The organism is Streptomyces sp. NPDC005963 (genome assembly GCF_040638655.1).
Lineage (GTDB): Bacteria > Actinomycetota > Actinomycetes > Streptomycetales > Streptomycetaceae > Streptomyces.
In genome coordinates this window covers 230,687-287,507 of sequence record NZ_JBEXVD010000005.1, presented here as the reverse complement: position 1 = coordinate 287,507, position 56,821 = coordinate 230,687, and the positions used below count along the sequence as shown (strand labels likewise).

Genomic DNA, 56,821 nt, shown 5'->3' with positions numbered 1-56,821 from the left:
TCGATCACAGCGAGGTGTTCGCCCTTCGGGGACTGCCCACCGCGGCGACGACGGTGCGCGAGCTCGTCGACGGCGGGGCCGTGGCGGGCACCCTGACCGCGGTGGCCGGGCCCGATCTCCATCTGCGGACGGCCGGCGGCAGTGCGGTGGTCCTCGATACCCGGCTGCTGCCCGGCTGGTCCCTGATCGGGGCCAATGCGCTGGCGGGGGTCTCCGTGCCCACGACGAACGCCGCCACGGGCGGAGCGGACGACCCGCTCCAGGACGGGCTTTTCTGATCACCGCCCGTTCGGCCCGGAAAACAGCGGCCCGGAAGACAGCGGCGCGTACCGCCGTCTCCGCCCCGGCCTCCGCGGTGATCCGATGGGTTTCTCAGAGAAATCACAGACTCGCGCAAGGGCGTTCTCAGAGCGGGCTCACACACTGACCGGCATGACCACGACTTCGCCCCGGAGACGTACCGAGATGCTCAGGCCGGACGGCACCCCCGTCCGCGTGCTCATCGTGGACGACGAGGCAGCACTGAGCGAGCTCCTGTCGATGGCCCTGCGGTACGAGGGGTGGGAGGTGCACAGTGCGGACGACGGCGACGACGCGATCCGTTCGGTACGGGAGTTCCAGCCGGACGCCGTCGTCCTCGACGCACAGCTCCCCGATTTGAACGGGCTCTCGACCGTGCGGCGACTGCGCCGCGAACTCCCCGATGTGCCCGTGCTCTTCCTCACCACGGAGAACGCCGGCGCCGAACGCATCGCGGGTCTGACGGCGGGCGGTGACGACGTCGTCTCCAAGCCCTTCTCATTGGAGGACCTGGTGGCCAGGCTCCGCGGACTGATCAGACGGTCGGGCACCACGACTGCGCGCCCCGAGTCCCTGCTCTGCGTGGGTGATCTCCTCCTGGACGAGGACAGCCATGAAGTCAGCCGTGGCGGCCGGTCGATCCATCTGACGGCCACGGAGTTCGAGCTGTTGCGGTATCTGATGCGCAATCCGCGGCGGGTGCTGAGCAAGGCGCAGATCCTCGACCGCGTGTGGTCGTACGACTTCGGCGGTCAGGCGAACGTGGTCGAGCTCTACATCTCCTACCTCCGCAAGAAGATCGATGCAGGGCACTCCCCCATGATCCACACCCGTCGGGGTGCGGGCTATCTGATCAAGCCGGGGGAGTAGGCGCCACCGGCCGACCTATACAGCGTATGACGCTCCTTGTACGGTGTACGAGACACTCGTGTACCGCACAGGGAGCTGGCATGACGGCCACCGCCGAATCCGAACCGGCCATCAGCGGCCGTCACCCCCAACGCTGGCTGATCCTCGGCGTGATCTGCCTCGCCCAACTCGTCGTCCTCCTCGACAACACCGTGCTGAGCGTGGCCATCCCCTCCCTCACCCGGGAACTCGACGCATCCGCCACCGACATCCAGTGGATGATCAACGCCTACTCGCTGGTCCAATCCGGACTGCTGCTCACCGCTGGCAATGCGGCCGACCGCTACGGCCGCAAGAAGATGCTGATCAGCGGGCTCGCACTGTTCGGGATCGGCTCGCTCGCCGCCGGCCTCGCCCAGAGCTCGGGCCAACTGATCGCCGCACGGGCCGGCATGGGCATCGGCGGCGCACTGCTGATGACCACCACCCTCGCGGTCGTCGTCACCATCTTCGACGAGACCGAGCGGGTGAAGGCCATCGGCCTGTGGGCGACCGTCAACTCCCTCGGCTTCGCCACCGGCCCGCTCATCGGCGGCGTCATGCTCGACCACTTCTGGTGGGGCGCGATCTTCCTGATCAACCTTCCGGTGGTGGCACTCGGCCTCTTCGCCGCCATCGTCCTCGTCCCCGAGTCGAAGAACCCCCGCGGCGAACACCCCGACCTCCTCGGCGCCCTGCTCTCCACCATCGGTATGACGACCCTCGTGTACGCGATCATCTCCGGACCCGAACACGGCTGGACCTCCACCGAAGTCGTGCTCTCGGCCAGCACGGGCGCACTGGTGCTCGGCCTCTTCGTCACCTGGGAACTACGGATCCCGCACCCCATGCTCGACATGCACTTCTTCCGCAACCAGCGCTTCATCGGCGCCATCGCCGGCTCGATCCTCGTCGCGTTCGGCATGGGCGGCTCCCTCTTCCTCCTCACCCAGCACCTCCAGTTCGTCCTGGGGTACGGCCCCTTGGACGCGGGCCTGCGCACGGCGCCCTTCGCGCTCTCCGTCGTCGCGCTCAACCTCACCGGCGTGGGGGCACGGCTGGTGGCCCGCATCGGCACCCCCGCGACGATCGCCATCGGCATGACCCTGGTGTCGTCGGGTCTCGCCGCGGTCGCACTGCTCGGCAACAACGGCTACGGCGGCATGATGCTCGGCCTGATCGTCATGGGCTCGGGCGTGGCACTCTCGATGCCCGCGATGGCCAACGCGATCATGAGTGCGATTCCCCCTGAGAAGGCCGGTGTCGGGGCGGGGATCAACGGCACCCTCGCGGAGTTCGGCAACGGTCTGGGCGTCGCCGTCCTCGGGGCGGTCCTCAACTCCCGGTTCGCCGCGCTCGTCCCCGCTCTCGTCGGGGCCACCTCCCTGCCGGCGGCACTCGCCGCGGCGGACAGCGCAGACGAACGGGAACAGATATCGGCCGCCTTCGCCTCGGGCCTGGAGACGAGCCAGTTGGTCGGAGCAGCCGCCGTACTGGCGGGTGGACTGCTGGCCGCCCTGCTGCTCCGCCGAGCGGAACGGGCAGACTCACTACAGAAAGCCACATAGTCCACCGCCGGGAAGCGTGCCCGGCCGGACGCCGCGGCCTCACGGTCGGACCACCGGTCCACCGTGGGGCACGCCGATACGACCGAGGAGGATGGCGCGATGGTGAGTGCTGCCGACCGTGCGAAGGGGCCCGCACGGTCCAGTGTGTGGCTGGACGACAAACGTGACCGCAGCCGTAGGCAGGCCCAACCCGCCGGGCTCGACCGCGCCAAGATCGTCGAAGCGACGGTCCGACTCCTCGACTCCGAAGGCGCCGCCCGCTTCTCGATGCGCCGGCTGGCAGCGGAGTTGGACGTCACGGCGATGTCGGTCTACTGGTACGTGGACACCAAGGACGACCTGCTGGAACTGGCCCTCGACTCGGTGTTCGCCACCGTACGGGTGCCCGACGCCTCACCACCGCAAGAGTGGCGGGAGCAGTTGCGGGCACTCGCCGCCACCTATCGGGCGGCTCTGGTGCGCCACCCCTGGGCGTCCTCGTTGATCGGTACATTCCTGAACATCGGGCCACACTCGATGGCGTTCGCCCGGTCCGTCCAACAGGTCGTGCACAACACCGGGCTACCCCCTCAGGGGCAGCGGGGCGCCCTCGCGGCCGTACTCCAGTTCGTGTACGGGTTCGGCACCGTGGAGGGGCACTTCATCCAGCGGTGCAGGACGGCGGGCATGACCCAGGACGAGTTCGTCCGGCAGGCGATGGCCACCGTCGAGGCGGAGCCGAGTCTGAGGGGCAACTTCGAGAACATGGCCGATGTGATGGAGGCGCACGGCGCCGAGACGGTTCCGCAGATGAGGGACCAGGACTTCGACTGTGCGCTGGAGTTGCTGATGGCGGGGATCGAGGCGATGGTGGCGCGGGAGGGCGCCCGACCGGAAGCCACCGGGCCCGGGGGTAGGGCCGGCGACTGATCGGAGTCGGAAAGCACCGGGGCGGAACGTCCGAGGACGGGCCGCCCCGGCCTCGACGTCAGAAACGCGCGGCCCGCATGATCCGATCTCAGGACTCCCGCGGTGCGACCTTCGGCATCGAGTGGTTCCGCAGCGCGACCTCCTTGATGAAGACCGTCAGCACCAGCGCCACCAGTGCGAAGGGCGCCGAGTACAGGAACACGTCCGCCACGCCGTGCCCGTACGCCGCTTCCAACACGGTCCGCATCGGCTCGGGCACCGCCGCGAGGTCGGGGATGCCACCGCCGGCCGTGCCGCTGTCGCCCAGCGCCGCGCCACGCGGCCCCAACTCCGCAACCCCGGTCTCCACATGGTGGGTGACCCGGCTGCCGAGGATCGCGCCGAGCGCCGAGACCCCGAGCGCCCCGCCCAGCGAACGGAAGAAGGTCACCGCTGAGGACACCGACCCCAGATCGGACATGCTCACCTGGTTCTGGGCGCACAGCACCAGGTTCTGCATCACCATGCCGAGGCCGAGGCCGAGCACGGCCATGGAGAGCGCGACGATCCAGTAGTCGGTGTCGTAACGCATCGTGCCGAGCAGCGTCAGTCCAGCGGTGATCAGCGCGCCCCCCGCCACCAGCCATGACTTCCACCGGCCCGTCCTGGTGATCAGCCGGCCGGAGACGGTGGAGGAGATGAACAGCCCGCCGATCATCGGGAAGGTCATCACGCCCGACATCGTGGGGGACGCGCCCCGGGCCAGTTGGAAGTACTGACTGAAGAACACCGTCGCGCTGAACATCGAGACGCCCACGAAGAGGGAGGCGAGCGAGGCGAGAGCGATCGTCCGGTCCTTGAAGAGCCGCAGGGGCATGATCGGCTCACTCGCCCGGGACTCGACGAAGACGAAGGCCGCCCCCAGGGCCACCGCACCTCCGACCATGGCCGCGGTCTGCCAGGACGCCCACGCGTACCGGTCCCCGGCGAAGGTCACCCAGACCAGGAGGAGCGACACCGCCGAGCTGACCAGGAACGCCCCCGTCCAGTCGATCTTCACCTTCCGCTTCACCACCGGCAGACTCAGCGTCTTCTGTAGGACGAACATCGCGAGCAGCGCGAACGGCACACCCACAAAGAAGCACCAGCGCCAGCCGAGCCACTCCGTATCCGTGATCACTCCGCCGAGCAGCGGACCGCCGACCGTCGCCAGTGCGAACGTCGCCCCCAGATAGCCGCTGTATCGACCCCTCTCGCGGGGGGAGATCATCGCCGCCATCACGATCTGCGCCAGGGCGGACAGGCCCCCGACCCCCACGCCCTGGACCACCCGTGCGGCGATCAGCGACTCGGGGTTCTGTGCGAGGCCGGCCAGGATCGAACCCGCCGAGTAGATCAGCAGGGATATCTGGACCAGCAGCTTCTTGCTGAAGAGATCGGCGAGCTTGCCCCAGAGCGGAGTCGTCGCCGTCATGGAGAGCAGCGTCGCCGTCACGACCCAGGTGTACGCACTCTGGCCGCCGCCGAGGTCGCCGATGATCTGCGGCAGCGCATTAGTGACGACCGTCGACGACAGGATGGCGACGAACATGCCGAGCAGCAGCCCGGAGAGCGCCTCCACGATCTGGCGGTGGGTCATCGGTGGTGTGTCGTACGAGCTGTGACCTCCTCGTACACCGGGCGGTGCGGTCGTGGCCATGGGTGTCCTCTGCTTCTGCTCTGTCACTGGGGTGCGGGGGGAGGCGGCCGATCGGCCGGAACTGCCGGCGGTCACCGGGTCGATGCGCGGGGCACGGCGGTGTCGCGCGGGTACGGGAGCGAACGGCCGTCGCCGAAGGAGTTCTGCAACCGGGCGAGGAGGGCGTTGAGTTGGCCGAGGTCGTCGTCGGACCAGTCGTGGAGCGTCCGGGCGAACATGTCGGTCGTCCGTCGCGCGAGCTCGCCGATCATCGCCTGGCCGTCGGGCGTGAGGCGCAGGATGCGCGACCTTCGATCACCGGGGTCCGGCAGGCGTTCGACCCAACCGCAGTCCGCCGCATGAGCGACATGTCTGCTGGTGACGGAGATGTCCACGGCGAGCAGATCGGCCAGGGCGCTGATGCGCATCGAGCCGTGGCGGTGCAGCAGGGAGAGCACGGCGGCCGAGCCCGAAGGGCACTCGACCGGCAGCGTCCGGGCGAGCCCTCGCCGGAGTGCGCCGATGGCGCTGATCTGACGCGCCAGCTCGGCGTACTGAATGTCTGAGGCCACGGCGCCCAGCCCTCCCAAAGATTTATTGCTTAGGGCAACCATATAAGTGGTTGGTTGCCGCAGGCAAACGAAAATCCGTGTGCGGGAGTAAAGGAAGTCAAAAACCGTTGCCCCGTCCGCCCGGACCGGCGGCGCACCCGGGGTTGGGCGCGAAAGACGACATTCGCTAGGGTCGTGGCCCATGGCACACAACCCGCACGCTCCCCAAGGCCAGGGCCCCGAGGGCAACCACGACCCCGCGGGCAGCACTCAGATGTTCCGCGCGTTCGTCGACGAGGCCGCGCCGCAGGGCAGCCGCCGGCGGGCGGCGGCCCCCCGCTCAGGACCCAAGCTCGGCTTGATCCTCGGAGTGGCGGGCGGAGTCGTCCTGCTGGCCGCGGTGGCTTGGCTGGCGCTCAAGTAGCAGAAGTGGCTTGGCTGGCGCTCAAGTAACGGGCGATGGCTTGGCCGGCGCGCACACAGCAGCCGACGGACCGGCAGCCGCTCCCGCAACAACGGAGCCTGGTCAGCGATCCCCGCCGGTCGAGCCGCCGGTCGAGCCGCCAAACACCAAGTCTTCGCTCTCATGGGTGTGTTGAGCGGTACGGCGGTCAACACGCGGTCCGCGCTGCTGCCCTCCCATACACAGCGCGTGGGGGTGCAAAGCCGAGGGGAGCCGAGGGGCGTCACACCGGATTGACCGGCCGGCACCCGGATTGCCCGATCGGGTGCCCCGACGACACGCTTCGTGAGGTCTGCCGACCAGCGGGCGCCCATCGACCGCCGGAGTGCAGACCTCCACACCGTCGTCAGTCGGAGATCAGACCTTCCCTCAGCTGTGCGAGCGTGCGCGTCAGCAGCCGGGAGACGTGCATCTGGGAGATGCCGACCTCCTCGCCGATCTGCGACTGCGTCATGTTCGCGAAGAAGCGCAGCATGATGATCTGCCGCTCCCTCGGGGGGAGTTTGGCGAGCAGCGGCTTGAGGGACTCGCGGTACTCCACGCCTTCCAGCGCGGTGTCCTCGTACCCGAGGCGGTCCGCGAGGGAGCCTTCGTTGCCGTCGTCCTCGGGGGAGGGTGAGTCCAGCGAGGATGCGGTGTAGGCGTTGCCCACGGCGAGGCCGTCGACGACGTCCTCCTCCGACACGCCCAGTACGGCGGCGAGTTCGGGCACGGTCGGAGAGCGGTCGAGGCGCTGCGCCAGTTCGTCGCTGGCTTTGGTGAGCGCGAGCCGCAGCTCCTGGAGTCGGCGCGGCACCCGCACCGACCATGACGTGTCTCGGAAGAAGCGCTTGATCTCGCCCACGACCGTCGGCATCGCGAACGTGGGGAATTCCACGCCCCGTTCGCAGTCGAAGCGGTCGATCGCCTTGATCAGGCCGATCGTGCCGACCTGGACGATGTCCTCCATCGGTTCGTTGCGGCTGCGGAACCGGGCCGCCGCGTACCGAACGAGTGGGAGGTTCAGCTCGATGAGCGTGTCACGCACATAGGTGCGCTCGGGGCTCTCGCTCGTCCCTTCGTTGTCCAGCGCCCGCAGGCGGAGGAACAAGGAGCGGGAGAGAGTACGAGTGTCGATGACTTCCGAGCTGTCAGGCGTGACAGGTGCGGGAGCGCTCTTGGTGAGCGTAAGCACCTTCGAGCTGCCCTGTTCTGCGGACATGCCACCCCCTTGAGGTCGCGGACGGTCGCGGTGGCCGCGACCAACGGAGGAACGCAGCCTGCACCTGAGATACCGGCGGCGAGGCTGCGGCAAACGCGTCTCCCGCAGAATGTCACATGTCGGCAACGCGTCGAAGCGATTTGTCGATACGAGTTTGATGAATCCCCGCAGGAAGCAAGGGGTATGCGCATTCCGGTTTGGCTGAAAGTTGCCTGAATGGGTTCTACCCGTTACAGCTAAGCCTCGATCCTATTTGCGGATCGCAACCGGGCGAAGCTGCGGGCCAGCAGCCTTGACACATGCATCTGGGAGACACCCAGTTCCTGGCTGATCTGGGACTGCGTCAGATTGCTGTAGTAACGGAGCATCAGGATCCGCTGCTCCCTCTCAGGCAGTTGCACCAGCAGATGGCGCACGAGGTCACGGTGTTCGACGCCGGCCAACGCCGGGTCCTCATAGCCGAGACGATCCAGCAGCCCCGGCAGCCCGTCGCCCTCCTGAGCAGCCTCCAAGGAGGTCGCGTGGTACGAACGCCCGGCCTCGATACAGGCGAGCACCTCGTCCTCACCGATCTTCAACCGCTCCGCGATCTCAGCGGTCGTCGGGATACGTCCGTGCAGGGTGGTGAGGTCTTCGGTCGCGCCGTTCACCTGGACCCATAGCTCATGGAGCCGACGCGGCACATGGACCGTACGCACGTTGTCTCGGAAGTACCGCTTGATCTCGCCCACGACCGTGGGCATCGCAAACGTAGGAAATTGGACTCCTCGATCGGGGTCGAAGCGGTCGATCGCATTGATCAGACCGATCGTGCCGACCTGGATCACGTCCTCCATGGGCTCGTTGCGGCTGCGGAACCGGGCCGCCGCGTACCGAACGAGGGGAAGATTGGCCTCGATCAGGGCTCCGCGCACCCGTGAGTGCTCGGGAGTTCCGATCTCAAGGCCCTTCAGTTCGCCGAAGAGGACCTGGGTGAGCGCCCGGGTGTCCGCTCCTCTGCTCTGCCCCCGCGTACGAGGGGCGTCGTCCTCGGTCTCGATCAACAGGAGCCCATCAGCGGGGGCGATCGCCTCCGCAGCCGCTCCGGGTTCGGCCGTTGCCGCTCCCCGTGCGGCGATGGCACTCGGGCGGGGGTCCGGGGTCGGTCCGGGCAGCGGGCCGCTCGCCCCCGACTCCGGGGTACGGACCCACGCCGGGGAATCGTCGGGACGCTCGTTCTGGGGCAGCGCCTGAGGTGCGGTACTGGCCGGCACGTTACGCCACCCCTTTGCGGTCAACCACGGTCAACTCATCCGTCAAAAGCGGTCATAGCATCACAAGACATGTCCACTGTGTGCAAGCACCAGATATCGACGTGTTGAAGGCAAGTTGGGATTTAAACCTCAAAAACCCCTCACCCGGAGAGGCGAGGGGCCAAATGAGGGCCTCGATGGGTCATCCGCCAGCCCCACGACAGACGGACGGACGACAGACAGCCGGACGACCGGCAGACAGGCGCCCGACAGACAGAGGACGGGCGGACGGATCATGGGGGCGGTCGCCGCGGACGGACAGCGGCAGCCCCGGACTCAGAACTCGTAGTCCGCGATCACCCACGTGGCGAACTCGCGCCACTGCGCGGCAGCGGCCTGGTGATCGGGGTGTTCGATGTAGCGCTTCAGCGCATCGGCGTCGACCACGGCGGAGTTGATCGCGAAGTCATAGGCGATCGGCCGGTCGGTGATGTTCCAGGCGCACTCCCAGGACTCCAGCTCGGGAATGATCCCGCCCAGCTTCCGGAAGGCTTCCGCGCCGGCGACCACGCGCGGCTCATCGCGCTGGACGCCCTCATTGAGCTTGAAGAGGACCAGGTGGCGGATCAAGGGGGCACTCCTCGTGTGTCCGAAAGGACAGCAGCGGGCCTAGTTGACCAGTTGGGTCATGAACTCGCCGACGCCCTTCGCTGCGTCCGATATGCCTTCGAACCATATCCGTACCAGCTCGGCGGCCTTGTCCGGGGACGTGATGATCGTGTAGAGCACGAAGACGACCACGATATAGAGAGCAACCTTCTTCGCCTGCACCATCAGCCCCTGTCTCCCCGACGGACCTCTGTGGCCCCTGCGGCCCTCTGTGGCTCTCCGATCACCTGATGATCGTGGAGAGTCGCGGAAGTCTAACCGAGGCTTTATGGACCAAGGGCCCTGCGATCGAGGCCCTTTGCCGACACCTTGGCGCCGGGCGACGGAGCACCATGGAGATGAGCCCGCTTGGATCTGGCAGGAATCCGGCGGGCCAGGGACCGGCCCCACGCTGCGGGGCCCACCGCCGCGTGTTTCCCCCGTTCCGCGGCACCGGGCTAGTGGAGCCGGCATCCCACGCCGGGGGGAGCGGTATCCCCCGATGCTGCTCCCCCCGACCCATCCGTGCAGGAGCCCCGGCCCGACCTCACCCGCGCCGGGGCTCCTGCATGTTCGCCTCCCCCGCCGAACAGTCCGCGACGGCATCGGCCCAGCCGCACGCAAAACACCCCTCCGATCTACGTTTCCGCAGTTCGGAGGGGTGTGAGAAGCGGTAGCGGAGGGATTTGAACCCTCGGTGACGGGTTACGCCACACTCGCTTTCGAGGCGAGCTCCTTCGGCCGCTCGGACACGCTACCGGGAGAGAGCTTAGCCCAAAGTGGCCCGTGCTCTGAAATCCATATCCGAAGCGGGCCGGGAAGCACTCCGGCCCCTCTCCGACGCACCCTCCGACGCACCCCTCCGGCAGCCCATCACCCGACCCACCTTCCCGATCGGGACCGCGCCGCGACCGCAACCGGCCGCCGGCGCTCCACTTCGGGGTCGACGGCGATCGAGCCTCGCAGCGCAGCACCACAGCAGTGGCCCGGAGGCCCGGCTCAGCGTTCGCGGAAGAAGGACGTCAACTGCCGGGCACACTCATCGGCCAACACTCCGCTGATCACCTCGGGCCGGTGGTTGAGCCGACGGTCCCGTAGGACGTCCCAGAGCGAACCGGCCGCTCCCGCCTTCTCGTCCACCGCCCCGTAGACCACCCGGTGCACCCGGGACTGCACGATCGCACCCGCGCACATCGTGCACGGCTCCAGGGTGACGACCAGGGTGCAGTCCGTCAGGCGCCAACCACCCAGTTGCCCGGCCGCGCGGCGGATCGCCACCACCTCGGCATGGGCGGTCGGATCACCCGTCAGCTCACGTTCGTTGTGCCCTACTGCGAGGAGCGCGCCGCCCGGGTCGAGCACGACGGCGCCGACCGGCACGTCGCCGGCCAGCGCCGCCCGCTCGGCCTCTGCCAGGGCGAGGCGCATCGACGCCTCCCACGGACCCCGCATGGGGTCCCCTCCAGATGCCGTTCCCGTCACTACCGGACGGTCTCCAGCACATCGGCGACGCCCAGGGCGTCCGCAATCTCCGGCAGTACGTCCGTCTCCAGCGCCAGCAGCTCCTTATCCGAGAGGCCGAGGTCCGACAGGATGTCCCGATCGCCCACGGGCCCGGGCGGCACCGCGTCCCCCGTCACCGAAGGCTCCGCGGCAGTGCGGGCGCCATCGTGGTCGTCGGGCTCCCCGTCCTCGGTACCGTCGAGGTCGAGTGCGTCGAGGTCGTCGGCAGGGTCGTCCTCGTCCCTGCCGAGAAGTTCGTTGGTGAGGATCTCTCCGTAGGAGGAGCGAGCCGCAGCCGCCGCGTCCGAGATGAAGATACGAGGATCGTCCTCGCCCTCCACCCGGACGACGCCGAACCAGGCGTCCTCCTGCTCGATGAAGAGGAGAACCGTCTCCTCGTCCACCGATGCCTCGCGGGCCAGATCGGCCAAATCGGACAGGGTCTCCACATCGTCGAGCTCTGTGTCGCTCGCTTCCCACCCGTCTTGAGTGCGCGCGAGCAGTGCGGCGAAGTACACCGTGACTCTCCCACTGATCAGAGGTGTGACGATTGGGCAGGGCGTCGGTTCGTGCCCCACCCACTCGGAATCGTGGCAGAAACCTGAGCTCTGCGAGAGGTCTTCGGTCGTTGCGTCGGCCACCAGTTCTCAACTGGGCCTTTTCGCGGAAGTGCCGGGGACATCGTTGAGAGCGTGTTCACCGGTGTGTCGCAAGGGGTTTCCGGGACTGCCCAGAGCGCTTGCCGCAGCACGGACCGAGGCGAGAATCGGCCGTTGAAGTGCACCCCGACCGGGGCGATCACCACCGGGAAGCGTTCGTGGGCGCACGGGGAACCCTCCCCGCCGAGGGACGGCCATCCGACGACCGGGCACGACCGCGGGCCCCTGTCGGGGAAGGACGTCCGGGGCATACGTCACCCCATGAGCGGATGCGCCCGATGGGGCAAAGGGAGGAACGGTCACATGGCCCGCGCGTCGACAGACACCGCTCCACCGTTGCGCGCTCCTGCCGAAGCACAGCGGCCTGTCCGTGGACGGCGAAGACCGCGGGGCCGGTGGTGACGGATCGCAGCGGACGCAGATCCGCCCGTCACGGGCAGGGGGCGGTTTCGGGGCAGGACCGAGGGCGATCTACCACCGAAACGTTCGCATACGCATCTGCTGGCGCATCCGCGCGGCCCGGGCCCGTCGGGGCTGCACACGGTCACGCAGCGCCTTCGCCTCGTTGAGTTCGCGCAGAAACTGGGACCGCCGCCTTCGACGCTCCGCGTCGCTCTCGCTCTCACCCTCGTGTTTCCTGGGCTCTTCGCCTTCCCTGCCCTCCGTTCCTTCCTTCAGGCGCCACTCGCGCTCCCGCTCCGGATTCTCCGGTTCCGGCATCGGCCACACCACCCCTGGGCTGGACGTCTGCCTCCACCTTCCCTCTCGAACCTTCCTTGATGCGAACCGGGCTACTGTGGGGAACATGCGGATTCACGTCGTCGACCACCCGCTGGTGGCGCACAAACTCACCACGCTGCGCGATCGGCGCACCGATTCCCCGACCTTCCGGCGGCTCGCCGACGAGCTGGTCACCCTGCTCGCCTACGAGGCCACGCGGGACGTGCGCACCGAACAGGTGGACATCGAGACCCCGGTGACGAGTACGACGGGCGTGAAGCTCTCGCACCCCCGCCCGCTGGTGGTGCCGATCCTGCGGGCCGGCCTCGGGATGCTCGACGGCATGGTGCGGCTCCTGCCGACCGCCGAGGTGGGTTTCCTCGGCATGATCCGCAACGAAGAGACGCTGGAGGCGTCGACGTACGCCACCCGGATGCCCGAGGACCTCTCCGGCCGCCAGGTCTACGTCCTCGATCCCATGCTGGCGACCGGCGGCACGCTCGTCGCGGCGATCAAGGAGCTGATCAAGCGCGGCGCCGACGATGTGACGGCCGTCGTGCTGCTGGCGGCGCCCGAAGGCGTCGAGGTGATGGAGCGCGAGCTCGCGGGCGCTCCGGTGACCGTGGTGACGGCCTCGGTGGACGAGCGGCTCAACGAGCAGGGCTACATCGTGCCCGGCCTCGGCGACGCGGGGGACCGCATGTACGGAACGGCCGACTAGCCCCAGCTCAGCGAAGGCACAGCGAAGGCACCACGACACAACACAACGGCTCGAACACGAAGCGTGCCCCGGCCCCGGCTCCCACCGGTTCCGGGGCACGGTCGTCTCCGACGAGGCCCGGGGTCGGAACGCCCGGCCCCCCAGGTCCCGTCAACACTTCCCGGACGGTACGGGGGCGGGCTTGGCCAGCGCGGCCAGTGCGGCATCCGCCGCCGGCTTCGGTGCGAGCGCGGTGAACGCCGTACCGAGGATCAGATCCACGTCGGCCGTCCTGCGGGTGTCCGTCTTGCTCGTGGTGCCCTTCACCTGGGTGCCGAGGATCTGGAACGAACCCTTGACCGCGGTGGGGGAGCCCAACAGCAGACCCGCGCTCGGCACCTTCTTGTCGTACGCCGCCGTCGCGTTGCCGACCTTGCCGATCGTGAAGCCCCGCGCCTTCAACTCGTCGGCCGCCGACTTGGCCAGACCGCCCCGCGGTGTCGCGTTGTAGACGTTGACCGTGATCTGCGCCGGCTTGAGCGTCACCACGGGCTGCGCCGAAGCTCCGGGAACGGGCTTGCAGTCCGTCTTGCGTCCGGCGGTGGTCGTCGTGTCGCCGTCACCGGTGAACACATCGATGAGCTGGACCGTTCCCCAGCCGCCCAGCCCGAGGGCGACCACGGCGGCCACGGCCGCCACCACGATCCGGCGGCGATTGCGGGGGCGTCGCATCCGGGGATACCTATCGCCCGTAATGCGGTACTTTCCACCCATGCCGGGAGGAGTCAGCATGCTCATGGGCGCAGCGTAGTGCGACCCGGCGCCCAAGCCTACAAAACGATCAACCGTTTGCGTCCGTACGGCCTCCGAAAAACCCCGAAAGGGTCATCTGCGGGCTGTTGGGCGCGTCCCTGACGACAGTCAGGACGGGACCGGTTCAGCTCAGCTCAAGCACCCTGGCGTGCAGGACCTGCCGCTGCTGGAGGGCCGCCCGCACGGCGCGGTGCAGGCCGTCCTCCAGATAGAGGTCGCCCTGCCACTTCACGACGTGCGCGAAGAGGTCGCCGTAGAACGTGGAGTCCTCGGCGAGCAGCGTTTCGAGATCCAGCTGTCCCTTGGTGGTGACGAGCTGATCGAGGCGGACCGGGCGCGGCGCGACATCCGCCCATGCCCGGGTGCTTTCCCGGCCATGGTCGGGGTAAGGCCGGCCGTTTCCGATGCGCTTGAAGATCACACGGAAAGCCTACCGGGCAAGCGGCTCCGGGCGCAGCCAACGCGGGCGAGTGCGATCCTGGGCAAAACGCCCAAGGTCGGAGAATCAGGGGTCCCTTATGGCCGAGAGTACGGCGCAACCCGAGCAGAACATCGCCTCGGGATACGCCTTCGCCGGTGCGGCGCTCGATCTGGGAGCCCTGCTGTGGGACGGAAAGTGCTTGCCCGAAGCACCCATTCGTATTCCGCTCGCCATGCTCAACCGCCACGGTCTGGTCGCCGGGGCCACCGGAACGGGCAAGACGAAGACGCTCCAACTCCTCGCCGAGCAGTTGTCGACGAACGGGGTGCCCGTCTTCCTCGCCGACATCAAAGGTGATGTCTCGGGGATCTCGGCGCCCGGCGCGGCGGACGAGCGGGTGCGGGAGCGCGCCGAACAGGTCGGGCAGACCTGGACCGCTGAGGGTTTCCCCGCGGAGTTCTATGCACTCGGCGGAATCGGACCCGGTATTCCGCTGCGGGCGACGGTCACCAGCTTCGGACCCGTACTGCTGTCGAAGGTGCTCCAGCTCAACCAGACGCAGGAACAGTCCCTGGGACTGATCTTCCACTACGCCGACACCAAGGGCCTTGAGTTGGTGGACCTCAAGGACCTCCGGGCGGTGGCCGCGTTCCTGGTGTCGGACGCGGGCAAGGCGGAACTGAAGACGATCGGCGGGCTCTCGACGGCCACCGCCGGGGTGATCCTGCGATCGCTCACGGCGTTCGAGCAGCAGGGTGCGGCCGAGTTCTTCGGGGAGCCGGAGTTCGACACGGCCGAGTTGCTGCGCACGGCACCGGACGGCCGGGGGCTCGTCTCCGTACTGGAACTCGCCGCCGTACGCGAGAAGCCGCAGTTGTTCTCGACCTTTTTGATGTGGCTCCTCGCGGACCTCTTCCATGACCTGCCCGAGGTGGGGGATTCGGACAAGCCCAAGTTGGTGTTCTTCCTGGACGAGGCACATCTGCTGTTCACGGGGGCGAGCAAGGCGTTCCTTGAGTCCATCACCCAGACCGTGCGGCTGATCCGCTCCAAGGGCGTGGGGGTCTTCCTGGTGACCCAGACCCCCAAGGACGTGCCGTCCGATGTGCTCGCGCAACTCGGCAACCGGGTGCAGCACGCGCTGAGGGCCTTCACCCCCGAGGACGCGAAGGCCCTCAAGGCGACCGTACGGACCTTCCCCAAGTCCCCTTACGACCTGGAGGAGGTGCTCACCGGGCTCGGTACGGGCGAGGCGGTGATCACGGTACTGAGCGACCGGGGCGCCCCCACCCCGGTGGCGGCGACCCGACTGGGGGCACCCCGGTCCCTGATGGGACCGATCGACGCGGCAGCACTGGAGTCGGCCGTGAAGTCGTCACCGCTGTACGGGCGGTACGCGGAGGCGATCGACCGGGAGTCCGCGTACGAAAAGCTGAGCGCCGACGCGACCGGGGCGGCACCAACCCCCGCAACAGACGGGAAGGCCCCACCGGAGGACACCGGGAAGGAAGCCCCGCAAGGGTCTCCACGGGGCGAGGACTCATTGGTGGAACAGGTGGTGGGCAGCGGGGTGTTCCGCTCACTGGCCCGCTCGGTGGGAACCCAACTGGGACGCGAGATCACCCGCTCCCTGTTCGGAACATCACGCCGCCGGCGCTGAGGGGGCGCCCAGGAATAGGGCGCACCCGTCCTTATCGGATCAGTCGTCCAGGTCGATGACGAAGTCGACGACCGTGGTGTCGCCACGGCGCACGATGGGGTGAGCGACCTCAACGATTCGTCCCGTGTCGGCAATGTGCCGTCGCGTGTATCGGATCACCGGAACCCCTGACCCGACGCGCAGAGTGCTCGCTTCGGCCTCGGTCGGCATAGCTGCGATAAACGACTCCGTGATGCGCGTGACGTTGATGCCGAGGCTGGCCATCTGAGCGCGCGTGCCACCCGGCCACGGCTCGTTGATCGGGTCTGCGACCGGAGTGCCGGCCACATCCGACCACCGGACGTAGCTCGTACTCATCTGAGTTGGCTGGTCGTTGTCGTAGAACACGAAGTGCCTGGCCAGCAATCGTTCACCCGGCTCGCACTCGAAGAGTGCCGCAAGCTCTGCGTCCGCCTGCACCTTCTCGAAGCGCTTGTCCATTCTGTACTCGGACCAGCCGATGCCTTGGTCTCTGGTGTACGGGGTGGACTTGGCGCCCGCGACGGTCCGATACCGATCCGCGGCCATGCGATGCACAGGTGGTCTCGGCCTCACCAGAGTCCCCGCCCGCGCCCTGGTTTCGATCAATCCCTCGTTCCGGAGTAGGCCGAGGGCGTTGCGGATCGTGGTCTCGGAGACTCGGTACTCCTGGCAGAGAGCAGGCAGCGTGGGAAGCCGGTCACCTGGTCCGAACTCACCGGAGGAGATGCGGCGTCGCAGGTCAGCGGCGATCCGCAAGTACTCAGGCTGTGCCACCAGAACACCACCGCTCTCACCGTACTCGTCAATCTGTGTACACATACTCTCTCGCTCCACTTGACCTGCGCCAACTCTGGCGACAATCTGTGTACAGATAACAGCTATCCGTACTCAGATAGTCAGCGAATCCGGGGTGTAGTCATGCCCGTGTCCGGTCACACCTGGCGTCAGGCGTTCAAGGGCCTGCCGGTAGAGGCACGCAGCGTCCGAGACTGGACCCGCAGTCGTCTCACCCATGAGGACGCGCCGCTCATCGCCACGGAACTCTTCGTCGCGGTCCTCGGCAGCGGCATCGACCTACGCCCGCACGTCATCGAAATGACCATCTCGACGGCGGATCTGCGTATCCGCATCAGCGCCACGGGATTCCATCCCCTGCCGATACGGCAGGCACACGGCCCCGGCGCACTCATCGTCAGCAGACTGTCTGAGGCTTCCGGTGTCTCCACCGACCTCTCCAGCCTATGGGCCCAGGTCAGAACAGAGGAGAGACAGTGAACCATCACTGCGCATGGTGTGACGAGTACACCGGCAACCCCATCGCCGTAGCGGTCGAGCACGCCAACTCCGGCCCCGGCAGGACCCTGTACGCCTGCCCGCGGTGGCTCCCGGTCGTACGGGAACGTCTGCGGACGGCCGCCCTGGTCGGCCTGGGGTTCGATCTCACTCACCCGCAGTGGCGCCCCGGTGGATGAGGGCCCGGACGCACTCCGGCTCCGCACGGCGCACATCATGCGTCGGGCGGAGCCGGAACGTATCAGCAGGTGTGGCTACTCGGTGACTTCCTCGTGGCCCTCGTGGAGTCCGCCGCCGCTGCCCGTGCCGGGCTCGGTCGGGACCGAGACGACCGGCTTCTTCAGGGAGCTCAGGTCGTGGGCGTAGGTGCCCACCGCGTTGGCGATGATGCCGATGTTGACCTTGAACGCCTTCAGGCTGATGTTGTTGATGTCATCGCCCTTGGCGTGGTAGTTCGGGTCGTATGCGACACCCGCCGTACCACCGAACTTCGCTGCCTGAGCAGCGGACTTGATGCCCTCCGCGCCGGTGAAGGTGCCACCGGAGGGGATGCCGACCTCGATGAACGGACCGTAGTCGGAACGGCCGCTGAAGTCCGTGCCCTCGTGCGGGGTGTTCCGCTTGTCGAGGAACTCGTTGATGTCACGCTCCAGCTGCGCCGAACCCTCGGGTCCGGGACCGGCGCCGACACCGTCGGAGTTGTCGCCGTCGTACACGAACAGCCCGTAGTTCGGCGAGGCGATCATGTCGAAGTTCAGATAGAGCTTGATCTCCTTCTTGCCGAGGGAGCTCAAGCCTGCGACGTACGCCTTCGAGCCGAGCAGTCCGCTCTCCTCGGCGCCCCACCAGGCGAAACGGACCTTGTTGGTCGGTCGCTTCTCCGCCTTGGCCAGCTGTTCGGCGACCTCCAGCAGACCGGCGGAGCCGGAGCCGTTGTCGTTGATGCCGGGGCCTTCGATCACCGAGTCGAGGTGCGAGCCGAGCATCACGGTGTTGGCCGCGTTGCCGGAACGGGTCTCTGCGATGACGTTGTTGGTGGTGCGCTTCTGCTGGAGCTGGCGGATCTCGAAGGAGACGTTCACCGGCCCGGCAGCGAGGTCGGTGACCAGCTTTTCGCCCTCGGCCTGGGTGATCCCACCCGTGGGGATCTTGGCGGAGGTCAGATCGCTGAGGGTGCCGCCGAGCGCCCCTGCGGTGTTGTTGTAGATGATCGCCCCGGTGGCACCGGCCGCCGCTGCCGCCGCCTGCTTCTCGGCGAAGGTGCAGCCGCCGCGCTTGATCAGCGCGATCTTGCCGGTGAAGGTCCCGGACGCGTAGTCGGTGGCCTCGCAACCGGTGGTCGCGTCGGCCGGAACGGCCGCCAGATCGGCCTTGACGCCGCCCACCGCGGTGGACTTGGTGTACGTCATGGCCTTGATGGCTATGTCACGCGGAGTGGGCGTGACCACCGAGAGCTTCTCGGCGAGCGTTTCGGTGTACATGAAGTCGAACGACTCGTACCGGACGTCGTACCCACCGAACTTCTTCAGCTGTTGGTAGACGTACGCCGCGGAAGCGTCGTAACCGAGCGTGCCCGCGGCCCGGTGGCCGCCGGTCGTGTCGGCTATCTTCTGGAATTTCTCCAGGTGGTCATGGGCGTCATCGACGTCCGATTTGGCCACCAGCTTCTTTGCCAGCTTCGCGGCCTTCTGCGCCGCCTGCCCGCCCGGGTCCTGGCGCTGGGCGGCAGAGGGGGAGGCAGATGCCAGCAGGAGCGGGGTCGCGAGTGTGGCGGCGGCCAGGGTGGCCACGGCTCTGCGACGGGATGCCTTCACAGAGTTCCTTCCCGGAATGGACTGGGTCGAAGGGAAGCTAGCGACAACCTGGGGGATCTGGGAATGCTTGTGCCCCAACTCACGCCCAATTTCATCTCATTGCCATCAGATGATCTGCGGCGGCAGCCGTAAAAACACCCAATGTCAGCCACCCTTGGCGGATTTCGCCTCTTTCGCGGCCTGCTTCATTTCCTGTTTGTGGGCGCGCACCTTGGCCAGCGATTCCGGTCCCGTAATATCCGCAGCCGAGCGAAAGGAGTTCTTTTCGCCATATGTGCCGGCAGCTTTGCGCCAGCCGGGCGGTTGAACTCCGTACTGCTTGCCCAGGAGGGCCAGGAAGATCTTGGCCTTCTGCTCTCCGAAACCGGGCAACGCCTTCAGCCGGGAGAGGAGTTCGTCGCCGCTCTCCACGCCCTGCCACACCGCGCTCGCCTCACCGCCGTACTCGTCCACGAGGTGTTGACAGAGCACCTGTACCCGCTTGGCCATGCTGCCCGGGTAGCGGTGGACGGCGGGCTTCTGCTTCAGCAGTTCGGCGAACGCCTCGGGGTCGTACGCGGCGATCTCGGCCGCATCGAGGTCATCGCCGCCCAGCCGGGTGGCGATCGTGTACGGGCCGGAAAACGCCCATTCCATGGGGACCTGCTGGTCGAGCAGCATCCCCACGAGCGCGGCCAGCGGGCTGCGCGCCAGCAGCTCATCGGCCTCGGGCTGCTGGGCGAGGTGAATGGTGGGGCTGTCGGGACTCATAGCTCGATGATCACCCGACCACGGCGAGCCCGCCAGTGAACCGGGGGCGCCCCCGGGCGCCCTCAGAGCGCCGATCCACCCCTCGGCGCCCCCTTGGGCCCCCTGTGGCCGTGGTACGGCGAAGGACCCCTCACCAGCCGGGACCGCCACCCGGGTGCACCTTCGGGACCGGCTCCGGGACCGACTGCGGCCCGGGTGGACGCACCCGCGCCGGCGGAGCAACCCTGCTCGCCGGCGCGGATACGGAGTGTGACAGTCGAGCGCTGCGCCTCAGCCGAGGACGTGCGCGGTGTCGAGGACGTGTGTGGTGTCGAGGACATCGTTCGTACCGAAGATCGTGGCGTGTTCCAGCACGTCTTCCATCGGGTCATCGATCTGTCCGATCTGGATGACCGAGATCCGGGGGCCGTTGTGGGAGTTGATGTTGGTCTCGTCAGCCATTGCTGCGGTTGCCGGAAGTGCCGATGCCAGGACAGCCGCACCCAGCACCGTAAAAGATAGTTTGACCCTCATGTCTATTTCGTCCACCTGTTCGTTGTCTACGCGACGAACGGTGTATCCACCAAACCGACCGGATGGTCACGGCCCCGGCGTCATTCAGCAGATCATTCCCCCATGTGAGTTACTCCGGCACGCGTGTGTAGTAGATGACGATGGTCTCGCACGGCCCGTCCGCGAACAGTTTCAGCACTTCGAGCTCAGCCTTGTCGGTCGTCAGCCCCCAGCGGAGCTTGGTGGCCACCCAGTCCCCGATGTATCGACACTGCTGGGAGGGAGCGGCCGGGAGCCAGCCGGTGAGGTCCTGATCCGCCTTCTCGCGCTTGCTACGGACGGTGACCGCGGCCAATGATCCAGGAGCGCCCTGGTCATTGGCGAACGCCTCCCGGCGGGCCGCGGTCCAGCCGGAGGCACCCGAACCCCAAGCCTCCGCGAGCGGAACCACATGGTCCACCTCCAGGCTGGCCAGCTTGGTCACCGACTGCTCGTCGTAGTACGAGACCCAGCGACCTCCCGTCAGCTTGCAGCCGGCACCGACCTCCGGGGCCTCGACTGCCTCGGCGATCAGCACCTCCTCCCGAGCGGCACAACCGTCCGCGATATCCCTGCCCTTGTTCCAGTGCTTGAAGGAACTGGGGCGATATCCGGTTCGGTTCTCGTCCTCCGTCGGAATGATCGAGATGGCGTCTTCGAGCTGTGCCACCTCTGCGGCTGCGGCAAAGGCGGGTTGGGGTGCCACTGCCGGGATTGCGGGAAGGCCCGGAATACCGGAGAGGACGGGAATTCCGGGAACGACGGGGATGACGGCCAGGGTCAGGATGGCCAGGACACGTCCAATGCGATGGGTCATGAACTGAGAGATAGCGGGCCTGCACCCGTCTGCCGTGCTTGTCCCCATCTACTCCACCCATATGAGCGGACTTCTCCCCCTGCGTCTTTTGGTCCTCGATTCAACCGGACCCGTCGGGGGACTTCCCCATCCTCCCGTTCCGCGGAACGGGAGGATGGGGGTGATCATTCAAGGCGAGGCGGAGGCAATGCGTGACCCATCAATGGGTGCGGCGAATCGAACTCGACGTGCGCACTCTCGACGTGCGCACTTTCGACGAGGAACGCTTCACCGAGTACGTGAAGAAGTGCCGGAACACCGGAGGGCGCTGTACGAACTGAATCGGGAATGCTCCGCCGACATACGGATCGCGCGCGTTCGCCCGCGGGGCCAGCGGTGTGAGGGCACGCCCGGACCATTGGCGTGGGGCCATGGGTGTGAGGCCATGTGCGTGGGGCCATGGGTGTGGGGACGGCCACCCGCTCGCCGCCCCCACACCGGTTCAACCGCTCACGTGCTCACCTGCTCAGGTGCTGCCCGGGCTAGGGCAGCCCCGTGTGCAGGGCATTCATCAACGTGCCGTTCGGTGTGTCACCGGACATCTCCCACACCATCGCCCCGAGCAGCCCCTTCGATCTGACCCACTCGGCCTTCTTGCCGATGGACCAGGCGTCGTCGAAGCTCCACCACTGCCCGCCGTTGCCGGTGTAGCCGTACGTGGAGACGGACTGTTCGTCGTGGTAGACGGTCATGTTCGGGAAGCTGGTGATCAGGTTGTGATAGCCCCTGGTGCCCGCTTCCTCGGGGAACTGCCCGGGCGCTGCGCCGTTCGCCGTCTGCCACTCGCCGTTGGTGCCGGCGGGACCACTGGCGACCTCCTTCCAACCTCTCCCGTAGAACGGGAAGCCGATCGTCAACTTCCTTGGGTGGACTCCGGCGTCGAGATAGGTCTGGATCGCCTTCTCCACGCTGAAGTCGAACGTGTATGGGTCCTGTGCATCCCGACGGAGGTTCGCCTGGTGCCCGGCGCGCAGGGGCTCCCAGGAGTTGTCGCTGCCCGCGCCGTGGAAGTCGTACCCCTGGACGTTGGCGAAGTCCAGATAGTCGAAGATCTTAGAGATGTCCCAGCCGGCCTCGATCTTCGCGGGATCGGCGGGGGTGAAGGCGGTCAGCAGTTTGTGCTCGCCGCCGAGCGCGTCCAACTGCGTACGGAACTCGGCGAGCAGCGCCGTCAGGTTGTTCTTGTCGGCCGGACCCCAGTGGTTGCCCGCGTGGCCTTCGGAGCCGGGCCACTCCCAGTCGATGTCGATGCCGTCGAAGACACCGGCGCCGGTCCCGGGTCCACCCGCGCCGTTGTAGACGGGCAGATTGCCCTTGATCCACACGTCGATGCAGGACTTGACGAACTTCTCCCGCGAGGCCGGGGTGGCGGCCGCGTCGGCGAAGTACTTGGAGAAGGTCCAGCCGCCGAGCGACACCACGAACTTCAGGTGCGGATGCTTGGCCTTGAGCTTCTTGATCTGGTTGAAGTTGCCGCGGAGCTTGCCCCAGCCGTCGTCGGCGACGCCGTCGACGGACTGTGCGGCGGAGATGGGACGGCCGTAGTCCGCGTCCGCGTCACCCGCGCCGGTGCCCTCGTTCGGGTCCTGGGGGTTGCCGGAGATGCCCTTGGTGACGCCCGCCTGGCAGGTGAGGTTCACCGGGTCCACGTTCTCGAACGCATAGTTGATGACGTCGAGTTTGGCCGCGGCCCCCGAGGTGTCGAGGTTCTTGATGAAGTACTGGCGGCCGTAGAGCCCCCATTGGATGAAGTAGCCGACCTTGTAGTAGTTGCCGGGGCCGGCCACGTCGTCCGTGCTGACGGAGAGGGCGTTGGAGGCGGCCGACGAGTTGTCCGCCGTGTCCCTCGCCTTGACGGTGAAGGTGTAAGCGGTCGCCGGGGACAGGCCGGTCACGGTCGTCGAGGTCGTGGCCACCGTGGCGACGAGGGTCGTTCCCCGGAACACGTCGTACGCGGCCACGGCCACATTGTCGGTCGACGCGTTCCAGGCCAGGGCCACGGTGGATGCGGTCTTGCCGGTGGAGCGGAGGTTGCCGGGCGCGGTCGGCGGAGTCGGATCGCTCGCCGGGTCCACGGTCCGTACGGTCAGGGGTGGCCCGAGTGGACTCGTGTTGCCGCGGCTGTCCTTGGCCCGGACGGAGAAGGTGTACTCGGTCGCGGGGGTCAGCCCGCGCACGGTGGCGTTGAGGCCGGCGGTCGTGGCGACCACGGTGCTGCCGTTGAGCACGTCGTACGAGGCGACCGGGTAGTCGCCCGCGGGCACCGGCGCCCAACTCAGCGAAATGGTCCGTGCGGTCACCGTCGTCGCCTGGGGTTGGCCCGGCAGACCGGGCGGTACGTCCGGGGTGCCGTCGCACTTGTCCCCGTTGACCGTGCAGTTGGTCGGGGTGAAGACGGGACCCGTGGCCAGGAACCAGTAACTCCACGGTTCGGTGGTGCCGTTGGCCGGGACGGTGGCGTTGTAGTAGGCGTTCTTGACCGTCACCCGGTTGCCGCTGACGGTCGCGTCGCCGTGGTAGTGGCCGCCGAGCGTGGTCCCCGGTGGGAGGTCGAAGGCCAGGGTCCAGCCGGTGACGGGGGTGGGCGCGCTGTTGCGGATGACGAGCGAACCGCGCCACCAGGAACCGTGGTTCTGCGTGGTGAAGCTCGCGGTGAGGCTGCCTGCCGCCTGGGCCGGGGAGGCCAGGCCGGTCAGGGTGGCCAGCGGGAGGAGGAGTACGGCAAGGAGGGCGACGACTCTGTGCCGGGCGCGTCTGGGTGTGATCTTGCGGCGGTTGAACATGGCTCTCCCTGAGGGGGTAGGGGTGCGTGGCCGTGCTCAGTCCGTGCTGGGTGTGGAGGGGGCCGGGGCGGCGGTCTTGCCCCGGCCGTCGTTCTCTGTCGGCGGTGATGGTCCGTGGCTGGTGCGGACGTGGGCTTCCAGGGGTTCGGCAAGGAGTGGGGGGACTCGTGGGGAGCGAGCCGTGTGTGGGGGGATGGACATGTGGGGGGAGTGGGGGGCGGGAAATCGAGGGCGGGATACCGATGGAGGAGGCTCTACGACGGGGCGTACATGACAAACTTCGACGGTATTTGGTCTGGACCAAACCGGAAGGGGTCGGGACGCCGGATGTCCGCCACTGTCGCCTTACCGACACCCCGGGCACGACGGGTCCGCACCCCGACCCACCCCTTCACCACCCACCTCACCAGCGCCGTCGAACGCCCACCCGATCCAGCCTCGTCCACGGGCCTGTCGGACCCACCGGAAGGCTGCTCCCGCACCCCGACCCAGCTCCGACACAGGTCTGTACCTCTCAGGGGTGGCGCCCTACCGTCAGTACCCCATCAGCCTCAGGAGGCGCAGTGACGGGCAGCGCGGACATCGTCGGCGTTCCGGATCGACTGCTGGCCGGCCTCGGGGTCCCCGCCGACGAGGAACGGCTCTACCGGGCGCTGTTGACGCGCCCCCGCGCCACCATCGCCGAACTCGCCGCCGCCACCGGCTGGGACGCGGCCCGGGTGCGCCGCCGCGTCCGCGCCCTGGAGCGGCGCGGCATGCTCACCCGGATCGCCGGCCGCCCGGTGCGGTTCAACCCCGCGCCCCCCGATGCGACCGTCGAGGTGCTGGCGCTTCAGCGTCGAGGAGAGCTCGAACGGGCCAGGCTGTCGGCCGCGGCCCTCGGGGACGCCTTCCGCTCCGCGGCCCAGCGCCACGTCAACAGCGGGGACAGTGGGCCCGCACTCCGGCTGGTCAGCGGATCGGAGCAACTGGCGCACCAGGTGGCACGGGTCCAGCGCTCAGCCCGGAGGGAGTTGCTCATCGTGGACCGACCCCCGTACGCCGTACCGTACGAGCCGGCTCCGGCGGCCGTGCGTCGTCGTACGATCCACGACCGGCGCATCGCGGACGTGCGGTCCGATCGGCGCGAGGAGAGCCGTGCGCTGGTGGAGGCGCCGTTGAACCTGGTGATCGCGGACCGTCGGATCGCAGTCGTCGCCCTGGACGGGTCCGGCGATGCTCTGGTCGTACGGCCGTCCACGCTGCTGGACGGACTCGTCGCCCTGCATGCGTTGTTGTGGGAACGTGCGGCACCGCCGCACCCGGAGGAGGGCAGTCCGCTCGATGGACTGTCCCACGAGGACGAACGCCTGCTCGCCCTGTCCGCATCAGGTCTGACGGACCAGGCCATCGCCCGCCGACTGGGAGTCGCCCAGCGCACGGTGGAGCGCCGGATGCGGCGGATCATGGACATGTTGGGGGCCCGTACGCGCTTCCAGGCCGGCCTCCAGGCAGCTCGGCGCGGGGTGCTCAGCCCCGAGCGTACTGGCCCAGGAACATGTCGACGCCGCTGATCAGCAGTCGCTCGGTGAGATCGTCGTCCATGACCGTGCCGTAGTGGCCGAACACCATGTGCGGATGGACCAGCAGGGCGTACAACTGGAGCGTGGCGACCTCCAGATCGGGGATGTCGAGCCTGCCCTGGTCGGCGAGTGCCCGGAGGGTGTTCGCGACCACGGGGTGATGACCGCTGGGTGTGTCGCGGTGCCAGGCCTTCCCCAGTTCCGGGAAGCGGTGCAGTTCAGCGGCGACGAGCGTGCGCAGGGCGGCGACCTCGCGGTCGTTGCGTACGGCTTCGATCCATGACCGCGCGGCATCGACAAACGCCGGACGAAGGTCTTCCGCATCGGCGAGCCGAGTCAGCGGCGCGGCCGAGTCCTGTTGCACGGGTTCATCGAGCGCGCCCGCCACCACGGCGGTGAACAGGGATTCCTTGCTGCCGAAGTGGTTGTAGACGGTGACCTTGGAGACACCGGCCTCGGCGGCGATGGCGTCCATGCCGACGCCGAACCCCTCCGTCAGGAAGAGGTCCCGGGCCGCCTTGACGATGGCCTTGCGCTTGCGATCGGCACGGGGACCGCTGGGCGCAGGCCGCTGCGGGCTCTTGTCCTTGTCCACGCTCATGGCTGACGAGCCTAATCCACATCTGAACTGAACTGTTGAGTTCATCTGTACTGAACTGTACGGTTCACTTATTCGGTCAGCCGCAGCCGCGGCCCGACTCCCGAACGAGGAGCAACCGTGCCCTGCGCCCCCGCCCACCCCACGCACCCCGACCGCGACCACCCGCCCCCGGACCCCAGGCGCTGGACCGCGCTCGCCCTCATCTGCGTCGCCCAGTTCATGCTGGTCCTCGATGTCACCGTGGTGAACGTGGCCCTGCCCGACATGGCCGCGGACCTCGCACTCGACCGGGCCACACTGACCTGGGTCGTCACCTCGTACACCCTCTGCTTCGGCGGACTGATGCTGCTCGGCGGCCGACTCGCCGACGCCCTCGGCGCGCGCCGCACCCTGCTCGCGGGGCTGGCGATCTTCACCGCCGCATCCCTGGTCACCGGACTCGCCCAGAACGCGCCCGCCCTCATCGGCGGACGCGTGGCCCAAGGAGTGGGCGCGGCCCTGCTCTCCCCCGCCGCCCTCGCGATCGTGACCACCGCATTCCACGGCGCGGAGCGCAACAAGGCCCTCGGGGTCTGGGCGGCGATCGGCGGCACCGGCTCGGCAGCTGGCGTACTCCTCGGCGGCGCCTTGACCGGCGGGCCGGGCTGGCCCTGGGTCTTCTACGTCAACGTCCCCGTCGGCATCGCCCTGCTCGCCACCCTGCCCACGCTGGTACCCGCCAAGGCACCGAGGCCCGTCCGACTGGACGTCCCCGGTGCACTGCTGGTCACCACCGCAACGGGAGCACTGATATACGGCCTGGTCAGGGCGGGTGACAGCGGCTGGAGTGACCCGCTGACGCTGCTGTCCCTGCTGGGAGCCGCCGCACTGTACGGGGCGTTCGCCGCCGTCGAACGGTCGACCGCGGAACCGCTGATGGATCTCAGGATGCTGACCCGCCGCCCGGTGGTGGCGGGATCGTTCCTCATGCTGATCGCGACCGCCCTGCTGATCTCCTACTTCTTCCTCAGCTCCGTCCACCTCCAGCACGCGCGGGGCTTCAGCCCGATGGAGACCGGACTGATGTTCCTCCCCGTGGCGGTGGCCGTCGGAGTGGGCGCCCATCTGGGGTCACGCCTGGTCGGCCGGATCGGCAGCCGGGCGAGCGCGGTGGGCGCCCTGACCGTCGCAACGGCCGGAAGCACCCTGCTGACGTTCGCCCCGACGGCCGCGAACGTCTACGTCACCCTGCTGCCGGGCCTCGCCGTGGCCTCGCTCGGCGTCGGAGCGGTGTTCGTGACCGCGACCACGACCGCGCTCGCGATGGTCGGCCAAGAGGAAGCGGGACTCGCGTCCGGAGTGGTCAACACCTTCCACGAGGTCGGCGGTTCGGTCGGCGTGGCCATGGTGTCGACGGCGGCGGCCACCGGCATCGCCCAGGGCACGTCCGCCGGGTTCACCGGCGCGTACACCCTCCTCGCCGTGACCGCGGCGATCAGCGCGGCCCTCTGCGTCGCCCTGGTCCCGCGCGGCAAGCCACAGCTGTCAGGAGCAGTCCATGTCCACTGAACACCTCGACACGAACCTGCTGATCAGAGAACTCTGCCGGGCGATGCTGGACGAAGTGGCCACATCCGACAGCAACATCCGCCCCCTCCAGGTCACGGGCCTGGGCCGACACTTCGCCATCCCCGCCGAGGACGCCCACCGCCTGACACGGTCGAACGGAGCCGACGTCACCTCGTACGTGGCGCGCATCGACGAGGAATGGGAGTCCCCTTGGCTGGCTGACACCGACCGGACCTGGGAGTCGCTGCACCGCTGTCTGATGACTGGCCCCACCCCCTTGCGGTACGCGATCCTCGGCGGCCGACCCCTCACCGACGGCAGCCCCTATCTGACCCGCCTGATCCCCCCGGACCAGGTCCCCCTGACGGCGGACGCCCTGGCGGACGTGGAAGAGGGCTGGCTGCGGGGGACGTTCTCCGCCCTGGGCCTGCACGGCGACTTCCCCTGGGCGCGCGAGGGCCTGACGGAGGTACGGGACCTCTTCACCCTGGCCGCAAAGACCCGCCGAGCGGTCCTGTTCACGGCAAACACCTAGCACCGCCCTGCCCTGCATCGGCGAACCCCACCCACCAAGGGCACCACCACCGGCTGACACGGCTGCTGTACTCCGTTGCGGTACGGGCGAAGGAGACTCGACCCACCGCGGGCGGGTCAATGTCCCGCAGTTCCGTCCTAGAGATGAACAGGACGCTAGAGAACTGGAGTTGCGGCAGGCAGACTCCAACCTTGATGACCTGCGCATCCGGCATTCCTGGCTGAGTCGTACCGTTCGCGGCATGCCCAGACCGAGGCTACTCCGGGAATACGCAGATCCAGACGTGATCAGTGTGGAAGCAGAAGCCGTCGGAACGCATGGTTGGTTCTGTGAAGGAGACCACGACCTTTGTGGACAACTCCACGTGGTCGCTGTCGCCCTCTCCGCTACGAAGCTTGCTGGAAGCCTCGCGGAGAATCGTGGAGAGCAGCGCGCGACCGAAGTAGTCAGGCGTGCTGATCTCATCGAGAACCTGGCTGACTGACTGCTGCTGCTGCTGCTGCTTGGCCTGACTGGTCGTGGTCATATCGGGTCAACCCTCCTGGGGGGGCGCAGAACGCTGGATATCCAGCGTGTAGTGCCCACTCTTGCCGCGCATCCGGGGAGAAGACGACGCACGGCCACACGAGTGAGGGGTCCAGCTTTCCCCAGCTCAAAGTGGAGCATGAGGGCTTGGTGCCGCCTGTGCCGATGACGTTCCTGCTCCTCCGCGCCGGGGACATACGCCCCGAGCTTGGGAATCAACGGCCGCGCGTCATCCGCCGCGCATTGACATGGGGAGGTCTACGCCGAAGCCAGCGAAGAGGAGGTGCGGGAAGCGATCGGCAAGCTGTCCGAAGCCATGGGTGGCACCACCGGCTGACACGGTTGCGGTACTTCGCTGCGGTACGGCAACGAAAGAGCCCCGCTGGAATGATCCAGCGGGGCTCTCACCTGTGTGCACTCGGCAGGATTCGAACCTGCAACCTTCTGATCCGTAGTCAGATGCTCTATCCGTTAAGCTACGAGTGCTTGGCTTTCCGGTTCTTTTCGGCCGGTCGGCGTTGCGGGAACAACATTACATGACCTGCGCCGTCAGGTGAAATCCATTAGGTGAACACCTGCTGACCTGCGGAAATGTGCTGATTGGGCGAGCTAGTGGCAGTCCGCGGGGGAGCAGGACGGGAGGCGGGCGGGTGATCTTCGTCGGCAGCAGAGAAGCCCCGTCCTGATGGACGGGGCTTCTGTGATCCAGCTGGCGGAGGCGGAGGGATTTGAACCCTCGATGGGCTTTAAGACCCAAACCGCATTAGCAGTGCGGCGCCATAGACCGGACTAGGCGACGCCTCCAGCACACTCACATCGCGCGAGTGGTGTGCAGATGATGACACAGACGAGCGCGGTGTCACCAATCGCGGACCACGGTACTAGCCAGGTCGACCACAGGGCAAAGCGCTGGCCCGGCCGGTGGACGCGCACGGTCGGCCGCGGCCGGGTTGCGCAACGCGTGGGCGCGCTGAGCGTTAGAAGCGTTGGGGACGCCGGGGCACCCGCCCCGGCCGGGGACCGTGCGCGGCTGACGCGGACGGTTCCTGCGCGGTGACCCTCGCCGAGGTCGGCGGCACGGGCGTCAGTCCGTCGTCGGATCGGCGGGGATCGTCGCGGGCGCCGCCCCTCGACCGAGATCCAGGAGCGTCCATGCTGCGTCGCATCATCCTCACCGCAACCACGTCGGCCGCCGCGCTCATCGCCGCGGTACCCGTCGCGGGAGCCACCACGCTGCCCTTCCCGCTGCCGCTGCTCTCTTCCCCGCTGATCTCCCCAGAGGCCGATCGGCTCACCGTGGTCGTCTCCGAAACGGGGTACACGCGTGCGGACGGCCGGTACGAGTTGGAGTGCTCACCCTTGGGCGGCGCGGGCGGCACGCACCCCGCGGCCGAGCGCGCCTGCTCCCGACTCGACCAGATCGCCCGGGAGGGGAGCAACCCCTTCGCTCCGGTGCCCCAAGGGCAGATGTGCACCCAGCAGTCGGGGGGTCCTGCCACCGCCCGGGTGACCGGAACCTGGCACGGCCGGCCCGTGGACGCCGTGTTCAGCCGGACCGACGGATGTGAAATCTCCCGGTGGCGAGCCATGGAGCCCGTACTGCCCAGCACCAGGTGACAGTGCTGTGGTCACGGCATGTACACGAAACATCGAGCAGCCCTCCCACCGATCCACCGCCCCTCTCTCATCTGCTGCCTTTAGACTCCCTCCTGTGACAGGCGGAGACCCGGGCAGCACGCCGGGAACCGGCTGTCCCTTACACACGCTGTAGGTCAGGGAGGAACCGTCGTCGTGAGCAGCAGGCCATCCCGAGGCGCTGCTCGCCTCGCGGCAATACTCGACGCACTTCCCGACGGCTTGGTGCTCGTCAACTGCAATGGCACGGTCGTCAACGCCAACACCATCGCCCTGGAGTTGTTCGAGACCCCGGGCACCGCGCTCGTCGGGCGCGGGCTGCTCGATCTGCTGCCCGCGTTCGACTCACGGCTGATTCCCGGCTCGATGCGCCGGCCGGAGGCCGCCGACAAGCGGGGTCGCACCAAGCCGACGCGCATGGTCGCCCGGCGCACCGACGGCGGGGAGTTCCCGGTCGAGGTCACGAGCGCCAGTCTTGAGGACGGGCGCAAGGCGTACGACATGCACAGCGCCAGCTACACCGGTGACGAACTGCTGATGCTCGTCGTGCGCGATCTCTCGGGGACCGTGGACACGGAAGCCGAACTCGCGCGTTCCCAGCGGCAGACCGAGATGATCCTGCGGGCCGCGGCCGAAGGTGTGGTCGGGACGGACACCGACGGCCGGGTCGTGCTCGTCAATCCGGCGGCGGCCCAGATCCTCGGCTTCCGTGCCAGCGACCTCGGCGGCCAGGAGCTCCATCCGCTGATCCTGCACTCGCGTGAGGACGGCAAGCCCTTCCCGTACGCCGAGTCGCCGTTGGCGGACACCTTGAAGTCGGGGCGCAAGCACCGGGTGCGGGGGCAGGTGCTGTGGGCGAAGGACGGCTCGCGGGTGCCGGTGGACCTGACCACCGCTCCGGTGCGCGACGGGGACCAGTTGGTCGGCGCCGTCATGACCTTCACGGACCGACGGCCTTACGAGGAGTTGGAGAAGGCCCACGCGGACGAGTTGGCCGGCACCACCGAGGAGCTGGAGAAGAAGCTCGCGGAGACCACCGAGCGGCTGACCGGGGAGCTCGCGGACACCACCGAGCAGTTCACGACCGAGCTGGCGGACAAGGCGGAGCGGTACACCTCGGAGATCGAGCGGCGGGACGAGCGTTATCTGGAACTGGCGGCCAACCACGAGCAGCTGACGGCGGTGCTCGGCGGTTCGCTGCGGGGCCCGCTGGAGGAGCTCCGCTCCGAGCTTGGCACGCTGGCCGCCGATCCGGCCGGGCAGCTGTGGCCGGAGGCCAACCAGATCCTGCACCACCTGGCCGCCGGATACGCCCGGATGACGACGCTCATCGACAACGTCCTCGGCTTCCAGCGGTTGGACGCGGGCGTGGAGCGCCTCTACAAGGGCCCGGCCCAGTTGGACGGAGTGGTCGCAGCCGGTGTCGAGGGCGCGGTGGAGCTGATCGGCCCCGGCCGGGTGCAGTTCGCGGTGCACGCTCCGCCGATGGAGGTCGAGGTGGACGCCGTTCGGCTGGCGACCGCACTGGCCCATCTGATCGCTGATGTGGCCGGGGTGGACTCCACCGGCAAGGCCCGCCTGCTGCCCGACGGCGGCTATGTGGACACCACGGTGGTCGTCGCGGCGGCGCAGCGCGGAGAGGTCGTACGGATCGAGGTGCGGGGCCCGTTCTCCGGCGGCGACCCGGTGCACCAGCCGATCGTGCGGGGCATCGTCCAGGCGCACAGCGGGGTGCTCCAGACGCATGAGGTGCCGGGCACTGCCGGTAGCGCCTATGTGCTGGAGGTGCCGCTGGGCGAGGGCACGGGGACGGTGCCGGTGCCGCCGGTCGCGGACCCCGTTGCCGCGGTTCCCGACGACGGCACGGCCGGGGGCGAAGTCGCCCTGCCTGAGCAGCAGATGTCGTCGGAGACCTCGGGAGGTGGACGTCGGCGGGCGCGCAGGGGCTCGACCGATGCGTTCCTGGAGAGCCCTCTGGCGGCCCAGGGCGCCGATGAGTCGCCCGCCGAACCGCCCACGGGTCGACGCAGGGCCCATCTGGACCAACCCCAGCTGCCGTCGGCTGGTGCACAGGGCGCGATCCCCGCCCAGGACTCCGGTGGTCCCTCGGGCGACGGTGAGACGAACGGCGGCGACGGGACCGGGCGGCGACGTGGACGGCCCAGCTCCGCCGAGGGTGCCGTCGTGGTGGCCGCGGGAAGCGGTAGGCCGGCCGAGGGTTCCGTGGTCACGGCGGCCGAGGGTGCCGCGTCGACCGGGCGTCCCGCGTTCGGGCAGACGGTGCCGCCGCAGGGCGTGCCCGTCGACGCCCAGGGGCTTCAGCGCAGGCCGCAGGGCGCGATGCACGAGTTGCCCACGGGTGCGCGTCAGTTGCCCGGCGGGGCCGAGGTGACGCCGAGCGGCCGACGTGCTCGGCGGGCGCTCGCACCCGCACCCGCGGAGACGCCGGGGGCCCCGGAAGGCGTGCGTACGGCGTTCGCGCTGCCGCCGGCCGAAGCCGATCGACTGCCTGCGGGGCAGGGACAGCCGGATGTCTCGCCGGCCGGTCAGCACGAACTCGTACGGGCGGATCCGACCGCCGGACACACTCCGCCGCAGCAGCACCCGGTGCCGACGGGGAGGCGTCGTGCCGCCGAGTTGGCGCAGCCCCAGGGCTGGCACGAGCCGGGGGCGATGGGTACGGCCTTCACCGCCGTGCCCGCCGATGCGACCGGGGAGCACGCGGCAGCGGCGGACGAGACCGCGCGCGGGCAGGCCCGGGTGCCCGGGCAGAACACCGGGTCGCCAGCCCTGTCGTCGCCCAACGTCGAACCGTCCGGCAGTGCCGCCGAGGCCATGGGCACGCCGAAGGCCGGGCAGTCTCCGACCGTGCCGGCGCAGACCGGTTCGCAGCCGTCCGGGCCCCAGTCGTCCGGTTCGCAGCCGTCCGGATCGCAGTCGTCCGGTTCACAGCACGTGGCGCCCCACTCCGCGGGACCTCAGTCCATCGCACAGCCCCTGCCCGCGGAGGCCCCGCTGCCCGCGGACGCCTCACAGGGGCGGGCGTTCAGCGTGCGTACGCTCGGGCAGGGCGTGTCCCTCACCCCGCCGCCCGAGTCGGACCAGCAGCCCGGCGAGCCCAAGCCCCACTCCGACAAGCAGGGCGGCCAGGGCCTCGGTTCGGGCCGGCGCCGCAAACTGGGTACGCCCCCGGAGGGTGAGCGGTCGGAGCCGTCCGCACGGCAGCACCCCGCGCCTGCTCAGCCGGGCACCCGGCGCCCTGTCGAGCGGTCAGAGGGACGCGCGTATGCGATAGGGGCACCGGTCGAGGGTGCCGAAGGGCCCGAGCCGCTGGACGGTCCCGGTGGCGCCGTCGAGGTGGCGAACCGCCCGCACCCCCACCCCGTGGACGACGAGTTGCCGCCCGAGCCGCTGGACAACCCGCGACGGCTGCTGGTGTGGCCGGCCCCGGACGTCTCGACCCAGCAGGCGTTGAGCGAGCGGGGCTACCGCCCGGTCGTGGTGCACTCGCGGGAAGAGGTGGATGCGCAGATCGCGGCGTTCCCCGCGGCCCTCTTCGTCGACCCGCTGACCGGTCCCATCACCCGTACCGCCCTCCAGTCCCTGCGGCAGGCGGCCGTCGCCGCCGAGGTGCCGGTGTTGGTGACGGCCGGTCTCGGACAGGCGACCCGGGAGGCCGCCTACGGCGCCGATCCGGCCATCCTGCTCAAGGCGCTGGCACCGAGGGACAGCGAGCAGCACCCTCCGCGGGTGCTGCTGATCGAGGAACACGAGGAGATCGCCCTCGCGCTGACGGGGACCCTGGAACGGCGGGGGATGCAGGTCGCCCGCGCGGGCGCGGACACGGACGCCGTCACGCTCGCGGCCCAGATGCGGCCGAATCTGGTGGTCATGGATCTGATGCAGGTCCGTCGCCGCCGGGCGGGGATCATCGACTGGCTCCGGGCGAACGGCCAACTGAACCGCACTCCTCTGGTCGTCTACACGTCGGCGGGCCTCAACCGGGCCGATCTGCCCCGGCTCTCCTCGGGCGAGACGGTGCTGTTCCTCGCGGAGCGGTCGACGAGCAGTGAGGTGCAGGCGCGCATCGTGGACCTCCTGGCGAAGATCGGTACGAACTGAGGGGTGTGCGGGCTTTAAAGCGTGACAGGGGCTCGCGCCCCCGGACCCAGCGGGCGATCCTTCCAGCCGGGCCGGGCGTGAACGGCCCGGCACACCGGCCCCCGCGGATACTCCCGCGAGGGCCGGCCGGTGCGAACCCGACGAGCGAGGGCCGGCTACGCCTCGGAGACGTCCAGCGCGCCGTCCGCGTACTGACGGCGGAGCACCTTCTTGTCGAACTTGCCCACGCTCGTCTTGGGGACCGCCGCGATCACCGCCCACCGCTCGGGCAGTTGCCACCTGGGCACGGTCTCGGCGAGGAACTCCTTCAACTCCGCGTATCCGACGGTCGCCCCCTCCTTGAGGACGACCGTCGCCAACGGGCGCTCGCCCCACTTCTCGTCCGGTACGGCCACCACGGCCGCCTCGGCCACCTCTGGATGGGCCATCAGGGCGTTCTCCAGTTCCACGCTGGAGATCCACTCGCCGCCGGACTTGATCACGTCCTTGGCCCGGTCGGTCAGGGTCAGATAGCCGCCCGGGGAGATGACCCCCACATCTCCCGTCTTCAGCCAGCCGTCCTCGCTGAACTTGTCCGCGGGCTTGAAATCCTCGCCGCCCGCGCCCCCGTAGTACGCACCCGCGATCCAGGGCCCACGGACCTCCAGCTCACCGGCCGACGTGCCGTCCCAGGGCAGGATGTCGCCGGACGGGCCGACCAGTCGGGGCTCGACGCCGACCGGAAAGCGGCCCTGCGTGATGCGGTAGGACCACTCCTCCTCGGGCGTCAGCCCGGCGGGAGGGTGCGACATCGTGCCGAGCGGTGAGGTCTCGGTCATGCCCCAGGCGTGACAGAGCCGAACGCCCAACCGGTCGTACGCCTCCATCAGCGCGGGCGGACAGGCCGAGCCGCCGATGGTGACCTGCTTCATGGAGCTGATGTCTCGGGGCCTCGCGGTGATCTCGGCCAACAGCCCCTGCCAGATGGTGGGGACGGCCGCGGCGTGCGTGGGCCGTTCCCGCTCGATCATCTCGGCGAGGGGGGCGGGCTGGAGGAAGCGGTCCGGCATCAGCATGTTGACGCCGGTCATGAAGGTGGCGTGCGGGAGGCCCCAGGCGTTGACGTGGAACTGCGGGACCACGATCAGGGTGGTGTCGCGATCGGTGAGGCCCATCGCCTCGGCCATGTTGACCTGCATCGAGTGCAGATAGATGGACCGATGGGAGTAGACGACGCCCTTGGGGTCGCCCGTGGTGCCCGAGGTGTAGCAGAGGGCGGCTCCGGTGCGCTCGTCGAGTTCGGGCCAGTCGAAGCTGGTGGGTCGGTCGGCGATGAGTTCCTCGTACTCGTGGACCTGGGCGTTCGCCCCGGCGAGCGGGGAACGGTCGCCCGGACCCGCGACGACGATGTGCTCGATCGTCGGCAGGTGCGGCAGGAGGGGCGCGAGGAGCGGAAGGAGCGAACCGTTGACGATGACGACACGGTCAGCCGCGTGGTTGATGATCCAGACGAGTTGCTCGGCCGGCAGCCGGAGGTTGAGGGTGTGGAGCACGGCTCCCATCGAGGGGACGGCCAGGTACGCCTCGACGTGCTCGCTGTTGTTCCACATGAGGGTCGCAACCCGCTGATCGGCGTCGACCCCGAGTCGGTCACGGAGCGCATGAGCCAACTGCGTCGCGCGTCCACCCACCTCTGCGAAGGTGCGGCGCTGCGGTTCGGACTCCCCCGTCCACGTCGTGACCTGCGACTTCCCATGGACGATCATCCCATGGCGCAGGATTCGGGTGACGGTCAGCGGTATGTCCTGCATGGTGCTCAGCACGGCGTCCTCCTGGTGGGCGCTGGCGCTACGTGGCAGTAACGGTGTGCAGATTCTGCGCACATACCTGGTGGTATGTCACTACTGCCACGGGGCCTTCACCGTGCTGTTCGAGCAGGGGCGCGCAACCCCGGAGGGAGGCGCACCGAAGGGGTCGAGGTGCCCCTTCAGATGACATCGGCGCCCTAGCGCACCGGCGCCAGCTCCGCGTCTTCGCGCAACTTGCCGAGCGCCCTGGAGACCGCGCTCTTGACCGTGCCGACCGAGACCCCGAGCACCTCGGCGGTCTGCGCTTCGCTGAGGTCCTCGTAGTACCGGAGGACGACCATGGCGCGCTGCCGGTCCGGCAGTTTCATCACGGCCCGCCACATCGCATCGCGCAGGGCCTGCTGCTCCGCGGGGTCGGGTGCGGGCACGGTGTCCGGTTCGGGCAGTTCGTCACAGGCGAACTCGTCCACCTTGCGCTTGCGCCACTGTGAGGTGCGGGTGTTGAGGAGGGCTCGACGGACATAGCCGTCGAGCGCTCGGTGGTCCTCGATCCGCTCCCAGGCGACATAGGTCTTGGTGAGCGCGGTCTGGAGGAGGTCTTCCGCATCACTCGGATTGGCGGTGAGCGAACGTGCCGTGCGCAGCAGTACGGGCCCCCGCGCCCGTACGTACGACGAGAACGACGAGTAGCGGGCATGGGTCGCATACCGGGCGTCGGCTCCATACGACGGAGGCACCGGCACGGCAGCCTTCGAAGCGCTTGTGCAGACTGGCGTGGTCATGGCTCCACGCTAGGAGCGGGCGTCAGCGTAAGGATCGGCCACAGGTCGTGAAGACATGTCCCTCTCAGGTTGTACTGGGATGGTCGGGGTCACCTCCTGTAGGTGGAGGGGACCCTCAGGGGCGATGACCTGGTTCTCGGGGCCGCTGCAAGAGCGTTGCGGCTCCACGGCTGGGCGTGTCGACCGTCCCACCACCCCGGAAGAGAAGGTTCCGCCGCGACCGGGAACACCGTGGGAGGACTCTCGGCAGCCCACCCGGATCGGGTTCCACGAGCGGACGTCCGACCTGCTCCCAGCCGCTGACCTCGCCTTCCGCTACCACGGACACTCCAGCGCACGGAGGCAAACCGCAGCGAACGGACCGCAGCAGCCGCGTGCCCCCGTGCGCCGGGAGGGTCCGGGTACGGTCCGCCCCGGCCGCGAGCGACGACGGCAGCGCCCCGTACCGATCGCCCGTGACCAATGACCGTGACCGTGACCGTGACCGCGACCTGATGAGGGTGAGACGTACAGCCGTCGGTGTACGGGAGCGACCCGTCAGCGCACGGAACGAGCCACACCGCTTCCGTCCCTACCGGGGCGATCTCCCCCTCTTCCCTTAATCGAACGTTCGTACGAAACTAGAGTCATGGCCACCACCGCTCGGCAAACCGCCGCCCTGGCCCTCGCCCATGCCCTCTTCGCCGCCGAGCGCGGGCTTCCCGTCATCCCGCTCTCCCCCAACAAGCTGCCCGCCCTGCGTTCGCCCCACCGGGACGGCCCCGAGCCGACGCACTGCCGCGGGGAATGCGGACGGTCGGGGCATGGAATCCATGACGCCACCGTCGATCCGATCGCGATCCGGGCCCTGTTCGCCGCAGCCCCCTGGGCCACGGGGTACGGCATCGCCTGCGGCAGGGCCCCACACCATCTGATCGGCTTGGACCTCGACGTGAAGCAGTTGAAGCGCCCCCGGGGTACGACTGCCTCCGCAGAGAGTCGTGCACCGGAGTCGAACCGACCGCATCAGCCCACGGATGCCCGGGAAACGACGCACTCCGCCTCGACGAACAGTTCTCCGAACGGCTCCAGAAACTCCACCCGCTCGCTGGCCGCCCTCGCCGCCATGGAAGTGCTGGGCACGATGGAGACCCGGGAATCCACCACCGATTCCCTCTCCGCGCTCCACCACCTGGCGCTGCGCCACCTCTTCACGATCCCGGAGACGATCACGGTCCTCACTCCGAGCGGTGGCCGCCATCTCTGGCTGACCGGCCCTTCCGACATCGCCGTGCCCAACTCGGCCAGCCGAATCGCCCCCGGCATCGACGTCCGTGGGGCGGGCGGCTATCTGGTCGGCCCCGGCTCGGTCACCACCCAGGGCACCTATCGACTCGCCCCCGGTACGGCCGGGCTCTCCCCCGCCCCCTGCCCCACCGCACTCCTCCAGTTGATCGCACCTCCCGTACGCCCCCACCCGGCACCTGCGCCCACAGGGGGAAACCAACCCTCCCGACAACACGGCCGAGGACTGGTCCAGTTCGTACTCGCCGCGCCCGAGGGCCAGCGCAACGCCCGGCTGTTCTGGGCCTCCTGTCGCGCGTACGAGAACGGCATCGGCAGCGCCCTGGCGTCGGCGCTCGTCCACGCAGCCGTACGAACCGGTCTGACCGAACGCGAGGCGCGCGCCACCATCGCGTCCGCCGCCCGGCTCACATCGAGCCCCCGCCACTGAACGATTCCGGAGGCGCGGGATCACCACCCGGGGCCGTGGCTCACACATCGCTGCCAGGGGCCGTGGGTCATACGTCCGCGAGCGTCCCCGGCCGAACCGCCCACGGCCCGAAACGTGCTCGGGCGCGGTCCGCCGACGCCTCGATGCGGCGGGCCCGATCGTCGACGGGGTCGAAGGTGAGCTGCGTCGTCGCGTGCTCCACCGGCCTGAGTCCCTCGGCGCGCAGGGCGATCCCCCGGACCCTGGCCCGTTGCAGACCCAATGTCTCGTAGAGGTCGTACCCGACCCGGACCAGCGCGATGCCGTGCTGGGTGGGCTCGGACAGCGTGCGCGTACGGGTGGTGGCGGAGCCGTCTGCGTACCGCACGACCAGAGTGATCCGGCCCGTGATCTGCCCCTGGGACCGCAGCCGGACGCCCAACTGCTCGGTGAGTGCGAGGACGGCCCTGCGGTGCTGGTCGGGATCGAGCTCATCGCGGACGAAGGCGTGATCGGCGCTGAACGAACGGGCCGGGGCCTGCGGGGTCACGGGGCGTTCGTCCACTCCGTGGGCCCGCTCGTGGAGCCGTCTGCCCTGGGTCCGACCGAGGAGCCGTTGCAGGGTGCCCACGGGCGTGTCGGCAACCGCGCCGATGGTGTGCAGCCCGTGCCGTACGAGGAGACCCGCCAGAGCCGGACCCACACCGTGCAACGCACCGACTGGACGCGGACGGAGAAACGCGGCAATGGCCTCCGGTTCGGGGCGGAGTCGGGTGATCCCACCAGGTGCGGTGGCATCAGCAGCCATGGCGGCCAGCATCCGGTTGCTGGCCAGGCCCAGGGTGGTGTCCACATCATGGAGCGCCCTGATCCGCATCTGGACCATCTGGGCGAGCTCATAGGGCCCGCGGTGGAAGTACCGCAGCGCACCGGAGATGTCGCAGTCGGCGGCGGTGGGGGGAATCGCCTGGACCCGCGGAGTGACCCCGTGGAGCTGTTCGATGAGCCGACCGTAGAGCTCGGAGTCGTCCGAACCGCCGACCGGGTGGAAGCGGTCCCCCACGTGGTAGTGGACGCGCAGAACGTGCCGAGCACCCTGCGGGCCGGCTCCCGGGTGCGGTGCACTGCCCCGGCCGCTCATCCCGCGCTCCCCGGGCTGGTGTAGCCGAGCGAGGTGAGATCGGGCGTCTTGAGATCGCCGGCGGGCTGGAGGTCGGCCCAGGGATGGAGGCTCGCCCCGGTCTCCTGCGCGATCGTGCGCTGGGGACGCCGGTCCCGGTGTGCCCGTGCCACGGGGGCGGCAGCGGGACCGAGCAGCCGGTAGACCGCCTCCGGGCCCTGATCGCGGCGGGCGACCGCAAGGGCCTCCAGGTCCCATGCCATCGTCCCGACGACCGAGCTGCGCCCGCCCCGCTGCTGGACCGTGCCGCGCACCAGCAGCAGCCCGGAGTGGAAGACCGTATGGGCGCAGGCGTCATGGCTGTCCTCGAAGAAGGCCAGGTCGACCATGCCGGAACCGTCGTCGAGGGTGACGAAGATGATCCGCTTGCCGGATGCGATGGGCGGGGTCTGAGTGGCGGCCCGCACACCGGCGACGAGGACGCTCTCACCGGCCCGCAACTCCGAGAGGTGTCGGGCGTCGGTGGCGCCGAGCTCCCGCAACAACTGATGGTGATGGTCCATCAGATGCCTGCTGACATCGATGCCGAGGACCCGCAGTTCGGCGCCCAACTCCTCCCGGCTCGTCATATCCGGCAGACCGGCTCCCCTGCCCTGCGGTTCGTCCGTACGGAGGGGGAGCTGGCCGTCGTCGAGGGGGCGGCCACGGTACTGGCGGTGGAGTTCGGCGATCTGGAGCAGCAGGTCACGGCGGGTCATCCCACCGCGTACCGGATCGAACGCACCGATGTCAGCGAGGCGTTCGGCGGTCGGTCGGCTGGGGCGGGCCCGCTGCCAGAAGTCGGACAGTGAACTGTAGGGACGGGCGGCGGCGATCCGAGTGACCTCGTCACCGCTGATGCCCCGCACCTCGGACAGCGACAGCCGTACGCCCCAGGTGCCGTCGGGGGCCTTCTCGACGGTGTGATCAGCGCCGGACCGGTTGATGTCGACGGGGAGCACGGCGATGCCGTGGCGGCGGGCATCGGCGACGATGACGCGCTTGGGCCACATCCCGGGGTCGTGTTCGAGCAGGCCCGCATAGAGGGCGGCGGGGTAGTGCGCCTTCAACCAGGCCGATTGCAGGGCGGGTACGGCGAAGGCGACCGCGTGGGCGCGGGCGAAGCCGTAGGCACCGAAGCCCTCGATGGTCTTCCATACGGCGGTGAGCACTTCCGGCGAGTAGCCGCGGGCACCCGCCTCCCGGTGGAACCAGTCGCGGACCCGCGGCAGCCGGCCCGGGTCGCCCAGGGCGCGCCGGGCCAGATCACCGAAGGCCCGATCGCAGCCGGTGAACCGGTGGAAGATCTCGATGATCTGCTCGTGCCAGATCAGCACTCCGTAGGTGTCGGAGAGGATCGGTTCAAGATCCGGGTGCGGGCTGGACACGGGGCGGCCGTGGCGGGCGGCGACGTACTGCTCCGGCATCCCGCCGGCCACCGGACCCGGCCGGAAGAGGCTGATATCGGCGATCACGTCCTGCGGGTCGCGGGGTTGCAGCCGGCTGAGGAGGTCCATCTGACCCGGTGACTCCAACTGGAACATGCCGAGGGTGTCCGACGCCTGGATCAGCTTGAAGGCGAAGTGGTCGTCCAGCGGCACCTGGCGGGGATCGTCCAGATCGATCCGGCGGCCCGTGACCCGCTCGATCTCGGCGGTCGCATGGGCCATCGCGGACTGCATCCGCACCCCGAGGATGTCCAGCTTGATCATCCCGAGGTCTTCAACGTCCTCCTTGTCGGCCTGGACCATCGGGTAGCCGCCCGTGGGCGTGGGCTGGACGGGGAGCCGGTCGAGCAGCGTGGAGTCGGTGAGGATCACTCCGCAGGGGTGCATGGCGATCCCGCGGGGCAGCGCGTCCAGACCCTCGGCGAGCTCGAACAACAGTCGGTACGGGGCAGCTTCGGCAGCCAACTGCCGTAGCTCGGGCAGCTCGGCGAGGGCAGCCGTGATGTCCGACGCCCGAATATGAGGAAACGATTTTGCAATGCGGTCGACCTCGGCCGGGGCGATGCCGAGGGCGAGCCCCGTGTCACGCAGCGCATGGCGGGCCCGATAGGTCTCGGGCATCCCGGTGATCGCGACCCGCTCCCGACCGAACCGCTCGATCACCCGGTCGTAGACGTCGAGCCGACGGGCCGACTCCACATCGAGGTCGATATCGGGCAGGTCCTTTCTACGACGCGACATAAAGCGTTCGAACAGCAGCCGATGGTCCAGTGGATTGGCCGTGGCGATATGGAGCACGTGGTTGACCATGCTGCCGGCACCGGAACCCCGAGCGGCGACCCGAACGCCCATCTCCCGCACATCGGCGACCACCTGGGCGACGGTCAGAAAGTATGTATCGAACTCCAGTTCGGAGATGATGGCCAGTTCTTCTTCGAGACGGGCACGGGCCTTCTCATCACCGTCGAGCCCCCGGCGAACCATTCCGGCCTCGCAGCGCTCCCGCAGCACACGGGCGGCATCGACGGCGTCCTTCGCCCCGACGGTCGCGGGCTCGGGAAAGTGCCGCTGCTTCAGACCGAGGTCGGCCGTCACGTCCAAGCGGCACGCCCCGGCGGTGTCCGCGGTGACGGCGAGCAGTCGGGCGCCCCCGCCCTCGTCACCAGCGGCCCGGGCGATCCGCTCGGCAACGGCATCCATGGCATCGGGCCCTTTGAGCCAGCGCTCCCCGGAATCCAACCGGCGCCGGTCGACGGGACGCAGCAGCCGGGCGGCGTCCAGCACATCGGCGAGCCGATGCTGGGCCGGATCGGCATAACGAACGGCATTGGACAGGACGACCGGCACCCCGACCCGACCACCGAACCCCAGCGTCCGGGCGGCGAGCCGCAGCGAACCGGCCCCGGTACCGGAATGGCCGTGCCAGACGGTTTCCAGCCGCAGCGAGGACCCGAAGACCTCACGCCAGGGGACGAGCAGCCGCTCGGCGAGATCCTGGCGCCCGCCGGCCAGCGCCCGCAGGGGCTCGGACACGGGCCCCAGCAGGGCGAACAGTCCCGTACCACCGCCCGCGTACCGGCGGAGCGCTTCCCAGGACACGACGGGGCTGCCCGCGACGGGATGGGCATGGGCCGCGGAGGTGAGCCGACACAGCGCAGCCCACCCGACCCGGTCCCGTGCGAGCAGGGTGACGCGCAGGGGGGGCTGATGGACATGGGCTCCACCGCGTACGGGGGTACGACGGCGCTGGAAACGCTCGGGTCGGGCCGGCGCCAGAGGTCCCAGAGCTTCCGCGGCTTGCACTGCTCCCGCGGCTCCCTCGGCTTCCACCGCGAGATCGACTCCGAAGACGGGCCGCACACCGTGTTCCAGCGCCGCCTTGGCGAACCGAACCGCCCCGGTGACCGCATCCCGATCGGTCAGCGCCAGCGCCGCCATGCCGCGCTCGGCGGCACGGACCACCAGGTCACGGGGGTGCGAGGCGCCATAGCGGGTCGAGTAGCCGGACGCGACATGCAGATGGGTAAAACCCTCCATGCCGCACCTCCAAACCTGACCCCCTTTGTCAGTCTCGTACGAATCACCCCGAAAAGTGTCATCGAACTTCTGTTCGATGAGAGTAGCGTGTGACGTCAAGGGACGCGAACGGGAACCGAGGCATCCCCGCAGCTGAGAGGGCGCTCCACCGCTATGGGCACGGGGCGTCCGCGGCCGGGGAACCGTGCATCCGGGCGCCGCACTCAGGCGCCGCAGTCCACATGGGGAGGGCGGTGGGTTGAGGTTGCCTGGCCGACGCGCGCTATTCGAAGGCGGACAAGCAGGCAAGCCCTGCTCCGGCTCCCAGGACAACCAGTTGAACGACGGCCGGAATCCGCCACCCCCGGACAAGAAGACCACCGCCTGTGACGACTGCGCCACCAGCCAGAAGCCACATTCCCCGCAACGCCTCCCTGGGCGCATCGGGCGGATTGCCGCTGTCATAAGTGTCAGCCCAGCCCGTCATCCCGTAGCGGAACAGCAAATATGCGACGACCATCAGGTCGACGACGAGGAGCGCCACGCTGACCACAAGCTGCTCACCGGTCGACGGCTCACCCCCGGGCCTCATACCCGCCGCCATTCCGACTGCTGGTGACATCCCGTTAATCGCATGCCGCCCAGCATGCTGACGTTGCAGGCCCTGCACATGGGCACAGCTACTCAGATGTACCGCTCGCATCGGAACCGTCCAGGCGATCGGGCTACCGTGCCCCAGCCGTGCCCGATCGAACGGGAAACCACGGCAGTCGCTGGAACCGGGCATGAGAATGGCCCCCGACCAAAAACCCAGGTCAGGGGCCATTTTCACTGCTCACCACGCGGTGGGTGTGGGATTTGAACCCACGGTGACATCGCTGCCACGACGGTTTTCAAGACCATCCGGTTTCAGGCGGGCAGATGCGGCATGACCTGCGCCTTTGCCGTTCTACGTAGCGCCCGCTGGCCCATGTTGGCCAGAGGATGGCCGCAGGGGTGGCGCGAGGCGGGTCACGCGCTCCCAACGTCCTCGGGAACGAGACGGCTCGTAAAGCCGCGCGACACCAGCCGCTCGTACGCCCGCGCCACATCACCGGGCACCTCTTGCAAGATCATGAAGCCCTGCGACGGGTAGATCAACAGCCGTTGAAGCGACCCCACAAGCATGTCGATGACAAGGCGCGGGTCCTTGATCGAGTCGACGTATTCAGGGAGCGTCATCGGGGTGGAAGCACTGACGAACTCCACTTCGGGCCACAGCTTCCGGGCGGTGGCGTAGGCCCGCCGTTCCTCGTATGGCTTGCTGATCAGCAGCACTGAGGACACCTCGATCCCTTGCTCTTCGAGCAACGAGCGGGACAGGGTGATGTTCTGCCCGGTGTTACGTGCGTGCGGCTCCACAAGGATGGCGTCCGCCGGCACGCCCAGTTCAAGCGCGCGGTCCCGGTAGTGCTCAGCCTCACCGCGCGGCATGCGCTCCACGGTTGTCCGGCTGGTCGCGCCCGTGAAGACGATCAGCGGCATCATGCCGCGCCGGAAAAGGCTCACGGTCGTGTCAGCTACCCCCAGGTCATGACTGCCCAGACCGATGCCGACCGAGCAGGGGCGCGGTTCGTGGTGCATCTGCTGGTAGTCCCAGAGAAGCTGGGTGTCCTTCCAGTCCTGTACGGAGATCACGCCGAACCCTCCTTGTCCTTGTCCTGTTGGCGGGCGGAATCGGGAACGTCGAACTCGTACTCCCATGCGAAGCGGGAAGCGGCATGGACACCAACAGCGAACTCGACCACCGTGCTATCTGCCGTGTACGTGGTCCGGTGCAGTTCGATCACAGGTTCGCCGACGGGGAGCTGTAGGAGCTTCACCTCGTCGGCCGTCGGCACGCGCGCGAACAGCGCCTCTTTCATGTGGTCGATCTCGTACCCGGCGTCATAGAGCACGCGGTACCCGCCGCCCCGGCCAGCAGGCCCCGGTGTGGGATCAACGATGCGAGTGCCCTCGACATGTTCGGGACGGTAGTAGCTGGTCAGGGTGTGAGTGGGCTGTGTTCCTTCCTTCACCAGCCGGGCCCGCGCGTAGACCCCGGACGCAACCGGGACGCCGAGCCCTTCGGCTACAAGGGCAGTCGCTTCGACGCGGCTCACAGTCTGCGTCTGCTCATCCCGCTTGTACGCCCGCCCCGACGCCACGCGGTCAGCGATGAACGCGACTTCATCGCCGTCACGCCACTTCGCCTTGTCATAGCGAGCAATGCCGAGGCGCTTGAGGGGTGTACGTGCGCGCACGACTGTGCCGTGACCACGTGACGATGTCACGAGCCCTTCGGCCTCAAGAGCCTTGTATGCCTGATGAACCGTGGACTTCGAGCCTTCCCCTGCCTCCACAAGCTCTCTGATCTGGGGCAACTGATCCCCGGGTGCCCACTCGCCGTTCCTGATCTCCTGCGCGATCCGATCCGCCAGGTCGCGCCACTTGGGTGCCACAGCCGAACTCCCTTCGATGCGTCCCAGTGAAACACAGTCCCAGGACTGTTGACAGTCCTGGGACTGTGCGTCACAATCTTATCAGCGGCTCGCAGTCCTAGGACTACGAGCATGGAGGGGCCTTCTTTGGGCTGCTCGATCAACAACTGCACAGCGTGATCCACCGCAGCGTGACGGCCGTGAGGACTCCGGCCGAGGTGAGTGGAGACCAGTCGGTTGTCCCGAGGGATGACCGACTCAAAAGACCGGATCTGTCCCGAGGGCAGGCACGCCGCGCGACAACCCCGAGTAGCACTTCCTCGGGTGAGCGGGATGAGGCGCAGATCCAGAAGCGCGTACGACGGGCCACGACCTCCCTCAAAAGGTCGTCAGCGCGGCTCAAGGTCGCGTGGCAGTCCTGAGCTGCACGTCGTCACCATCCCCCATTTGTACCGATCGGGATGGTGACCGTCGTGGGGCAGCAGGAAGCCCCAACACGAAGGGCGGCGTCCGGGGGGCAACCCAGACGCCGCTGACAGGCACACCTTTATGGGAGGTCACCTGTGGTGACAAGGATGACAGAAACGGAGCGCGCCGCGTTGGCGCGCAAGGTCGCAGAAGCCAACCGGCGCAGCCAGACCGACGCCCGTGTTCGGGGTGGTCGGTGATGGCCGCGCGAGTAGAGATCGTGTCGTTCGGCTACCTGCACGATGCGCCGCCCGCGGCGCATCTGACCGTTGATCTGCGGACGCATTTCCGGGACCCGCACGTGTCCCCGGAGCTGCGGACCATGACCGCCGCTGACGAGCCGGTGCGGCACGCGGTGCTCAACACTCCGGGCATCGTCGATCTGGTGGAAGCCACCGCCCGTGCGGTGCTGGCGTTCGCGTCGGGCCCTGGTGGCGGAGTGGTCACGGTGGCTGCCGGGTGTGCGGGGGGTCGGCATCGTGCGCCGACCGTCGCCAACGCTGTGGCGGAGCGCCTACGGGATGTGGGACGCGATGGCGTTCGCGTCTACCACCGCGATATCGCACAGGCCGTGGTGCAGCGCTGACGGTTGCCTGCCCTGCCCGTCTCGCACGGGTGGGGTGGGGAGCCGGGACAGCCCCGGACTCACATCCCCAAGGAGAAACGCATGGGATTCCTCAGCAACCGCAGGGACGAAGCCAAGGCCGCCATCGCCAACGGTGATCCGGAGCGCGCGGCCGACATCATCGTGCACGCCTTGCTGGAAGGCCCCGGCACCTTCGACCAGAACCTGACTCAGATCAGCAAGAGCAAGGACGAGAACAAGAAGAAGTAGCCATGGCGCGGCCCCGGTGTTGGAGCACCGGGGCCGCTGGGAGCCGTTTCCACCTGCTAGGGAGAGAACCCGACTCATGACCATCATCCCGCACCCTCGGGCAGTCGACACCGCGCCTGCCCTCCTCGACCGTGAGCCGACCGCTGTCGAGCTGGACGCCATCGACCAGGAAATGCCGCTCATCACGGCCGAGGTCGACCTGCTGGACGTGCAGATCAGCGTCCTGGACCGTCCGGTGTCGGAGCTGGACGAACGGCGTGTGCGCCGTGCCCGCCGTCGTGTACTGACTGCCCGTCGCACCCTGACCAACCGCAGCACAGTGGCTGGGGGTGCGGCATGAACGCGAAGACCGCGCTTCCCGCCGTGGCGATGACGGCCGTGTCGATGGTGCTGACGCTGGCTGTGGTCGTGATGTGGCTCGGGCCGGTGATGCCGTGGCCGGTCGCTCTGGTAGTCGGTCTGGGGATCGATGGCGGATGGTTGGCCACCCTCGCCTACGAACGACGTCTCGCCGCGCAGGGCGACCACAGCGTCCCGGTCACTGTGGTCGGTTGGGGTTTCGGCCTGCTGGCGACCGGCGTCCTGGTCGTCCACGCACTTGGGGAGGAGTCTGCGGGTGCGTGGCTGGCTGTGGCCTGGCTGCCGATCGCGGCCAAGGGATTGTGGTTGGTGCACGGGTTGTGGGAGCGGACCGCGCTCACCCCCGGTGCGCTCGGAGCGATCCGCAGTATCCAGCAGGACGCACGCGACCAAGCGGCCGTGGCCCGCGCCCGTCTCCGGGCCGACGCAGCCACCGAAGAGACACGGTTGACGGCCGTGACGCAGGCTGGGGCGCGCGTCGCACGCGTCCAGGCTAAGACCGCCGAGACCCTCGCGGGGGCATGGTCGACGCTGGAGACCGTACGCGATGGTGCCGAGACCGGTAGGGCGCTGACCAGCGTGACGGTCCCCGTCGCACAGGGCGTCACACCCGCGTGGGACCTTCCCGTTTGGGGCCCCGCCGAGCCCGTCTCAGCACTCGCCCTGAACGCCGTACCGGTGCTCACGGACGACCAACTGGACCAGCTGGTCCACGAGATCCGCACCAGCCAGACCCCGGCCCTGTCCTACCGGGAAATGTCCGTCCGCTTCCGTGCCGCTGGTCACTCCGCCTCCGAGGTACGTCTGCGGGCGGCGTGGAAGCGGGTGGCCGCATGACGTCGTCCAACCGGCCCGACCCACCGCGCCTCACCGCCGCCGAGAAAGCTCGGGTCGGATGGCTCATCGCCCGGATGGCGAAGCGTGGTCTCGCCGACCCCGACCGACACGGGCACGGGTCGGTCGACCTCACCGACCTTCAACGCAAGGTCGAGCGGGTCATCGAGGGTGCCCGCAAGCGGCAGGAACGCGCTGCCTGACCTGATCACCAACGGGCGGGTTGCCACCCCGGCAGCCCCCACTCCCACCAACAACGTGAGGACACCACCATGTTCGACTCCAACTATGACCATGAGTTCATCACCCGCACCGCCGACGCCGCCGCCGTGATGGGACAGGCCGCGTGCGACTACGGGCCGGGCTCACCCGAGGCCCTGGGTGCCGTCGCCGCTCTGGAGGCCATGCACGCGGAACGGCGACGGAACGAAGACGAGCAGAACCGCTGATGTGCCCGGGGTGACCGCCCGCTCTCGCCAAAGATGCGCGGTCACCCCGGCCCCATCGGTCCCACATCACCTTGAGGAGGTTTCAGCATGACGGATGTCACGGTGGGTGCGCATCTGCGGCCCGTGCCGGACGCCGAGGAGTTGCCGGCCCCGGTGCCGGTCGATAACCCTTCCCTGCCCGATCCGGGGGTGAGCGTCGAGAAGCGCAAGCCCATCCTCGCCTCATGGCTCACCAACCGGCGTGACTTCACCGCGACCACCCGCCACACCGCGGCGAACCTCTACTATGCGACCCGCTACCACGGAGTACGGCTGCCGGTATACGCCGGACGGCTCGCCCTGATGTCACCGCGGGGAGCGTGCCGCTTCGTCGCGTCCACCGGCCGGTGGGTGTGGGATCGGGAAGCGGCCCCGTTGCGGGCTGCCGCTGTCCGGGCTGAGGACGTTGAGGAGTACATGCGCCTGGCCCGTCTGCGGGCAGGGCGGGTGCGTCTGCGCAGTCTGGTCACCCTGGTCGCTGCGGTGTTTGGGGTCGGGTTCGCGCTCTACCTCTACGTCATGGCCCCTGCCTTCCTGTACGCGTTCGCCGCGGGTGGCGTGCTGTTGCTCGGTGCGGCTGGTCAGCAGCCTGACGCACCGGTCATCGGGCCTGCGGTGCTGAAGACGGAGGTGCAAAAGCTCACCGGCTCGCTCGTTCTGCGCGGGCTGGACTCCATCGGGAACGCCCGGATCACCGCCGCTATCAAGCGGGGCGGTGACATGAACGGGCTCCGCTTCACCTCGGAGATTGTGCGGGACGGGCCCGGATACCGGGCCGACCTCGATCTCCCCTACGGCGTCACCCCCGAGGACATCATGGAGGCCCGCAAACCATTGGCGTCCGGTCTACGCCGCAAACTCGGCTGCGTCTGGCCCTCACCCGACCCGACCGAGCACGAAGGACGCTTGATCCTGTGGGTGGGGGACAAGCCCATGAACGAGACCACCAAACCACCGTGGCCCCTCGCAGAATCCGGCACGGTGGACCTGTTCAAGCCGGTGGTGTTCGGCAACGACCAGCGGATGCGCGACGTGTCCGTGACCCTCATGTTCGCGTCCGTGGTCGTCGGCTCCATCCCGCGGATGGGCAAGACATTCCTCATGCGGCTGTTGCTGCTGGTCGCCGCCCTCGACCCGCGGGCAGAGATCCACGCGTTCGACTTCAAGGGCACCGGAGACTTCTCCGCCCTGGAACCCATCTGCCACCGCTACCGGGCCGGGGAGGAAAACCCCGACATCGAATACGTCCTGGAAGCGCTCCGAGAGCTGAAAGAAGAACTGCGGCGCAGGGCGAAGGTCATCAAGTCCCTACCGCGCACCCGCTGCCCGGAATCGAAGGTCACCCCGGAGTTGGCGAGTGACAAGTCGTTGGGGCTGCATCCGATCGTGGCCGGGTTCGACGAGTGCCAGGTGCCGTTCGAGCACCCGGAGCACGGCAAAGAGATCGAGGAGATTTGCACCGACCTCACCAAGCGCGGCCCCGCACTCGGCATGGTCGTCATGTTCGGCACCCAGCGCCCCGACGCCAAGTCCCTGCCCACCGGCATCAGCGCGAACGCCGTGCTCCGCTTCTGCCTCAAGGTCATGGGGCAGCCCGCCAACGACATGGTGCTCGGCACGTCGATGTACAAGTCGGGTTACCGGGCCACCATGTTCTCCCGCTCCGACCGCGGCATCTGCTGGATGTCCGGTGAAGGGGACGACCCGCGCATCGTCGCCAGTGCGTTCGTCGACGCCGTTGCCGCGGAGCACATCGTGGCCCGCGCCCGCACCGCCCGTGAGGCATACGGCAACATCACCGGCCACGCGGACGGCAAGGGCCCGGAGCAGAGCGGCAGCGGGTCGGACATCCTCGCGGACGTGCTCGCCGTCATCGCCACCGACGAGAAGTCGGTGTGGTGCGAGCGCATCGCCACCCGCCTCTCCGACACCCAGCCCGAGACGTACGGCGGATGGAAGGGCGAGAACGTCACCGCCGCACTCAAGCCCTGGGGCATCAAGCCGGGCCAAGTGTGGGGCACCACTGACGATGGCAAGGGCGCCAACCGGCGCGGCATCGACCGCACCGACATCACCGCATCCATCACACGCCGTAACGCCGATCGAGCCGCGGCATAGGCCACAGCAGCCCGCTAGACCTAGCAGTCCACGCCGCTAGGTCTAGCACCCCTGCTAGCAGCCCACAGGCCACCTGATCAGGCACCTAGCGTCTAGCACGCCACCTGCGCAAACCCCCGAAACCCCGCCCTGCGAGAGGAATCGGCCCCTCATGGCCCTCCTAGCCCTTGCTCTCACCCTCGCCATCGCTGGTTACGCACTGCTATGTGCAGTCAGTCCGTTTGGACGCTGCCGCAAGTGCTCCGGTACCGGATTCCGCGACTTGTCGAAGCGGCGCCCCAAGCCTTGCCGCCGCTGCCGCGGCCAGCGCTACCGGCCACGCATCGGCACCCGCACCCACACCACCAGCCGCGCCATCCACCAAGCCGGAACCCGCCTCAACCGAACCCGTCAGCCCTGACCCGAAAGGCCACGACATGGCCGTAACCGTCTCCCTCGTCGCCCTCTTCGCCTTGGTCCTCTTCTTCCTCCTGCGCTCCAACTCCCTCAGCTGGGGAGCCGCATTCACCGCCGCAGGATTCGGGTTCTTCCTCGCATCCACCGGAGCAGCCGAACCCATCAACAACCTCGCCACCGCCGTCATCAACACCATCCCCAACCTTTAAGGACACCTGCCATGAACGAAGTCGACTTCGCCATCGGACTGTCCACACGGCCGGGTACGGCTGGCCCTAGCGGCGATGCCGCCGTGGTGCACATGCTGGCCGACCGGACCACGGCGGCTGCCATCGTGGACGGCATCGGACACTCCGAACGCGTCGCCACCGTCGCCACGCTGCTTGCCGAGGTAGCCGCCCGAGTGGCCGCCCGGCGCGGCGCCCTAGCCGGACTCCTCTCCGCTGGCGAGCTGGTAGCCGACCCCGGCTATGACGACGAGCCAGAGCCGGATGCGGTGGCCGTGGCGGCAGTCACCGGCCCCGGAGACGACACCACCCGCATCGCGTGGGTGGGGGATGCCCGCGCATGGGGCTGGAACGGTGTCCGGCTGCGCCAGTACTCCACCGATCAGACGATGGGTGAGTTCCTCCGGGTCTACGGCGGTCCGGCCGCTGACCTCGCCGATCATCACGACGCGTGGGTCCGCACATCCCTGGCCACCGCGGTAGTCGCCACCGTCCGCGAAGCCGAAATCCCCGACCGCCTGGTGCTACTCACCACCGACGGCATCCACGACACGGTCAGCCCCCCAGAGCTAGAGGCCCTGGTACGTGCCCACGAGGACCATCCGCAGACCCTCACCGATGCCCTGACCGCTGCCGCACGCACAGGCCACAGCGGCGAGCGAGACGACGCCACCGCCGTAGCACTCCTCCACCAGGCCACCACAACCACCTGACCCAGCAAGGGCGGCCCCCACTCACGCCAATGACCGGGGCCGCCCTCCTCCACCAGCCATCAACTGAACAGTGGAGGTCTCCAGCATGACCCATGACCGCACCACCACGCTGCTATCCGCAGCGCTGAACCTGGCCCAGCACGGTGTGCCCGTGCTGCCCCTACGTGCCAAGCGGCCCCCCGCGAACTGCCGCTCCTGCCGGGACATGGCCTGTGGCGGACGGCCGCACATGCGAGTTCCCGGCCCGTGCGGGTGCCCCATGCCGTGCCACGGATGGGCCGCCGCCACCCTCGACACCCGCGTGCTCACCTCCCCTCAATGGGCCGCTGACTGGCACCACGCGGACGGCATCGCCTACCACCCCGCAGGCGCTGGACTCACCGTCGTCGACCTCGACAACCCCACCGCCATCGCATGGGCACGTCGGGAGCTCCCCGCCACCCGCACCGTGCCCACCACCCGCGGCGAACACTGGATCTACCAAGGCACCATGCAGTCCGCGAACGCCGTTCGGCCCGGTGTCGACATCAAATCGAGGATGGCCTACGCCCGGTGGCTCGGCCCCGGCACCGGCACCATGACCGCACTGCCGGACGTCGTGCTCGCTCTGGTGGTGAAGGACGCGGCCAGCCCTGGCAGGGTCGGTTCGGTCGCTGCAGGTGTGCGTCCTGTACCGGTGCCCGTGTCGACCGGTGGGAAGTGCCGGCACCGCACCCCCGCGTATCTGGCGCGCGGTATCGCCATGGCCGAACAGCGCATCACCGACGCCCAGAGCCAGGTGCACGCGACCGTGTACCGGACGTTCCTCGCGGTGCTGTCGACGCACGGCCGGTGCGGCTGCCTCACCGACGCTCACATCGGCCAGTTGTTCACGGCCGCGCACGCCAAGGGCGAGAGCCTGCGGCACTGCACGGATGCGTGGTCCAACGCCCGAAGCGCGCTGGGGATGTGAGCCATGTCCGAGGACGACAAGACCCCGGGCCGTGAAGTCATCACCGACTATGCCCAAGCGCACTTCCGGTACTTCCGCACCGCCGACGGGACCGTGTACGCGCAGAAGAACGGCCACCCCGTCGCCCGCCCCATCCGCTCGCAAGGCACCACGGGCAGCCACCGGCAAGAGCTGATGGTCGGCCTATTCCGCGACGGGCACGGCGTGTTCAACGGAACCGCGCTCAAGGAAGCCCTCGACCTGATCGAGGCCCTGGCTCTGACGACGGAGGTACAGGCCGTGCACATCCGCGTCGCACCCGGATTCGATGGTGCCACCTGGCTCGACCTCGGACGCAACGACGGGCAGTCGGTCCGTATCCACCCCACCGGATGGGACATCCTGACCCCCGACCCGCGTGAGGTGTGCTGGCGCCGCACCCAGCTCACCGGGGAACTCCCCATGCCCGCGAAGGGCACGAACGGCAAGGGCATCGACCTCCTGCTGCGGCTCAACAACTTCGCCACCGCCGAGACCGAGTGCTTGGCCATCGCCTGGCTGGTCGGCTGCCTTGGCCCGTCCGTCCCCGTCCCCGCCCCCTTCCTCACCGGTCCCCAGGGGGCGGGCAAGTCGACGTCGGGTCGGATGCTCACCCGGGTCATCGAGGGCATGAGCGCAGACCTGCGGCGCCCTCCGAAGGACGAAGAGAGCCTGACCGCTGCGGTGGCGGCTGGATGGATCACCGCCCTCGACAACCTGTCCCACCTCGGCCCCGACCTGTCCGACCTGATGTGCTGCATCGTCACCGGTGCCGAGACCCTGAAGCGCGCCCTGTTCACCGATGGGGACGTCTACCGGGCTCGCTACCGGCGCCCCCTGCTCATGACCGGTATCGACGTCGGAGTCATTCGCCCGGACCTTGCCGAACGGCTCCTGCCGCTGCGGCTCGAACGCCCCACCGTCCGACGCACTGAGGCGGAGTTGTGGCGGGAGTTCGAAGAGGTGCTGCCCGTGATCCTCGGGTCGCTGCTGGATCTGACCGTCCAGGTGCGAGCCGCGCAGACGGACATCCCGAGCGATCTACGGATGGCTGACTTCGCCCACCTGTGCGCGCAGTTGGACGCGGCGACTGGCCTGGGAGCGTTGAACGCCTACCGGGCCACTCTGGACGACCTCAACGACGATGTCATTGAGGGGGATTTGCTGGCGCAGACCGTCCTTCAGCACGCTGCCACCCTCGACCCCGGCGCCGTGGTCCGGATGACGTCGGCCGAGTGGCTTCACGCGCTCACCCGCCTCTACAGCGGCGAAGACTGCCGCCCCCTTCCTAAAGGCTGGCCCACCACCGGGAAAGTCCTCTCAGACCGCCTCAAGCGCCTACAACCCACCCTCAGTGCCCGCGGCGTCGTCATCGAATGGGGCCGCACCAAAACCGCCCGATACATCGAACTCGACTGCCCCACACCCCCTGTGGCGGACCAGCAGACAGCGTTCTAACCCACAGACATTCCACGCGAACTGAACAAGCAAGAGGAGCACCCCGGCGCCGCGGTGCTCCTCTTGCTTATCCGGCGCTTGCGCCGCCCAAAGGTCGCGCCGCGAAGCGGCCCCTCCTTCGCTTGAGGGGTCACCGCCACTACTACAGACACCCTCCCTCTTTTCCTAAGTAGAGAGATCCTGCGTCACCTGCGTCACCGGGGACGGAAAACGGCCCCTGAGCTGCACCGACAGGGGTGACGCAGACCGCCGATCCTGCGTCACCCCTGCGTCACCCGCGTCACCCGGTGACGCACCCCTGCGTCACCCATGACACAGCCCGCCGATCCTGCGTCACCCCAAAACCCCAGGTCAGAGCACATCGGTGACGCGGGTGACGCGGTGACGCAGAAATCCCCACCTCGGACACACGCCCACCCCACCGCCAAGGAGTCGCACCGTGGCCCGCCCTCAGATGCTCAAGCTCCCCGAAGTCCTCAGCGAACTCGACATGTCCCGCGCCGCCTTCTACCGGATGCGTGCCCGTGGCAAGGCACCCAAGCTCATCAAGCTCCCCAACGGCCAGCTCCGCATCCGGCGAGCGGACTTCGACACCTGGTTGAGCGACTGCGAGAGAGCCGCCTAACCGCTCACCCACCCGAACAACCCGAGAGGGGCCCACCACGGTGGGCCCCTCTTTCTTGGAGAGACATGGCACTGACCTACAGCGTCCGTATCTGGGGCATCCGAAATCGTCCGAGCAAGAGCGCCCCCTTCCAACTCCGCTGGCTGGTTGGCGACCAGACTCACCAGCAGCCTTTCCAGACGAAGACCCTGGCTGATGGTCGTCGGGCGGAGTTGATGTCAGCAGTCCGAGAAGGAGAGCAGTTCGACACGGTCACGGGTCTCCCTGTGTCTGAGCTACGGAAACTGTCATCCCCAACGTGGTTCACCCATGCCTGCGCATATGCGCTGATGAAGTGGCCCACCGCAGCAGCCAAGCACCGGGCCAGCATTGCCGAATCGATGACGGCCGTTACGAGCGTGCTGGTCACCTCCTCAAAGGGAGCTCCCAACCCGAAGACCCTCCGTAGCGCACTCTCCTCTTGGGCCTTTCAGATGGTGCGGCAGGAATCAGGAGAACTCACTGCACGAATGGATGCGGAGACCCCACCGGCCGATATCGCCCAAGCTCTGGAGTGGGTGGCAACGCACTCGGTTCAGGTGGCTGACGTGCCGGACTCTGACCAGCTTCGCCGTGCCCTGGCTGCGATCTCGCGTCGACTGGACGGAAAGCGGGCTGCCGACAACACGATCAGACGGAAGCGGATGGTGTTGAGCAACGCTCTCCGGTACGCCGTAGAGCGGGACCTACTGGCCACGAATCCTCTTGGTCGGATCGACTGGGCCCCTCCCCAGACTGATGACGAGGTCGATTTCCAGTACGTTCCGGGCCCTGTTCTGGCACGTGGCCTGCTAGAAGCTGTTCGGGCGTCTGGTGCGCGTGGCGAGCAGCTGCACGCGTTCTTCGGTTGTCTCTACTACGCAGCGATGCGTCCGTCCGAAGTCGCGGCGCTCACCAAGAAGGACTGCAAGCTGCCTGCGAGCGGCTGGGGTGAACTCGTGCTTCGGGGCAGTCGGCCGGAAGTCGGTTCCGGATGGACGGATGACGGCAGGTCGTATGAGGACCGCGGCCTCAAACGACGGGCCCGCCGTTCCACCCGCTCGGTACCGATCCCGCCCATTCTCGTGGCTCTGCTGCGGCTTCATCTCCAGCTGTACGGCGTCAGTGAGGACGGACGCCTGTTCCGTGCGGCAAGGGGCGGCAGGGTGCGTTCGACGGAGTACTGCGGAGTCTGGGACGCCGCACGGGAGAAGGCCCTGTCAGCTGACGAAGTCGAGACGCTACTGGCCGATGTTCCGTACTCGCTTCGCCACGCGGGGGTGTCTCTCTGGATCAAGGCAGGCGTGGACCCTGTGGAAGTGGCTCGCCGCGCTGGCCACACGCCAGCCGTTCTCTGGAAGTTCTACGCCAAGATCCTCCGAGGTCAGCAGCAGGCATCGAACAGCATGATCGATGACGCCCTCGCGAGCCCGGACCACCCCCAGCAGGGGTGACGACTGGCCACAGGTTGGCCACACGCACTGGTCAGCAGTGAGAT

The 56,821-nt window shown here is 68.4% G+C and carries 55 protein-coding genes and 3 tRNA genes (1 of these 58 only partly in view); 29 read left to right on the top strand and 29 right to left on the bottom strand.

All coding sequences use genetic code 11. The features are described from left to right. From ABZ348_RS10865 to ABZ348_RS10850, 4 genes are all read left to right on the top strand, one after another. Positions 1-278, top strand: partial view of a DUF2797 domain-containing protein gene (locus ABZ348_RS10865; protein WP_358931487.1) — the final stretch only. Its footprint begins 604 nt before the window's first position; 278 of the gene's 882 nt are visible here — the last part of the coding sequence; its start codon lies beyond the left edge, outside the window; it ends in the stop codon at positions 276-278. A 154-nt stretch (positions 279-432) separates the two neighbouring features. Beyond that, on the top strand, positions 433-1,170 hold the full coding sequence (locus ABZ348_RS10860) for a response regulator transcription factor (RefSeq protein ID WP_358931485.1): 738 nt from the start codon (positions 433-435) through the stop codon (positions 1,168-1,170). 80 nt (positions 1,171-1,250) lie between these two features. Next, positions 1,251-2,756, top strand: a complete 1,506-nt coding sequence (locus tag ABZ348_RS10855) for an MFS transporter (RefSeq protein ID WP_358931483.1) — start codon at positions 1,251-1,253, stop codon at positions 2,754-2,756. 99 nt (positions 2,757-2,855) lie between these two features. Continuing rightward, entirely contained in the window at positions 2,856-3,665 is an 810-nt protein-coding gene (locus ABZ348_RS10850) for a TetR/AcrR family transcriptional regulator (protein WP_358931481.1), read from the top strand. An 88-nt stretch (positions 3,666-3,753) separates the two neighbouring features. Here the strand turns inward: ABZ348_RS10850 and ABZ348_RS10845 are convergent, their stop codons facing one another. Further along, complete coding sequence (locus tag ABZ348_RS10845; protein WP_358931479.1) at positions 3,754-5,343, bottom strand: MDR family MFS transporter; 1,590 nt, start codon at positions 5,341-5,343, stop codon at positions 3,754-3,756. Positions 5,344-5,414: 71 nt separating this feature from the next. Continuing rightward, entirely contained in the window at positions 5,415-5,894 is a 480-nt protein-coding gene (locus ABZ348_RS10840) for a MarR family winged helix-turn-helix transcriptional regulator (protein ID WP_358931477.1), read from the bottom strand. A gap of 181 nt (positions 5,895-6,075) precedes the next feature. Here ABZ348_RS10840 and ABZ348_RS10835 point away from each other — a divergent pair, with 181 nt between their 5' ends. Beyond that, the gene (locus ABZ348_RS10835) at positions 6,076-6,297 is read left to right on the top strand and encodes a hypothetical protein (RefSeq protein ID WP_358931475.1); all 222 of its coding nucleotides are present in this window, start codon (positions 6,076-6,078) and stop codon (positions 6,295-6,297) included. A gap of 385 nt (positions 6,298-6,682) precedes the next feature. On the opposite strand, the gene ABZ348_RS10830 is transcribed toward ABZ348_RS10835, so the two are convergent. From ABZ348_RS10830 to ABZ348_RS10795, 8 genes are all read right to left on the bottom strand, one after another. Beyond that, on the bottom strand, positions 6,683-7,537 hold the full coding sequence (locus ABZ348_RS10830; RefSeq protein WP_329021048.1) for an RNA polymerase sigma factor SigF: 855 nt from the start codon (positions 7,535-7,537) through the stop codon (positions 6,683-6,685). Positions 7,538-7,773: 236 nt separating this feature from the next. Further along, the gene (locus ABZ348_RS10825; protein WP_358931637.1) at positions 7,774-8,583 is read right to left on the bottom strand and encodes an RNA polymerase sigma factor SigF; all 810 of its coding nucleotides are present in this window, start codon (positions 8,581-8,583) and stop codon (positions 7,774-7,776) included. A gap of 522 nt (positions 8,584-9,105) precedes the next feature. Then, positions 9,106-9,399 carry a Dabb family protein gene (locus ABZ348_RS10820; RefSeq protein WP_358931473.1) on the bottom strand — a complete coding sequence of 98 codons (294 nt, stop codon included), beginning with the start codon at positions 9,397-9,399 and terminating at the stop codon, positions 9,106-9,108. A gap of 39 nt (positions 9,400-9,438) precedes the next feature. Beyond that, positions 9,439-9,603 carry a hypothetical protein gene (locus ABZ348_RS10815; RefSeq protein ID WP_358931471.1) on the bottom strand — a complete coding sequence of 55 codons (165 nt, stop codon included), beginning with the start codon at positions 9,601-9,603 and terminating at the stop codon, positions 9,439-9,441. Positions 9,604-10,088: 485 nt separating this feature from the next. After that, positions 10,089-10,176, bottom strand: a tRNA-Ser gene (locus ABZ348_RS10810). Positions 10,177-10,416: 240 nt separating this feature from the next. Then, on the bottom strand, positions 10,417-10,869 hold the full coding sequence (gene tadA, locus ABZ348_RS10805) for a tRNA adenosine(34) deaminase TadA (protein WP_358931469.1): 453 nt from the start codon (positions 10,867-10,869) through the stop codon (positions 10,417-10,419). Positions 10,870-10,898: 29 nt separating this feature from the next. Further along, positions 10,899-11,438 carry a hypothetical protein gene (locus tag ABZ348_RS10800; RefSeq protein WP_358931468.1) on the bottom strand — a complete coding sequence of 180 codons (540 nt, stop codon included), beginning with the start codon at positions 11,436-11,438 and terminating at the stop codon, positions 10,899-10,901. Between the two features lie 612 nt (positions 11,439-12,050). After that, positions 12,051-12,311 (bottom strand): hypothetical protein, encoded by a 261-nt coding sequence (locus tag ABZ348_RS10795; protein ID WP_358931466.1) that lies wholly within the window; start codon positions 12,309-12,311, stop codon positions 12,051-12,053. A 73-nt stretch (positions 12,312-12,384) separates the two neighbouring features. Here ABZ348_RS10795 and upp point away from each other — a divergent pair, with 73 nt between their 5' ends. Continuing rightward, on the top strand, positions 12,385-13,020 hold the full coding sequence (gene upp / locus ABZ348_RS10790) for a uracil phosphoribosyltransferase (protein WP_358931464.1): 636 nt from the start codon (positions 12,385-12,387) through the stop codon (positions 13,018-13,020). A 150-nt stretch (positions 13,021-13,170) separates the two neighbouring features. Here the strand turns inward: upp and ABZ348_RS10785 are convergent, their stop codons facing one another. Together ABZ348_RS10785 and ABZ348_RS10780 are read right to left on the bottom strand one after the other, a co-directional pair. Beyond that, on the bottom strand, positions 13,171-13,797 hold the full coding sequence (locus ABZ348_RS10785) for a LytR C-terminal domain-containing protein (RefSeq protein WP_358931462.1): 627 nt from the start codon (positions 13,795-13,797) through the stop codon (positions 13,171-13,173). A 139-nt stretch (positions 13,798-13,936) separates the two neighbouring features. Further along, on the bottom strand, positions 13,937-14,233 hold the full coding sequence (locus ABZ348_RS10780) for a type II toxin-antitoxin system VapB family antitoxin (protein WP_358931460.1): 297 nt from the start codon (positions 14,231-14,233) through the stop codon (positions 13,937-13,939). Positions 14,234-14,330: 97 nt separating this feature from the next. Here ABZ348_RS10780 and ABZ348_RS10775 point away from each other — a divergent pair, with 97 nt between their 5' ends. Further along, positions 14,331-15,893 carry a helicase HerA-like domain-containing protein gene (locus ABZ348_RS10775; RefSeq protein WP_358931458.1) on the top strand — a complete coding sequence of 521 codons (1,563 nt, stop codon included), beginning with the start codon at positions 14,331-14,333 and terminating at the stop codon, positions 15,891-15,893. Positions 15,894-15,932: 39 nt separating this feature from the next. Here ABZ348_RS10775 and ABZ348_RS10770 read toward each other — a convergent pair whose 3' ends face one another. After that, positions 15,933-16,748, bottom strand: a complete 816-nt coding sequence (locus tag ABZ348_RS10770) for a GntR family transcriptional regulator (RefSeq protein WP_358931456.1) — start codon at positions 16,746-16,748, stop codon at positions 15,933-15,935. 84 nt (positions 16,749-16,832) lie between these two features. On the opposite strand from ABZ348_RS10770, the gene ABZ348_RS10765 reads away from it, so the two are divergent. Further along, complete coding sequence (locus ABZ348_RS10765; RefSeq protein ID WP_358931454.1) at positions 16,833-17,189, top strand: hypothetical protein; 357 nt, start codon at positions 16,833-16,835, stop codon at positions 17,187-17,189. Beyond that, positions 17,186-17,386, top strand: a complete 201-nt coding sequence (locus ABZ348_RS10760) for a hypothetical protein (protein WP_358931453.1) — start codon at positions 17,186-17,188, stop codon at positions 17,384-17,386. Before ABZ348_RS10765 ends, ABZ348_RS10760 begins: the two co-directional genes overlap by 4 nt. Positions 17,387-17,461: 75 nt before the next feature. On the opposite strand, the gene ABZ348_RS10755 is transcribed toward ABZ348_RS10760, so the two are convergent. The 4 genes from ABZ348_RS10755 to ABZ348_RS10740 all read right to left on the bottom strand — a co-directional run bounded on the left by ABZ348_RS10755 (position 17,462) and on the right by ABZ348_RS10740 (position 21,119). Further along, entirely contained in the window at positions 17,462-19,021 is a 1,560-nt protein-coding gene (locus ABZ348_RS10755; RefSeq protein WP_358931451.1) for a M28 family metallopeptidase, read from the bottom strand. Positions 19,022-19,165: 144 nt separating this feature from the next. After that, complete coding sequence (locus ABZ348_RS10750; protein ID WP_358931449.1) at positions 19,166-19,771, bottom strand: HhH-GPD-type base excision DNA repair protein; 606 nt, start codon at positions 19,769-19,771, stop codon at positions 19,166-19,168. 270 nt (positions 19,772-20,041) lie between these two features. Then, positions 20,042-20,212, bottom strand: coding sequence for a hypothetical protein (locus ABZ348_RS10745; protein WP_358931447.1), 171 nt, complete (start codon positions 20,210-20,212; stop codon positions 20,042-20,044). 181 nt (positions 20,213-20,393) lie between these two features. Further along, positions 20,394-21,119 (bottom strand): HNH endonuclease family protein, encoded by a 726-nt coding sequence (locus tag ABZ348_RS10740; protein ID WP_358931445.1) that lies wholly within the window; start codon positions 21,117-21,119, stop codon positions 20,394-20,396. Positions 21,120-21,310: 191 nt separating this feature from the next. On the opposite strand from ABZ348_RS10740, the gene ABZ348_RS10735 reads away from it, so the two are divergent. Beyond that, entirely contained in the window at positions 21,311-21,439 is a 129-nt protein-coding gene (locus tag ABZ348_RS10735) for a hypothetical protein (protein WP_358931443.1), read from the top strand. Positions 21,440-21,640: 201 nt separating this feature from the next. Here ABZ348_RS10735 and ABZ348_RS10730 read toward each other — a convergent pair whose 3' ends face one another. Beyond that, complete coding sequence (locus ABZ348_RS10730) at positions 21,641-23,941, bottom strand: glycosyl hydrolase family 18 protein (protein ID WP_358931441.1); 2,301 nt, start codon at positions 23,939-23,941, stop codon at positions 21,641-21,643. Positions 23,942-24,504: 563 nt separating this feature from the next. On the opposite strand from ABZ348_RS10730, the gene ABZ348_RS10725 reads away from it, so the two are divergent. Continuing rightward, positions 24,505-25,494 carry a helix-turn-helix domain-containing protein gene (locus ABZ348_RS10725; RefSeq protein ID WP_358931439.1) on the top strand — a complete coding sequence of 330 codons (990 nt, stop codon included), beginning with the start codon at positions 24,505-24,507 and terminating at the stop codon, positions 25,492-25,494. On the opposite strand, the gene ABZ348_RS10720 is transcribed toward ABZ348_RS10725, so the two are convergent. Further along, positions 25,451-26,104, bottom strand: a complete 654-nt coding sequence (locus ABZ348_RS10720; protein ID WP_358931437.1) for a TetR/AcrR family transcriptional regulator — start codon at positions 26,102-26,104, stop codon at positions 25,451-25,453. The two genes, ABZ348_RS10725 and ABZ348_RS10720, sit on opposite strands and share 44 nt — an antisense overlap. 117 nt (positions 26,105-26,221) lie before the next feature. On the opposite strand from ABZ348_RS10720, the gene ABZ348_RS10715 reads away from it, so the two are divergent. Beyond that, on the top strand, positions 26,222-27,652 hold the full coding sequence (locus tag ABZ348_RS10715; RefSeq protein WP_358931435.1) for a DHA2 family efflux MFS transporter permease subunit: 1,431 nt from the start codon (positions 26,222-26,224) through the stop codon (positions 27,650-27,652). Continuing rightward, on the top strand, positions 27,642-28,187 hold the full coding sequence (locus ABZ348_RS10710) for a DUF1877 family protein (protein ID WP_358931433.1): 546 nt from the start codon (positions 27,642-27,644) through the stop codon (positions 28,185-28,187). The genes ABZ348_RS10715 and ABZ348_RS10710 overlap by 11 nt, the downstream gene beginning before the upstream one ends. A gap of 256 nt (positions 28,188-28,443) precedes the next feature. Here the strand turns inward: ABZ348_RS10710 and ABZ348_RS10705 are convergent, their stop codons facing one another. The 3 genes from ABZ348_RS10705 to ABZ348_RS10695 all read right to left on the bottom strand — a co-directional run bounded on the left by ABZ348_RS10705 (position 28,444) and on the right by ABZ348_RS10695 (position 29,516). Next, a complete protein-coding gene (locus ABZ348_RS10705) occupies positions 28,444-28,713 on the bottom strand; it encodes a hypothetical protein (RefSeq protein ID WP_358931431.1) in 270 nt (89 codons plus the stop codon). 412 nt (positions 28,714-29,125) lie between these two features. Next, positions 29,126-29,198, bottom strand: a tRNA-Arg gene (locus ABZ348_RS10700). 224 nt (positions 29,199-29,422) lie between these two features. Then, a tRNA-Ser gene (locus tag ABZ348_RS10695) sits at positions 29,423-29,516 on the bottom strand. Positions 29,517-29,864: 348 nt separating this feature from the next. Between ABZ348_RS10695 and ABZ348_RS10690 the strand changes: the two genes are divergently transcribed. Both ABZ348_RS10690 and ABZ348_RS10685 read left to right on the top strand, forming a co-directional pair. After that, a complete protein-coding gene (locus ABZ348_RS10690) occupies positions 29,865-30,329 on the top strand; it encodes an SSI family serine proteinase inhibitor (RefSeq protein ID WP_358931429.1) in 465 nt (154 codons plus the stop codon). 174 nt (positions 30,330-30,503) lie between these two features. Next, positions 30,504-34,469, top strand: a complete 3,966-nt coding sequence (locus ABZ348_RS10685) for a PAS domain-containing protein (RefSeq protein ID WP_358931427.1) — start codon at positions 30,504-30,506, stop codon at positions 34,467-34,469. A 155-nt stretch (positions 34,470-34,624) separates the two neighbouring features. Here the strand turns inward: ABZ348_RS10685 and ABZ348_RS10680 are convergent, their stop codons facing one another. Continuing rightward, on the bottom strand, positions 34,625-36,271 hold the full coding sequence (locus ABZ348_RS10680) for a long-chain fatty acid--CoA ligase (RefSeq protein ID WP_358931425.1): 1,647 nt from the start codon (positions 36,269-36,271) through the stop codon (positions 34,625-34,627). Positions 36,272-36,453: 182 nt separating this feature from the next. Further along, the gene (locus ABZ348_RS10675; protein ID WP_329021098.1) at positions 36,454-37,038 is read right to left on the bottom strand and encodes a SigE family RNA polymerase sigma factor; all 585 of its coding nucleotides are present in this window, start codon (positions 37,036-37,038) and stop codon (positions 36,454-36,456) included. Between the two features lie 628 nt (positions 37,039-37,666). On the opposite strand from ABZ348_RS10675, the gene ABZ348_RS10670 reads away from it, so the two are divergent. Continuing rightward, a complete protein-coding gene (locus ABZ348_RS10670; RefSeq protein ID WP_358931423.1) occupies positions 37,667-38,752 on the top strand; it encodes a bifunctional DNA primase/polymerase in 1,086 nt (361 codons plus the stop codon). A gap of 67 nt (positions 38,753-38,819) precedes the next feature. On the opposite strand, the gene ABZ348_RS10665 is transcribed toward ABZ348_RS10670, so the two are convergent. From ABZ348_RS10665 to ABZ348_RS10645, 5 genes are all read right to left on the bottom strand, one after another. Then, positions 38,820-39,872, bottom strand: a complete 1,053-nt coding sequence (locus ABZ348_RS10665; protein ID WP_358931421.1) for a hypothetical protein — start codon at positions 39,870-39,872, stop codon at positions 38,820-38,822. Further along, on the bottom strand, positions 39,869-43,375 hold the full coding sequence (locus ABZ348_RS10660; protein ID WP_358931419.1) for a DNA polymerase III subunit alpha: 3,507 nt from the start codon (positions 43,373-43,375) through the stop codon (positions 39,869-39,871). The genes ABZ348_RS10665 and ABZ348_RS10660 overlap by 4 nt, the downstream gene beginning before the upstream one ends. Before the next feature lie 262 nt (positions 43,376-43,637). After that, positions 43,638-43,946, bottom strand: a complete 309-nt coding sequence (locus tag ABZ348_RS10655) for a DUF6234 family protein (protein WP_358931636.1) — start codon at positions 43,944-43,946, stop codon at positions 43,638-43,640. Between the two features lie 419 nt (positions 43,947-44,365). Then, positions 44,366-45,031 (bottom strand): YdcF family protein, encoded by a 666-nt coding sequence (locus tag ABZ348_RS10650; RefSeq protein WP_358931417.1) that lies wholly within the window; start codon positions 45,029-45,031, stop codon positions 44,366-44,368. Further along, positions 45,028-45,834: a GntR family transcriptional regulator gene (locus ABZ348_RS10645; RefSeq protein ID WP_358931415.1), complete on the bottom strand. Its 807-nt coding sequence runs from the start codon at positions 45,832-45,834 to the stop codon at positions 45,028-45,030. Before ABZ348_RS10645 ends, ABZ348_RS10650 begins: the two co-directional genes overlap by 4 nt. 646 nt (positions 45,835-46,480) lie before the next feature. Between ABZ348_RS10645 and ABZ348_RS10640 the strand changes: the two genes are divergently transcribed. From ABZ348_RS10640 to ABZ348_RS10580, 13 genes are all read left to right on the top strand, one after another. Further along, entirely contained in the window at positions 46,481-46,867 is a 387-nt protein-coding gene (locus ABZ348_RS10640) for an RNase adapter RapZ (protein WP_358931413.1), read from the top strand. Between the two features lie 81 nt (positions 46,868-46,948). Continuing rightward, on the top strand, positions 46,949-47,116 hold the full coding sequence (locus ABZ348_RS10635) for a hypothetical protein (RefSeq protein ID WP_358931411.1): 168 nt from the start codon (positions 46,949-46,951) through the stop codon (positions 47,114-47,116). 76 nt (positions 47,117-47,192) lie between these two features. Beyond that, positions 47,193-47,456 (top strand): DUF6284 family protein, encoded by a 264-nt coding sequence (locus ABZ348_RS10630; protein ID WP_358931409.1) that lies wholly within the window; start codon positions 47,193-47,195, stop codon positions 47,454-47,456. Next, positions 47,453-48,313: a protein spdB gene (locus tag ABZ348_RS10625; RefSeq protein ID WP_358931408.1), complete on the top strand. Its 861-nt coding sequence runs from the start codon at positions 47,453-47,455 to the stop codon at positions 48,311-48,313. The genes ABZ348_RS10630 and ABZ348_RS10625 overlap by 4 nt, the downstream gene beginning before the upstream one ends. Then, the gene (locus ABZ348_RS10620; RefSeq protein ID WP_358931406.1) at positions 48,310-48,513 is read left to right on the top strand and encodes a DUF6257 family protein; all 204 of its coding nucleotides are present in this window, start codon (positions 48,310-48,312) and stop codon (positions 48,511-48,513) included. The genes ABZ348_RS10625 and ABZ348_RS10620 overlap by 4 nt, the downstream gene beginning before the upstream one ends. Before the next feature lie 69 nt (positions 48,514-48,582). After that, the gene (locus ABZ348_RS10615; protein WP_358931404.1) at positions 48,583-48,759 is read left to right on the top strand and encodes a hypothetical protein; all 177 of its coding nucleotides are present in this window, start codon (positions 48,583-48,585) and stop codon (positions 48,757-48,759) included. A gap of 87 nt (positions 48,760-48,846) precedes the next feature. Then, positions 48,847-50,916 carry a cell division protein FtsK gene (locus ABZ348_RS10610; protein WP_358931402.1) on the top strand — a complete coding sequence of 690 codons (2,070 nt, stop codon included), beginning with the start codon at positions 48,847-48,849 and terminating at the stop codon, positions 50,914-50,916. A 416-nt stretch (positions 50,917-51,332) separates the two neighbouring features. After that, complete coding sequence (locus ABZ348_RS10605; RefSeq protein WP_358931400.1) at positions 51,333-51,521, top strand: hypothetical protein; 189 nt, start codon at positions 51,333-51,335, stop codon at positions 51,519-51,521. Positions 51,522-51,532: 11 nt separating this feature from the next. Then, positions 51,533-52,252 carry a hypothetical protein gene (locus ABZ348_RS10600; protein ID WP_358931398.1) on the top strand — a complete coding sequence of 240 codons (720 nt, stop codon included), beginning with the start codon at positions 51,533-51,535 and terminating at the stop codon, positions 52,250-52,252. Between the two features lie 85 nt (positions 52,253-52,337). Continuing rightward, a complete protein-coding gene (locus ABZ348_RS10595) occupies positions 52,338-53,204 on the top strand; it encodes a bifunctional DNA primase/polymerase (RefSeq protein WP_358931396.1) in 867 nt (288 codons plus the stop codon). 3 nt (positions 53,205-53,207) lie between these two features. Continuing rightward, on the top strand, positions 53,208-54,680 hold the full coding sequence (locus ABZ348_RS10590) for an ATP-binding protein (protein ID WP_358931395.1): 1,473 nt from the start codon (positions 53,208-53,210) through the stop codon (positions 54,678-54,680). A gap of 439 nt (positions 54,681-55,119) precedes the next feature. After that, on the top strand, positions 55,120-55,305 hold the full coding sequence (locus tag ABZ348_RS10585; RefSeq protein ID WP_358931393.1) for a helix-turn-helix domain-containing protein: 186 nt from the start codon (positions 55,120-55,122) through the stop codon (positions 55,303-55,305). 65 nt (positions 55,306-55,370) lie between these two features. Next, positions 55,371-56,777 (top strand): site-specific integrase, encoded by a 1,407-nt coding sequence (locus ABZ348_RS10580; RefSeq protein ID WP_358931391.1) that lies wholly within the window; start codon positions 55,371-55,373, stop codon positions 56,775-56,777. Positions 56,778-56,821 lie beyond the last annotated feature (44 nt).

Bases quoted from the DNA above. Each gene is read 5' to 3' on its own strand.
- ABZ348_RS10635 (WP_358931411.1), top strand. From the start codon at position 46,949: ATGGGATTCCTCAGCAACCGCAGGGACGAAGCCAAGGCCGCCATCGCC.
- ABZ348_RS10850 (WP_358931481.1), top strand. From the start codon at position 2,856: ATGGTGAGTGCTGCCGACCGTGCGAAGGGGCCCGCACGGTCCAGTGTG.
- ABZ348_RS10745 (WP_358931447.1), bottom strand. From the start codon at position 20,212: ATGGCTGACGAGACCAACATCAACTCCCACAACGGCCCCCGGATCTCG.
- ABZ348_RS10815 (WP_358931471.1), bottom strand. From the start codon at position 9,603: ATGGTGCAGGCGAAGAAGGTTGCTCTCTATATCGTGGTCGTCTTCGTG.
- ABZ348_RS10730 (WP_358931441.1), bottom strand. From the start codon at position 23,941: ATGTTCAACCGCCGCAAGATCACACCCAGACGCGCCCGGCACAGAGTC.
- ABZ348_RS10675 (WP_329021098.1), bottom strand. From the start codon at position 37,038: ATGACCACGCCAGTCTGCACAAGCGCTTCGAAGGCTGCCGTGCCGGTG.
- ABZ348_RS10660 (WP_358931419.1), bottom strand. From the start codon at position 43,375: ATGGAGGGTTTTACCCATCTGCATGTCGCGTCCGGCTACTCGACCCGC.
- ABZ348_RS10670 (WP_358931423.1), top strand. From the start codon at position 37,667: ATGGCCACCACCGCTCGGCAAACCGCCGCCCTGGCCCTCGCCCATGCC.
- ABZ348_RS10855 (WP_358931483.1), top strand. From the start codon at position 1,251: ATGACGGCCACCGCCGAATCCGAACCGGCCATCAGCGGCCGTCACCCC.
- ABZ348_RS10620 (WP_358931406.1), top strand. From the start codon at position 48,310: ATGACGTCGTCCAACCGGCCCGACCCACCGCGCCTCACCGCCGCCGAG.
- ABZ348_RS10835 (WP_358931475.1), top strand. From the start codon at position 6,076: ATGGCACACAACCCGCACGCTCCCCAAGGCCAGGGCCCCGAGGGCAAC.
- ABZ348_RS10705 (WP_358931431.1), bottom strand. From the start codon at position 28,713: ATGACCACGACCAGTCAGGCCAAGCAGCAGCAGCAGCAGCAGTCAGTC.
- ABZ348_RS10625 (WP_358931408.1), top strand. From the start codon at position 47,453: ATGAACGCGAAGACCGCGCTTCCCGCCGTGGCGATGACGGCCGTGTCG.
- ABZ348_RS10765 (WP_358931454.1), top strand. From the start codon at position 16,833: ATGCCCGTGTCCGGTCACACCTGGCGTCAGGCGTTCAAGGGCCTGCCG.
- ABZ348_RS10605 (WP_358931400.1), top strand. From the start codon at position 51,333: ATGGCCGTAACCGTCTCCCTCGTCGCCCTCTTCGCCTTGGTCCTCTTC.
- ABZ348_RS10595 (WP_358931396.1), top strand. From the start codon at position 52,338: ATGACCCATGACCGCACCACCACGCTGCTATCCGCAGCGCTGAACCTG.
- ABZ348_RS10750 (WP_358931449.1), bottom strand. From the start codon at position 19,771: ATGAGTCCCGACAGCCCCACCATTCACCTCGCCCAGCAGCCCGAGGCC.
- ABZ348_RS10610 (WP_358931402.1), top strand. From the start codon at position 48,847: ATGACGGATGTCACGGTGGGTGCGCATCTGCGGCCCGTGCCGGACGCC.
- ABZ348_RS10630 (WP_358931409.1), top strand. From the start codon at position 47,193: ATGACCATCATCCCGCACCCTCGGGCAGTCGACACCGCGCCTGCCCTC.
- ABZ348_RS10690 (WP_358931429.1), top strand. From the start codon at position 29,865: ATGCTGCGTCGCATCATCCTCACCGCAACCACGTCGGCCGCCGCGCTC.
- ABZ348_RS10580 (WP_358931391.1), top strand. From the start codon at position 55,371: ATGGCACTGACCTACAGCGTCCGTATCTGGGGCATCCGAAATCGTCCG.
- ABZ348_RS10590 (WP_358931395.1), top strand. From the start codon at position 53,208: ATGTCCGAGGACGACAAGACCCCGGGCCGTGAAGTCATCACCGACTAT.
- upp (WP_358931464.1), top strand. From the start codon at position 12,385: ATGCGGATTCACGTCGTCGACCACCCGCTGGTGGCGCACAAACTCACC.
- ABZ348_RS10600 (WP_358931398.1), top strand. From the start codon at position 51,533: ATGAACGAAGTCGACTTCGCCATCGGACTGTCCACACGGCCGGGTACG.
- ABZ348_RS10860 (WP_358931485.1), top strand. From the start codon at position 433: ATGACCACGACTTCGCCCCGGAGACGTACCGAGATGCTCAGGCCGGAC.
- ABZ348_RS10640 (WP_358931413.1), top strand. From the start codon at position 46,481: ATGGCCGCGCGAGTAGAGATCGTGTCGTTCGGCTACCTGCACGATGCG.
- ABZ348_RS10830 (WP_329021048.1), bottom strand. From the start codon at position 7,537: ATGTCCGCAGAACAGGGCAGCTCGAAGGTGCTTACGCTCACCAAGAGC.
- ABZ348_RS10720 (WP_358931437.1), bottom strand. From the start codon at position 26,104: ATGAGCGTGGACAAGGACAAGAGCCCGCAGCGGCCTGCGCCCAGCGGT.
- tadA (WP_358931469.1), bottom strand. From the start codon at position 10,869: ATGCGGGGTCCGTGGGAGGCGTCGATGCGCCTCGCCCTGGCAGAGGCC.
- ABZ348_RS10710 (WP_358931433.1), top strand. From the start codon at position 27,642: ATGTCCACTGAACACCTCGACACGAACCTGCTGATCAGAGAACTCTGC.
- ABZ348_RS10785 (WP_358931462.1), bottom strand. From the start codon at position 13,797: ATGAGCATGCTGACTCCTCCCGGCATGGGTGGAAAGTACCGCATTACG.
- ABZ348_RS10775 (WP_358931458.1), top strand. From the start codon at position 14,331: ATGGCCGAGAGTACGGCGCAACCCGAGCAGAACATCGCCTCGGGATAC.
- ABZ348_RS10615 (WP_358931404.1), top strand. From the start codon at position 48,583: ATGTTCGACTCCAACTATGACCATGAGTTCATCACCCGCACCGCCGAC.
- ABZ348_RS10655 (WP_358931636.1), bottom strand. From the start codon at position 43,946: ATGAGGCCCGGGGGTGAGCCGTCGACCGGTGAGCAGCTTGTGGTCAGC.
- ABZ348_RS10845 (WP_358931479.1), bottom strand. From the start codon at position 5,343: ATGGCCACGACCGCACCGCCCGGTGTACGAGGAGGTCACAGCTCGTAC.
- ABZ348_RS10665 (WP_358931421.1), bottom strand. From the start codon at position 39,872: ATGAGCGGCCGGGGCAGTGCACCGCACCCGGGAGCCGGCCCGCAGGGT.
- ABZ348_RS10740 (WP_358931445.1), bottom strand. From the start codon at position 21,119: ATGACCCATCGCATTGGACGTGTCCTGGCCATCCTGACCCTGGCCGTC.